General features: G+C 64.0%; 51 protein-coding genes and 4 tRNA genes (1 of these 55 running past the window's edge). 22 read left to right on the forward strand and 33 right to left on the reverse strand.

The features are described 5' to 3' along the window. Nucleotides 1-301: biotin/lipoyl-containing protein (locus D769_RS24095; protein ID WP_008650422.1), on the reverse strand; the 301-nt coding region annotated here is incomplete at its 3' end. A gap of 201 nt (nt 302-502) precedes the next feature. Beyond that, nucleotides 503-3,190, reverse strand: coding sequence for a pyruvate dehydrogenase (acetyl-transferring), homodimeric type (aceE, locus tag D769_RS24100; RefSeq protein ID WP_008650425.1), 2,688 nt, complete (start codon nt 3,188-3,190; stop codon nt 503-505). A 437-nt stretch (nt 3,191-3,627) separates the two neighbouring features. Between aceE and D769_RS24105 the strand changes: the two genes are divergently transcribed. Together D769_RS24105 and D769_RS24110 are read left to right on the forward strand one after the other, a co-directional pair. Continuing rightward, the gene (locus D769_RS24105) at nt 3,628-6,240 is read left to right on the forward strand and encodes a PAS domain S-box protein (RefSeq protein ID WP_008650426.1); all 2,613 of its coding nucleotides are present in this window, start codon (nt 3,628-3,630) and stop codon (nt 6,238-6,240) included. 137 nt (nt 6,241-6,377) lie between these two features. After that, entirely contained in the window at nt 6,378-7,010 is a 633-nt protein-coding gene (locus D769_RS24110) for a response regulator transcription factor (RefSeq protein ID WP_008650428.1), read from the forward strand. Nucleotides 7,011-7,108: 98 nt separating this feature from the next. Here D769_RS24110 and D769_RS24115 read toward each other — a convergent pair whose 3' ends face one another. Then, entirely contained in the window at nt 7,109-7,804 is a 696-nt protein-coding gene (locus D769_RS24115) for an energy-coupling factor ABC transporter permease (RefSeq protein WP_008650430.1), read from the reverse strand. A 169-nt stretch (nt 7,805-7,973) separates the two neighbouring features. Here D769_RS24115 and folD point away from each other — a divergent pair, with 169 nt between their 5' ends. From folD to D769_RS24140, 5 genes are all read left to right on the forward strand, one after another. Next, nucleotides 7,974-8,831 (forward strand): bifunctional methylenetetrahydrofolate dehydrogenase/methenyltetrahydrofolate cyclohydrolase FolD, encoded by an 858-nt coding sequence (folD, locus tag D769_RS24120; protein WP_008650432.1) that lies wholly within the window; start codon nt 7,974-7,976, stop codon nt 8,829-8,831. A gap of 133 nt (nt 8,832-8,964) precedes the next feature. Further along, nucleotides 8,965-11,067, forward strand: coding sequence for a M3 family metallopeptidase (locus D769_RS24125; protein WP_008650433.1), 2,103 nt, complete (start codon nt 8,965-8,967; stop codon nt 11,065-11,067). Nucleotides 11,068-11,105: 38 nt separating this feature from the next. Then, entirely contained in the window at nt 11,106-11,561 is a 456-nt protein-coding gene (locus tag D769_RS24130) for a hypothetical protein (RefSeq protein ID WP_008650435.1), read from the forward strand. Next, complete coding sequence (xth, locus tag D769_RS24135) at nt 11,558-12,355, forward strand: exodeoxyribonuclease III (RefSeq protein WP_008650438.1); 798 nt, start codon at nt 11,558-11,560, stop codon at nt 12,353-12,355. Before D769_RS24130 ends, xth begins: the two co-directional genes overlap by 4 nt. 3 nt (nt 12,356-12,358) lie before the next feature. Then, on the forward strand, nt 12,359-14,170 hold the full coding sequence (locus D769_RS24140; RefSeq protein WP_008650440.1) for a SulP family inorganic anion transporter: 1,812 nt from the start codon (nt 12,359-12,361) through the stop codon (nt 14,168-14,170). 119 nt (nt 14,171-14,289) lie between these two features. Here D769_RS24140 and D769_RS24145 read toward each other — a convergent pair whose 3' ends face one another. Further along, on the reverse strand, nt 14,290-14,553 hold the full coding sequence (locus tag D769_RS24145; protein ID WP_008650441.1) for a DUF1488 domain-containing protein: 264 nt from the start codon (nt 14,551-14,553) through the stop codon (nt 14,290-14,292). Between the two features lie 260 nt (nt 14,554-14,813). Between D769_RS24145 and D769_RS24150 the strand changes: the two genes are divergently transcribed. Further along, nucleotides 14,814-14,889, forward strand: a tRNA-Lys gene (locus D769_RS24150). A gap of 194 nt (nt 14,890-15,083) precedes the next feature. Here the strand turns inward: D769_RS24150 and D769_RS24155 are convergent. Both D769_RS24155 and D769_RS24160 read right to left on the reverse strand, forming a co-directional pair. Continuing rightward, nucleotides 15,084-16,475, reverse strand: coding sequence for an 8-oxoguanine deaminase (locus D769_RS24155; RefSeq protein WP_040011231.1), 1,392 nt, complete (start codon nt 16,473-16,475; stop codon nt 15,084-15,086). 120 nt (nt 16,476-16,595) lie between these two features. Next, nucleotides 16,596-17,495: a LysR family transcriptional regulator gene (locus D769_RS24160; RefSeq protein ID WP_008650445.1), complete on the reverse strand. Its 900-nt coding sequence runs from the start codon at nt 17,493-17,495 to the stop codon at nt 16,596-16,598. Between the two features lie 120 nt (nt 17,496-17,615). On the opposite strand from D769_RS24160, the gene D769_RS24165 reads away from it, so the two are divergent. The 5 genes from D769_RS24165 to D769_RS24185 all read left to right on the forward strand — a co-directional run bounded on the left by D769_RS24165 (nt 17,616) and on the right by D769_RS24185 (nt 25,346). Beyond that, nucleotides 17,616-17,691, forward strand: a tRNA-Lys gene (locus tag D769_RS24165). Nucleotides 17,692-17,946: 255 nt separating this feature from the next. After that, nucleotides 17,947-18,927 (forward strand): tripartite tricarboxylate transporter substrate binding protein BugE, encoded by a 981-nt coding sequence (locus D769_RS24170; RefSeq protein ID WP_008650447.1) that lies wholly within the window; start codon nt 17,947-17,949, stop codon nt 18,925-18,927. 175 nt (nt 18,928-19,102) lie between these two features. Then, entirely contained in the window at nt 19,103-19,441 is a 339-nt protein-coding gene (locus tag D769_RS24175) for a hypothetical protein (RefSeq protein WP_040011232.1), read from the forward strand. A gap of 391 nt (nt 19,442-19,832) precedes the next feature. Continuing rightward, nucleotides 19,833-20,354, forward strand: coding sequence for a hypothetical protein (locus tag D769_RS24180; protein WP_008650450.1), 522 nt, complete (start codon nt 19,833-19,835; stop codon nt 20,352-20,354). A gap of 120 nt (nt 20,355-20,474) precedes the next feature. Beyond that, on the forward strand, nt 20,475-25,346 hold the full coding sequence (locus tag D769_RS24185; RefSeq protein ID WP_008650452.1) for an NAD-glutamate dehydrogenase: 4,872 nt from the start codon (nt 20,475-20,477) through the stop codon (nt 25,344-25,346). Nucleotides 25,347-25,367: 21 nt separating this feature from the next. Here the strand turns inward: D769_RS24185 and D769_RS24190 are convergent, their stop codons facing one another. The 3 genes from D769_RS24190 to D769_RS24200 all read right to left on the reverse strand — a co-directional run bounded on the left by D769_RS24190 (nt 25,368) and on the right by D769_RS24200 (nt 26,633). Continuing rightward, nucleotides 25,368-25,763, reverse strand: a complete 396-nt coding sequence (locus tag D769_RS24190) for a hypothetical protein (protein WP_008650454.1) — start codon at nt 25,761-25,763, stop codon at nt 25,368-25,370. 69 nt (nt 25,764-25,832) lie between these two features. Further along, nucleotides 25,833-26,072, reverse strand: a complete 240-nt coding sequence (locus D769_RS24195; RefSeq protein ID WP_008650455.1) for a hypothetical protein — start codon at nt 26,070-26,072, stop codon at nt 25,833-25,835. Nucleotides 26,073-26,129: 57 nt separating this feature from the next. After that, a complete protein-coding gene (locus D769_RS24200; protein ID WP_008650457.1) occupies nt 26,130-26,633 on the reverse strand; it encodes a hypothetical protein in 504 nt (167 codons plus the stop codon). A gap of 125 nt (nt 26,634-26,758) precedes the next feature. Here D769_RS24200 and D769_RS24205 point away from each other — a divergent pair, with 125 nt between their 5' ends. Then, complete coding sequence (locus D769_RS24205; RefSeq protein ID WP_008650459.1) at nt 26,759-27,019, forward strand: hypothetical protein; 261 nt, start codon at nt 26,759-26,761, stop codon at nt 27,017-27,019. A gap of 20 nt (nt 27,020-27,039) precedes the next feature. Here D769_RS24205 and eno read toward each other — a convergent pair whose 3' ends face one another. Next, the gene (gene eno / locus D769_RS24210; protein ID WP_008650460.1) at nt 27,040-28,317 is read right to left on the reverse strand and encodes a phosphopyruvate hydratase; all 1,278 of its coding nucleotides are present in this window, start codon (nt 28,315-28,317) and stop codon (nt 27,040-27,042) included. A gap of 119 nt (nt 28,318-28,436) precedes the next feature. Between eno and D769_RS24215 the strand changes: the two genes are divergently transcribed. After that, nucleotides 28,437-29,336, forward strand: a complete 900-nt coding sequence (locus D769_RS24215) for a LysR substrate-binding domain-containing protein (RefSeq protein WP_035881878.1) — start codon at nt 28,437-28,439, stop codon at nt 29,334-29,336. Here D769_RS24215 and D769_RS24220 read toward each other — a convergent pair. Together D769_RS24220 and D769_RS24225 are read right to left on the reverse strand one after the other, a co-directional pair. After that, a complete protein-coding gene (locus D769_RS24220) occupies nt 29,257-30,771 on the reverse strand; it encodes a HAMP domain-containing sensor histidine kinase (RefSeq protein ID WP_008650463.1) in 1,515 nt (504 codons plus the stop codon). The two genes, D769_RS24215 and D769_RS24220, sit on opposite strands and share 80 nt — an antisense overlap. After that, nucleotides 30,768-31,511: a response regulator transcription factor gene (locus tag D769_RS24225; protein ID WP_008650465.1), complete on the reverse strand. Its 744-nt coding sequence runs from the start codon at nt 31,509-31,511 to the stop codon at nt 30,768-30,770. Before D769_RS24225 ends, D769_RS24220 begins: the two co-directional genes overlap by 4 nt. Nucleotides 31,512-31,662: 151 nt before the next feature. Between D769_RS24225 and msrB the strand changes: the two genes are divergently transcribed. The 3 genes from msrB to msrA are packed head-to-tail and all read left to right on the forward strand — an operon-like array spanning nt 31,663 to nt 34,764. Beyond that, nucleotides 31,663-32,178, forward strand: a complete 516-nt coding sequence (msrB, locus tag D769_RS24230; protein ID WP_008650467.1) for a peptide-methionine (R)-S-oxide reductase MsrB — start codon at nt 31,663-31,665, stop codon at nt 32,176-32,178. 36 nt (nt 32,179-32,214) lie between these two features. Next, nucleotides 32,215-34,005 (forward strand): cytochrome c biogenesis protein DipZ, encoded by a 1,791-nt coding sequence (locus D769_RS24235; protein ID WP_008650468.1) that lies wholly within the window; start codon nt 32,215-32,217, stop codon nt 34,003-34,005. 27 nt (nt 34,006-34,032) lie between these two features. Then, complete coding sequence (msrA, locus tag D769_RS24240; protein ID WP_008650471.1) at nt 34,033-34,764, forward strand: peptide-methionine (S)-S-oxide reductase MsrA; 732 nt, start codon at nt 34,033-34,035, stop codon at nt 34,762-34,764. 416 nt (nt 34,765-35,180) lie between these two features. Here the strand turns inward: msrA and D769_RS24245 are convergent. From D769_RS24245 to D769_RS24305, 13 genes are all read right to left on the reverse strand, one after another. Further along, nucleotides 35,181-35,257 (reverse strand) — tRNA-Pro (locus D769_RS24245). Nucleotides 35,258-35,313: 56 nt separating this feature from the next. Beyond that, a complete protein-coding gene (locus D769_RS24250) occupies nt 35,314-35,748 on the reverse strand; it encodes a MerR family transcriptional regulator (RefSeq protein ID WP_008650473.1) in 435 nt (144 codons plus the stop codon). A gap of 179 nt (nt 35,749-35,927) precedes the next feature. Further along, on the reverse strand, nt 35,928-36,338 hold the full coding sequence (locus tag D769_RS24255) for an integration host factor subunit alpha (RefSeq protein WP_008650476.1): 411 nt from the start codon (nt 36,336-36,338) through the stop codon (nt 35,928-35,930). An 84-nt stretch (nt 36,339-36,422) separates the two neighbouring features. Further along, nucleotides 36,423-38,870 carry a phenylalanine--tRNA ligase subunit beta gene (pheT, locus tag D769_RS24260; protein WP_008650477.1) on the reverse strand — a complete coding sequence of 816 codons (2,448 nt, stop codon included), beginning with the start codon at nt 38,868-38,870 and terminating at the stop codon, nt 36,423-36,425. A 77-nt stretch (nt 38,871-38,947) separates the two neighbouring features. Next, entirely contained in the window at nt 38,948-39,979 is a 1,032-nt protein-coding gene (gene pheS, locus D769_RS24265) for a phenylalanine--tRNA ligase subunit alpha (protein WP_008650479.1), read from the reverse strand. Between the two features lie 208 nt (nt 39,980-40,187). Then, entirely contained in the window at nt 40,188-40,544 is a 357-nt protein-coding gene (rplT, locus tag D769_RS24270) for a 50S ribosomal protein L20 (RefSeq protein ID WP_008650487.1), read from the reverse strand. A 28-nt stretch (nt 40,545-40,572) separates the two neighbouring features. Further along, nucleotides 40,573-40,770 carry a 50S ribosomal protein L35 gene (rpmI, locus tag D769_RS24275; protein WP_006575466.1) on the reverse strand — a complete coding sequence of 66 codons (198 nt, stop codon included), beginning with the start codon at nt 40,768-40,770 and terminating at the stop codon, nt 40,573-40,575. Between the two features lie 168 nt (nt 40,771-40,938). After that, on the reverse strand, nt 40,939-41,460 hold the full coding sequence (infC, locus tag D769_RS24280; protein WP_080672715.1) for a translation initiation factor IF-3: 522 nt from the start codon (nt 41,458-41,460) through the stop codon (nt 40,939-40,941). 47 nt (nt 41,461-41,507) lie between these two features. Beyond that, nucleotides 41,508-43,415: a threonine--tRNA ligase gene (gene thrS / locus D769_RS24285; RefSeq protein ID WP_008650497.1), complete on the reverse strand. Its 1,908-nt coding sequence runs from the start codon at nt 43,413-43,415 to the stop codon at nt 41,508-41,510. Nucleotides 43,416-43,812: 397 nt separating this feature from the next. Next, nucleotides 43,813-43,889: transfer RNA gene (locus tag D769_RS24290), tRNA-Val, on the reverse strand. Between the two features lie 21 nt (nt 43,890-43,910). After that, nucleotides 43,911-46,139, reverse strand: coding sequence for a bifunctional (p)ppGpp synthetase/guanosine-3',5'-bis(diphosphate) 3'-pyrophosphohydrolase (locus tag D769_RS24295; protein ID WP_008650499.1), 2,229 nt, complete (start codon nt 46,137-46,139; stop codon nt 43,911-43,913). Nucleotides 46,140-46,155: 16 nt separating this feature from the next. Beyond that, nucleotides 46,156-46,518 (reverse strand): RidA family protein, encoded by a 363-nt coding sequence (locus D769_RS24300; protein WP_008650501.1) that lies wholly within the window; start codon nt 46,516-46,518, stop codon nt 46,156-46,158. A 25-nt stretch (nt 46,519-46,543) separates the two neighbouring features. Beyond that, on the reverse strand, nt 46,544-47,425 hold the full coding sequence (locus D769_RS24305) for an alpha/beta hydrolase (protein WP_008650503.1): 882 nt from the start codon (nt 47,423-47,425) through the stop codon (nt 46,544-46,546). 187 nt (nt 47,426-47,612) lie between these two features. Between D769_RS24305 and D769_RS24310 the strand changes: the two genes are divergently transcribed. Both D769_RS24310 and D769_RS24315 read left to right on the forward strand, forming a co-directional pair. Next, a complete protein-coding gene (locus D769_RS24310; protein ID WP_008650505.1) occupies nt 47,613-48,389 on the forward strand; it encodes a 3-hydroxybutyrate dehydrogenase in 777 nt (258 codons plus the stop codon). Between the two features lie 20 nt (nt 48,390-48,409). After that, on the forward strand, nt 48,410-48,883 hold the full coding sequence (locus D769_RS24315) for a DUF411 domain-containing protein (protein ID WP_008650506.1): 474 nt from the start codon (nt 48,410-48,412) through the stop codon (nt 48,881-48,883). Between the two features lie 159 nt (nt 48,884-49,042). Here the strand turns inward: D769_RS24315 and D769_RS24320 are convergent, their stop codons facing one another. Together D769_RS24320 and D769_RS24325 are read right to left on the reverse strand one after the other, a co-directional pair. Beyond that, nucleotides 49,043-49,681, reverse strand: coding sequence for a CoA transferase subunit B (locus D769_RS24320; protein ID WP_008650507.1), 639 nt, complete (start codon nt 49,679-49,681; stop codon nt 49,043-49,045). Nucleotides 49,682-49,692: 11 nt separating this feature from the next. Then, entirely contained in the window at nt 49,693-50,391 is a 699-nt protein-coding gene (locus D769_RS24325) for a CoA transferase subunit A (protein WP_008650509.1), read from the reverse strand. 195 nt (nt 50,392-50,586) lie between these two features. Between D769_RS24325 and D769_RS24330 the strand changes: the two genes are divergently transcribed. Continuing rightward, nucleotides 50,587-51,132 (forward strand): PAS and helix-turn-helix domain-containing protein, encoded by a 546-nt coding sequence (locus D769_RS24330; RefSeq protein WP_008650510.1) that lies wholly within the window; start codon nt 50,587-50,589, stop codon nt 51,130-51,132. A gap of 59 nt (nt 51,133-51,191) precedes the next feature. Here D769_RS24330 and D769_RS24335 read toward each other — a convergent pair whose 3' ends face one another. The 5 genes from D769_RS24335 to D769_RS24355 all read right to left on the reverse strand — a co-directional run bounded on the left by D769_RS24335 (nt 51,192) and on the right by D769_RS24355 (nt 55,511). Continuing rightward, nucleotides 51,192-51,593, reverse strand: a complete 402-nt coding sequence (locus tag D769_RS24335) for an acyl-CoA thioesterase (protein WP_008650513.1) — start codon at nt 51,591-51,593, stop codon at nt 51,192-51,194. Then, entirely contained in the window at nt 51,590-52,621 is a 1,032-nt protein-coding gene (locus D769_RS24340; RefSeq protein WP_008650515.1) for a DctP family TRAP transporter solute-binding subunit, read from the reverse strand. The genes D769_RS24335 and D769_RS24340 overlap by 4 nt, the downstream gene beginning before the upstream one ends. Nucleotides 52,622-52,655: 34 nt before the next feature. Beyond that, entirely contained in the window at nt 52,656-53,960 is a 1,305-nt protein-coding gene (locus D769_RS24345) for a TRAP transporter large permease (protein ID WP_008650516.1), read from the reverse strand. Continuing rightward, on the reverse strand, nt 53,957-54,547 hold the full coding sequence (locus D769_RS24350) for a TRAP transporter small permease (RefSeq protein WP_008650517.1): 591 nt from the start codon (nt 54,545-54,547) through the stop codon (nt 53,957-53,959). Before D769_RS24350 ends, D769_RS24345 begins: the two co-directional genes overlap by 4 nt. A 178-nt stretch (nt 54,548-54,725) precedes the next feature. Beyond that, the gene (locus tag D769_RS24355; protein ID WP_008650518.1) at nt 54,726-55,511 is read right to left on the reverse strand and encodes an SDR family oxidoreductase; all 786 of its coding nucleotides are present in this window, start codon (nt 55,509-55,511) and stop codon (nt 54,726-54,728) included. Between the two features lie 331 nt (nt 55,512-55,842). Here D769_RS24355 and D769_RS24360 point away from each other — a divergent pair, with 331 nt between their 5' ends. Continuing rightward, a complete protein-coding gene (locus D769_RS24360; protein ID WP_008650519.1) occupies nt 55,843-57,528 on the forward strand; it encodes an electron transfer flavoprotein-ubiquinone oxidoreductase in 1,686 nt (561 codons plus the stop codon). A 108-nt stretch (nt 57,529-57,636) separates the two neighbouring features. Here the strand turns inward: D769_RS24360 and torA are convergent, their stop codons facing one another. Continuing rightward, nucleotides 57,637-57,671, reverse strand: the 3' end of a protein-coding gene (torA, locus tag D769_RS24365; RefSeq protein WP_008650520.1) for a trimethylamine-N-oxide reductase TorA. Its footprint extends 2,443 nt past the window's final position; only the last 35 of its 2,478 coding nucleotides appear in the window; its start codon lies beyond the right edge, outside the window — the gene reads right to left on this strand; the stop codon is at nt 57,637-57,639.

A 57,671-nucleotide genomic window follows, 5' to 3' on the forward strand; every position in this document is an offset into this window, starting at 1 on the left:
GAGCAGCCGGAGCAGCCGGAGCAGCAGCGGCTGCGGGAGCCGGAGCGGCGGCAGCGGCGCCTGCGGGCTCGAGCATCACCAGCACGGAGCCTTCGGAAACGCTGTCACCCACCTTGATCCGGACTTCCTTGACCGTGCCGGCCTGCGGCGACGGCACGTCCATGGTGGCCTTGTCGGATTCCAGCGTCACCAGCGCGTCTTCCGCGTTGATCGTGTCGCCCGGCTTCACGTGCACTTCGATGACGGGAACGGCGTCGTAGTCGCCGATATCCGGCACCTTGATTTCAATCGCTTGACTCATTCAGTGTCTCTCCTGGGCAGCCGGCACTCTGGTCAGATACGACAAACGCGACAAACGCAATCGGCGAGGTTACTCTCGCCACACGCATCTGTCACGCTGCCGCGCATCACCATTCGCCGCGGTGCGCCGCCGGGTCAACCGGTGGCACGCCGCGGCGCGGCGGGTGCCGCGCTGCGGGGGTTCAGTCGTGCAAGTCCGGGGTCAGACCGACATCGGGTTCGGCTTGTTCGGGTCGAGGTTGTACTTCTTGATGGCCTCGGCCACCTTCTCGCGACCGATCGCGCCTTCGTCGGCCAGCGCCTTCAGCGCAGCCACCGTGACCCAGTAGCGGTCCACTTCGAAGAAGTGGCGCAGCTTCTCGCGGGTGTCCGAGCGGCCGAAGCCGTCAGTGCCCAGCACCACGTAGCGACGCGGCACGAACGGACGGATCTGCTCGGCGAACGCACGGATGTAGTCGGTGGACGCGATAACCGGACCGCGCACGCCCTTGAGCTTCTGGGCGACGAACGATTCGCGCTGCGTGCCGGTCGGGTTCAGCAGGTTGTGACGCTCGACTTCCTGGCCTTCACGGGCCAGTTCGGTGAAGCTCGGGCAGCTCCACAGATCCGATTCCACGCCCCAGTCCTTCTTGAGCAGGTCGGCGGCGGCGATCACCTCGCGGAAGATCGTGCCCGAGCCCAGCAGTTGCACGCGCGGCGCGTTGCTGTTCTCCACGCCCTTGCGGAACTGGTACATGCCCTGGACGATGTCGCGTTCCACGCCAGCCGGCATTTCCGGATGCTCGTAGTTCTCGTTCATCACCGTCAGGTAGTAGTACACGTCTTCCTGTTCGGCATACATGCGGCGCAGGCCGTCCTGCATGATCACGGCGAGTTCGTACTGGAACGTCGGATCGTACGAGATGCAGTTCGGGATCACAGCGTGGAACACGTGCGAGTGACCGTCCTCGTGCTGCAAGCCTTCACCGTTCAGCGTGGTGCGGCCAGCGGTACCGCCCAGCAGGAAGCCGCGCGAGCGCATGTCGGCGGCGGCCCAGCACAAGTCGCCGATACGCTGGATGCCGAACATCGAGTAGTAGATGTAGAACGGGATCATCTGCACGCCGTGCGTCGAGTACGACGTGGCGGCGGCGATCCAGTCGCACATGGCGCCGGCTTCGTTGATGCCTTCCTGCAGCACCTGACCCGTCTGCGATTCCTTGTAGAACATCAGCTGGTCATGGTCTTCCGGCACGTACTTCTGGCCTTCCTGGTTCCAGATACCAACCTGGCGGAACAGGCCTTCCATGCCGAAGGTACGCGACTCGTCCGGCACGATGGGCACCACGTGCTTGCCAACCTGCTTGTCCTTGAGCAGCGTGTTCAGGATACGCACGAAGGCCATCGTGGTGGACACTTCGCGGCCTTCGCCAGTGGCCTTGAGCAGCGCTTCGAACGCCGACAGCTCGGGCACCTTCAGCGCCTCGGCCTTCATGCGGCGGGCCGGCAGGTAGCCACCCAGGTCCATGCGCGCCTTGCGCATGTATTCCAGTTCCTTCGAGCCTTCCGGGAAGGTCAGGTACGGGACTTCTTCCAGCTTGTCGTCCGCCACCGGGATGTTGAACTGGTCGCGGAACGCGCGGATCGCGTCCACCGGCATCTTCTTCTGCTGGTGGGCCACGTTCATGGCCTGGCCGGCATCGCCCATGCCATAGCCCTTGATGGTCTTGGCCAGGATCAGCGTCGGCTGGCCCTTGTGCTCGCTAGCCGCCTTGTAGGCCGCGTAGACCTTGTGCGGATCATGGCCGCCGCGGTTGAGGCGCCAGATGTCGTCGTCGGACCAGTCGGCCACCATGGCCTTCAGTTCCGGCGTATTGAAGAAGTGCTCGCGCACGTAGGCGCCGTCCTTGGCCTTGAAGGTCTGGTACTCGCCGTCCACGCATTCCATCATGCGCTTCATCAGCAGGCCCTTGGTGTCGCGCTGCAGCAGCGGATCCCAGCGGCTGCCCCAGATCAACTTGATCACGTTCCAGCCCGAGCCACGGAATTCCGATTCCAGCTCCTGGATGATCTTGCCGTTGCCGCGCACCGGGCCATCCAGGCGCTGCAGGTTGCAGTTGATCACGAAAACCAGGTTGTCCAGCTTCTCGCGGCCGGCCATGCCGATCGCACCCAGCGATTCCGGTTCATCGGTCTCGCCATCACCCAGGAACGCCCATACCTTGCGGTCGCCGGCGTTCACCAGGCCACGGCTGGCCAGGTACTTCATGAAGCGGGCCTGGTAGATCGCCATGATCGGGCCCAGACCCATCGACACGGTCGGGAACTGCCAGAAATCCGGCATCAGCCACGGGTGCGGGTACGACGAGATGCCCTTGCCGTCCACTTCCTGGCGGAAGCTGTCGAGCTGTTCGGGCGTCAGGCGGCCCAGCAGGAAGGCGCGCGAGTAGACGCCCGGTGCCGAATGGCCCTGCACGAAAACGAGGTCGCCACCGCTCTGCTCCGACGGAGCGCGCCAGAAGTGGTTGTAGCCCACGTCATAGAGCGTGGCCGCCGAGGCGAACGACGAGATGTGGCCGCCGACGTTGGTGTGCTTGTTGGCGCGCAGCACCATGGCCATCGCGTTCCAGCGCGTGTACGAGCGGATGCGGTGCTCGATGTCCTGGTCGCCGGGAATGCGGGCCTGCTGCTCTACCGGGATGGTGTTGATGTACGGCGTTTCGGCATGGAACGGCTGGGTAACGCCGTTCACGCGCGCGTATTCGATTTGCTTGTCGATCAGGAACGCGGCGCGCTCGGTGCCTTCCGCGTTGAGGACGCCCTGCAGGGCGTCCAGCCATTCGTGCGTTTCCTGGGGATCTGCGTCGTTGGCGCTGCTGGCGCCGAGGATCTGCTCTGGTACAGCGGACATGACTGTCTCCTGGTGAATTCCTGCCCGGTGCCCACACAGCAAAGCGCGGGACTCCAGCGGCCGGTCTTGACGGTTTGTGACGTCGCGGCGGAGCGCCAAGCCTTGCCCTGGCATCGGTAGGCCAAAGCCGGATCCTCCTTGGGGCTGATGACGCGTTCATCGCCCGGATCCTGTACTCAGCAAGCGCAGTGCGCCCGCCCGCATTGATCGGTCGAAGCGATTCTATGGAAGCACAGCAAGTGATGACAAGCTAAATTTTCAGATTACGAAGTCATTTCTTATAATGTGAAATATTGCGGCAGTGCATCAGAAATCGCATCGCGTCCGTCTTGCAAGGCCTCGCGACCGGCGTGCAAATACCGTGCCGTGTAGGCGCTTTCCCCAAGCGACGCACCGCAATAAAGTGGATAAACTGCTCGGTCAGCCGTCAATCCCCTATGCAGTTTCTCAAACGAATTCTCTCCGGCCTGCGCACGGCCATTCTGCCTCCGAACCCTGCCGGCGCCGTCAGCGATGCCCCTCACGGGGTAGTCCATGCCGACCGTAGCAACGGTGGCAACGCCCATGGCGCCCCCCAGGCCGAGGCACAAGACAGCACCGATGGCACGGACGGCGGCACGCCGCTGGCCGCCGCCCCCCGCCGCCTCTGGATCACGCGCTGGCGCAATCTTGTCGCCACGAGCTGGTTCATGTTCATCCCGCTCGTGGCCATCGTGCTGTTCACCGTGGCGATGGGCGTCATCCTCTGGTCGCTCCACGAAACCGAGCACCAGCAGCAGCGCGACGCGCTGTACCGCGATGCCGCCTGGGCGCAGCAGCGCGTGCGACTGTCCCTGCTGAGCAACCAGGACCAGTTGGCCTCGCTGGCGCGGGATATCGCGGCCGCGCAGCTCGACCAGGGCGCCTACCGGACGGCCGCGCAGGAAATCCTGCGCGAGAACCCGGAGATCGTCTTCATCAACTGGCTCGACGCCACGCGGCGCGGCCGCTGGTCGCTGCCATCGACGTCGGAATTCGCTGCCCGCCTGCGTGAAACCGCCGATCAGCCGCTCGAACCCGAGGTCCTGGACACGTTCGACGCCGCGCGCGAGACCCAGCGTGTGGTCTATTCCCGGCCGCTGATGAACGATCGCGGCGACAGCTTCATGCTGATGGAAGTGCCGATCGTGCGCGATAACGAGTTCCTGGGCACGCTGGGCGCGCTCTACTCGATCAACGGCATCCTGACGCACCTGCTGCCACCGGAGCTGACCGAGCGCTACCGCTTCTCGCTGATCGACAAGAACAACCAGACCCGGGCCAGCACCTCGGTACGGCCGGTACCGGGCAACGCGCTGTCCTACGAAGTCTTGCTCGACCCGCCGGGCCATTCGCTGTCCCTGCGCGCCGACGCCTACCCACCGCCGTCGAACCTGCCCAACAATATGTTGCTGTGGCTGGTGGTGGGCCTGTCATGCTTCCTGCTGTGGAGCCTGTGGAGCATGTGGCGCCATACCAGCCGCCGCTCCGAGGCCCAGCGCGCCCTGCTGGCCGAAACCTCGTTCCGTCGCGCGATGGAAAACTCGATGCTGATCGGGCTGCGGGCGCTGGACCTGAACGGGCGAATTACCTACGTGAATCCCGCGTTCTGCCGCATGACGGGCTGGACCGAGAGCGATCTGGTCGGCCGCGTGCCGCCCTTCCCCTACTGGCCGCCCAATGACCAGCAGGAGATGCAAAAGCAAATCGACCTGACGTTGCAAGGCAAGTCGCCGGCCACTGGCTATGAAATGCGCGTCATGCGCCGTGACGGCAGCAGCTTCTTCGCCCGCATGTACGTATCGCCGCTGGTCGACAGCCGTGGCCGCCATACGGGCTGGATGAGCTCGATGACGGACATCACCGAGCCGAAGCGCGCCCGCGAGGAACTCGCCGCCGCGCATGACCGCTTCACGACGGTACTGGAAAGCCTGGATGCGGCTGTATCGGTGCTGGCCACGGACAAGGCCGAGCTGCTGTTCGCCAACCGGTACTATCGGCAACTCTTCGGCTGGGAAGCCGAGGGCCACCTGAAACTGGCCGGGGACGACTTCGACAAGGACCAGATGTCGAGCGACAACACCGACTTCGTCGATGCCTATGCCGGCCTGCCTGCTTCGGAACTGATGCCGTACGCGTCCGACGCCCGCGAGGTGTTCGTGCCGGACATGCAGAAATGGTTCGAAGTGCGCCGCCGCTATATCCAGTGGGTGGACGGCCACCTCGCGCAGATGCAGATCGCCACCGACATCACGGTGCGCAAGGCAGCCGAGGAAATGGCGCGCCAGCACGAGGAACGCCTGCAGTTCACGAGCCGCCTGACCACGATGGGCGAGATGGCGTCGTCGCTGGCGCACGAACTGAACCAGCCGCTGGCGGCCATCAACAACTACTGCATGGGCGCCGTGGCTCGCCTGCATTCGGGCCGGAGCACGCCGGAAGACCTGATCCCGGTGCTGGAAAAGACCTCGGCGCAGGCAGTGCGGGCGGGCACGATCATCAGCCGCATTCGCGGTTTCGTGAAACGTAGCCAGCCGCAGCGGCGCGAGGCCTCGCTGCACGACATCGTGGCCGATGCCGTGGGCCTGGCCGACCTGGAGGCCACGCGACGCCGCGTCACGATCCTGACGCGCCTGCCGACCCCGCCGCTGATGCTCTACGTGGACCCGGTGCTGATCGAGCAGGTGCTGGTCAACCTGCTCAAGAATGCCGTGGAAGCGATGGCGGGCATGCCGGCCCTGCGCGCCGCGGGCGTGGTACGGTTGCACGCCCGGGTAGAAAACGTCGAATTCGGCCAGAGCGTCTGTATCGACGTGATCGACCAGGGCCCCGGCGTGGACGAAGCCACCAAGGAGCGCCTGTTCGAGCCGTTCTTCAGCACCAAATCGGACGGCATGGGCATGGGCCTGAATATCTGCCGTTCGATCATCGAATCCCATCAGGGCCGTCTGTGGGTAGAAAACAATGTGGACGGCATCGGCTGTACGTTTAAAATCACCCTGCCACTGCAGCCAGCGCTACCCGAACAGTAACGGGGATGCCCTCGGGCGAAGCGGACGACCCTCTGCCGCGGGGCATCGGGAGGTCGTCCGGATCGTTCACCCGGGGTGTTGCGCACTGCCGCTGGCGGTTACACTTCGTTGCAAACGACTTTGCCCCAGGAGATTTCATGACCGCAACGCCCAGCCCCACGCCTCATCGTGGCGAGACCGTATTCATCGTCGACGACGATGAAGCCATGCGTGACTCGCTGACCTGGCTGCTCGAGGGCAACGGCTACCAGGTGCGCAGCTTCAACAGCGCCGAGCAGTTCCTGTCCGCCTACGACGCCAGCCAGGTTTCGTGCCTGATCCTGGACGTCCGTATGCCCGGCATGAGCGGCCCGGAGTTGCAGGAGCGCATGATCGCCGAGAACATCGACATCCCGATCGTCTTTATCACCGGCCACGGCGACGTGCCGATGGCGGTCTCGACGATGAAGCGCGGTGCGATCGACTTCATCGAGAAGCCGTTCGACGAATCGGAACTGCGCTCGCTGGTGGAACGGATGCTGCAGAAAGCCCGCACCGATCACTCGGCCGCGCGCGAGCAGCGTGCCGCCAAGGACCTGCTGAGCAAGCTGACCACGCGCGAGCAGCAGGTGCTCGAGCGCATCGTGGCAGGCCGCCTGAACAAGCAGATTGCCGACGACCTGGGCATTTCCATCAAGACCGTGGAGGCGCACCGCGCCAACATCATGGAAAAGCTCAACGTCAACACGGTGGCGGATCTGTTGCGCCTGGCGCTCTCGCGCAATAGCTGAGTCCCGCCTTGCCGCTCCTTCTCCCCGTTGCGGCGGGAAGGAGCGGGCCCCTTGCCGACTGCCGACCGAACGGCGCCTGCCCGTCCCTTGGCCGCTCGTTACTTCCCCGTCAGATAATCCTCGTCCGTGAACGTCAGCACCCATTGCGGGCGATAGACGACGAAGATCGCCACCAGCATCCCCGTCAGGAATGCCTCACCGAACCCGATCACCACGGCGCCGGTCAGGCTGTCCCCGATCGTCAGCCCGGCGTGGGGCGGTCCCAAATGGAACTGCCAGAGCGTGCGAAGGCTGCCGGCGACGATGGCGGCCACCAGCGGGGCGAAATAGCCGTGGCCGAGAATGAAGATGAACGGGTGGCGCGGTAGCCGGCGTCGCATCACGGCCTGCAGCCCGGCAGTCAGCACCCCCGGAACCACCGCCATCCAGATAAAGCGCGGCGCCATGGATACCCAGGCGATATCCGCCCAGCCCTGCCCCGCCAGGTAAGCCAGCCCCAGCAGCGACACCAGATCGACGACGGCCAGCGTCAGCATCGCCAGCGGCAGCCCGAACATCGTCACCGCCAGCGGGGCCCCCATCAGCTGAACCACGACCCCGGTCCCGACCGTCGCCCGCGCCGACCACAGCAAGGTCAGGAATACGAGCCCGCCGAGCCAGGCGTGCTGGAGCGGTTCCTGCCGCAGCAGCCGCCATGGCCGCTGCGACGCCACCCAGGCGAGCATCGCCACGGAGAGGGTCGGAAGCGGCCAGGTCGCCAGCAGGGCCTGAAGTGAGGAATCGTCGATCTGCATCGGGCGGATGCTAGCAGCCCCGGCCAGAAACCGGGTTGTATCCGATCAAGCCAGGCAGCCCGTTCTGATTCTGGTCAACCCCTTTATAATTCGGGTTTCACGAGCGACGCCGGCCACCCCGCCGGCGCCGGCTCCCCGTTTCCCCAAGCCTCTCCAGTCACGTATCCCCATGTCCGCTCACCTGATCGACGGTAACGCCCTTGCCAAACAAATCCGCGCCGAGGCCGCCCAGCGCGCTGCCCGCCTGACCGCGGCCGGCCACCAGCCCGGCCTGGCCGTGGTACTCGTAGGCGAGGACCCCGCCAGCCAGGTCTATGTGCGCAACAAGGTGAAGGCGTGCGAGGACAACGGATTTTATTCGTCGCTGAACCGCTACCCGGCCGACCTGTCCGAAGCCGACCTGCTGGCCCGCATCGACGAACTGAACAACGACCCGAAGATCCACGGGATCCTGGTCCAACTGCCGCTGCCCAAGCATATCGACAGCCACAAGGTGCTCGAAGCCATCGCCCCAGAAAAGGACGTCGACGGCTTCCACGTGGCCAACGCCGGCGCGCTGATGACCGGCGCCCCGCTGTTCCGCCCCTGCACGCCGTACGGCTGCATGAAGATGCTCGAATCGATCCAGTACCCGCTGCGCGGCGCGCGCGCCGTGGTGGTGGGTGCCTCGAACATCGTCGGCAAGCCGATGGCCATGATGCTGCTGCAGGCTGGCGCAACGGTTACGATCTGCAATAGCAAGACGCGCGACCTCGCTGCCCACACCCGTGATGCCGACGTGATCGTCGCCGCCGTGGGTCGCCGCAACATCATTACTGCCGACATGGTCAAGCCGGGTGCCGTGGTGATCGACGTGGGCATGAACCGTGACGACGCCGGCAAGCTGTGCGGCGACGTGGACTTCGCCGGTGTGCGCGAAGTGGCCGGCCATATCACCCCGGTTCCGGGTGGCGTGGGCCCGATGACGATCACGATGTTGCTGATCAATACGCTGGAAGCCGCGGAACGCAAAGCCGGCATCGCCTGAGTGATGCTCTAGGTGAGGGCCTGAGTGATGGGCCAATCGCGCCAATAGCTAAGTCGTACTGGATATTTCGGCGCATAGGCCTCATCTTGCACGTGTGATGCCGCATCCCGGCAGCCAATCGGAATTTGCCACCATGACTGATACTACCGACCGCGCCAGCAACCCGTTGCTTGATTTCTCCGACCTGCCGCGCTTCGCGGAGATCCGGCCCGAGCACATTAGCCCGGCGCTGGACGTGCTGCTCGCCCAGGCGCAGGCAGCCGTCGCCCGCGCCGAGGATTCGGCCACCCCCGCCACCTGGGCCAGCGCCGTCGAGGCACTGGAAGTCGCCACCGAGCCGCTCGGCCGCGCCTGGGGCGTGGTCGGCCATCTCAGCGCGGTAGCCGACACCCCCGAGTTGCGCAAGGCACACGCCGATAACCTCCCCCGCATGACCGAATTCTGGTCATCGCTGGGCCAGAGTCTGGCCCTGTACGAAAAGTACAAGGCCGTCGCCGCCGGCCCCGAGTTCGCGAGCCTTTCGCCGGCGCGCAAGCAACTGCTCGAGAACGAGCTGCGCGGGTTCCGCCTGGGCGGCGCCGAACTGGCCGAGGACAAGAAGCCGCGCTTTGCCGAGATCCAGGAACAGCAGGCGCAACTGTCAAAGGCGTTCTCCGACCACGTGCTCGATGCCACCAATGGCTACGCCCTCTATATCGAGGACGAGGCACGCCTGTCCGGTATTCCGGCCGACGCAAAGGAAGCCGCGGCGCTGGCCGCCCAGAAGGATGGCAAGGCAGGCTGGAAGTTCACGCTGCACTTTCCGTCGTACTTCCCGGTGCTGCAATACGCGGACGACCGCTCGCTGCGCCAGACCATGTACGAGGCCAGCGTCACGCGCGCCTCGGAACTGGGCCCGCAGCACGGCAATGGTCAGGCCGACTGGGACAACACGGCCAATATGCGCGAGCAACTGACACTACGCCGTGAAGAGGCGCATATGCTGGGCTACGCCAACTATGGCGAAGTCTCGCTGGTGCCGAAAATGGCCGAGTCGCCGGCCGAAGTGCTCAAGTTCCTCGACGAGCTGGCCGTCAAGGCCCGCCCGTTCGCCGAACACGACTGGACCGAACTGCGCGAATTCGCCGCCGCCGAACTCGGCCTGAACGACGTCGCGCCGTGGGATGTCGCCTACGCGTCTGAAAAGCTGCGCCAGAAGCGCTATTCGTTCTCCGACGACGAGGTCAAGCAGTACTTCCAGGAACCGAAGGTGCTCGAAGGGCTGTTCGGCGTGGCCGAGAAGCTGTTCTCGGTCCGCATCCAGCCGGACACGACCCAAACCTGGCACAAGGACGTGCGCTTCTTCCGCGTGGTGTCGCCTCAGGGCGCGCTGCTCGCCCAGTTCTACATTGACCTGTACGCGCGCGAAGGCAAGCGCGGCGGCGCCTGGATGGATGATGCGCGTGGCCGCAAGGAACGCGGCAACGGCACCGTGCAAACGCCGGTGGCCTACCTGACCTGCAATTTCACCGCGCCGGTCGGCGACAAGCCCGCGCTGTTCACGCATGATGAAGTGATCACGATGTTCCACGAGTTCGGCCACGGGCTGCACCACATGCTGACGCAGGTGGGCGACCTCGGCGTGTCCGGCATCAACGGCGTGGAATGGGATGCCGTGGAGCTGCCTTCACAGTTCATGGAGAACTTCTGCTGGGAATACGAGGTGCTGTCGACGATGACGGCCCACGTGGAAACCGGCGCGCCGCTGCCGCGCGCGCTGTTCGATCGCATGCTGGCCGCGAAGAACTTCCAGAACGGCATGATGACGCTGCGCCAGATCGTGTTCTCGTCGTTCGACATGCACCTGCATACCGACTACGACCCGCAGGGTGCGGTATCGGTGCTCGAACTGTCGCGCAAGATCAACGACGCGAAGCACGTGGCGCCCCAGTCGCCGCTGTCGCGCTGGCCGAATACGTTCAGCCACATCTTCGCGGGTGGCTATGCCGCCGGTTACTACAGCTACAAGTGGGCCGAAGTGTTGTCCGCCGATGTTTACGCAGCATTCGAGGAAGCCGCACAGCTCTCCGGCAGCGTGCTCGACAGCGCAACCGGCGAGCGTTATCGCCGCGAGATCCTGTCGGTGGGTGGTAGCCGCCCGGCGATGGAATCGTTCGTGGCGTTCCGCGGCCGCGCGCCGCAGATCGACGCGCTGCTGCGGCACGGTGGCATGACGGAAGCAGCAGTCGCTGCCTGACCGCCACCTACCCCGCCCTGCCCCCAGGCGCCCGGACCATGAACATTCCTTTCCCGATTCGCAAGGAATGTCCACCGGGCGCCTGTGTCTGCAATCGCGACGCGCTGCTGGCGGATCCCCACGCCGATCTGCGCATCCTGCAACTGACGCAGCAGGAAGAGAAGAAGCTGGTGGACCGGCTGGAGAGCATTGCCACACTCGATGAACTCGAGCGGATGAAGACGAGGATGCGCGAGTTGCTCGGCATCGAGGTCCGCATCACGCCGAGCGACAACGTGGTACGCACGACGCGCGGCTTCCGCATTGAACTTGCGGACCAGCCAGGCCTGTGCCGCAAGACCCGGCAGGCGATCCCAGCCGCGATCCGCCGCAGCATGGATACCCATCCGGAAATCGCCTACGCGATCCTGGACCAGCGCGGACTGCTTGGCGGCATGGACGCCATCGGCGACGCGCACGGCGAAAACGACAATCCAAACAAAAACGAGATATGAGAATCGCAAGCTGGAACGTCAACTCCCTCAAGGTACGTCTGCCGCAGGTACTGCAATGGCTAGGCGCTCAGGATGCCGCGGGCGCGCCGATCGACGCGCTGTGCCTGCAGGAACTGAAGCTGCCCGATGACAAGTACCCGCTGGCCGAACTCGAAGCGGCCGGCTTCCATAGCATTTTCACGGGCCAGAAAACCTACAACGGTGTGGCGATCCTGGCACGCAACGCGGCCATGCCCGTGCCGACTGACGTGGTGCGCAACATCCCCGGCTATGAGGACGCGCAGCAACGCGTGATCGCCGGCACGTACGGCGACGTACGTCTGATCAGCGCGTACTTCCCGAATGGCCAGGCGCTGGACTCGGACAAGTTTGTCTACAAGCTCGACTGGCTCAAGGCCATGATCGAGTGGCTGCGCGCCGAAATGGCCCGGTATCCGAAACTCGCGCTGCTGGGCGACTTCAACATCGCCCCGGAAGACCGCGACGTCCACGACCCGGCCAAGTGGGAAGGCCAGAACCTGGTCTCGCCGCAGGAGCGCGACGCGTTCCGGACATTGATCGGCCTGGGTCTGGTCGACTCATTCCGCATGTTCGAACAGCCCGAGAAAATGTTCTCGTGGTGGGATTACCGAATGATGGGTTTCCGCCGCAATGCCGGGTTGCGTATCGACCATATCCTGCTTTCGGCCGACCTGGCGCGGCAGTGCGCGACATGCGTCATCGACAAGGAGCCCCGCCGCTGGGAGCAGCCGTCCGACCACACCCCGGTCGTGGCCACGCTCACGCTCGGCTAGCCGATGCGTGCGAATCTGGCCCTGACGCGCTGGTTTCCCTGGCTCCCGCGCGTTACGCCGCTGACGCTGCGCGCTGATCTGGTTGCCGGCCTGCTCGGCGCGGTGCTGGTGCTACCGCAGGGCGTGGCCTTTGCCACGCTGGCTGGTCTACCCCCGCAGTACGGCATCTATACGGCGGTGATCCCCTGCATCGTCGCCGCCCTGTTCGGCTCGAGCTGGCATGTGATGTCGGGACCGACCAATGCCAATTCCCTCGCGCTGTTCGCCATGCTGAGCCCGGTGGCATTTGCGGGCAGCCCCGCCTATATCTCGCTGGCGCTGGCGGTCACGATGCTGGTCGGCATCCTGCAACTGGCGGTAGGCGCGCTCCGGCTCGGATCGCTCGCCAATTTCATTTCGCCATCGGTACTACTCGGTTTCACCTGTGGCGCCGCGACCTTGATCGGACTTCACGCGCTGAAGGATCTACTCGGGCTTGCCGTGCCAACTGGCACGAGCGCATTCGGCGTGGTGCGCTTCCTGCTCGACAATCTCGACACGGTCAGCGGTAGCGCGTTGATCGTCGGCGCCGTGACGCTGGCGGTCACGCTGCTCGTCAAACGGATCTCGCGCCGCGCGCCTTTCATGCTGATCGGCCTGCTCGCCGGCTATGGCGTGGCGCTGCTGCTCAACACGACGAGCTGGGGCGACGCCAGCCATGTGAACGTGGTGGGGCCGATTCCATCGGCGATCCCGCCGTTCCATATCCCCGACATCAACTGGCGCACGGTGCCTGACCTGCTTGGCATTGCCTCGGCACTGACCATCGTCGCGCTCGGCCAGTCGATTTCGATTGCCAAGGCCGTGGCCTTGCGCTCGGGCCAGCACATCGACGCCAATCGCGAGTTCATCGGCCAGGGGCTGTCGAATATCGCGGGCGGATTCTTCTCTGGCTACATTTCGTGCGGGTCGCTGAACCGCTCGGTCCCGAATTTCGAGGCCGGCGCGCGGACGCCACTGGCCAGCGTGTTCTCTGCGCTGCTGCTGGTCGTGCTCGTCATGGTCAGCGCCCCGTTGCTGGCGCAGATTCCGCTGGCGGCGATCTCGGCCATGCTGCTGCTCGTGGCCTGGGGCCTGTTCGATTTCCAGCGCCTGCGCCGTATCGCGCGACTATCGCGCACCGAGTTCGCGATCGCGGTAGGCACCTTCGTCGCCACGCTGGCGATCCGGCTCGAGATGGCCGTATTGCTCGGCACGATCCTGTCGCTCGTCGCGTACCTGTATCGCACCTCGCGCCCCGCCGTACGCAGCCTCGTGCCCGATGCCGATGACCCGGGCCGCCGCTTCACACCGCTGGACGAACTGCGCCGCCCCCAACCGGAATGTCCGCAGTTGAAGCTCCTGCGCATGGAAGGCGCGATCTACTTCGGCGCCGTGCAATACGTCACCGATCGCCTGCACTGGCTGCGTACGGTCAACGCCAGCCAGAAGCATCTGCTGGCGATGACCAAGAGCATGAATTTCATCGACCTGGCGGGCGCGGAGATGTGGGAAGCCGAGTTGGCGGAGCGGCGTGCAGCCGGCGGCGACCTCTACTTCCATCGTCCGCGCACGCAGGTCCTCGAAACTTGGGAACAGACCGGTTTCACCGCAAAGCTCGGCGACGACCACATCTTCCCCACCAAGCGACAGGCGCTGCACACGATTATTGGCAGTCTTTCGCCCGACATCTGCGCGCAATGCCAGGCGCGCATCTTCGAGGAATGCGCTCAGCGCCCGGGAGCCGTGCCGCGCTCGCCACAAGCCAGCGCGTCAGACGCAGCAGCCTCTGCCTGAGCGGCAATCGGAACAACCAGACGTTGATATAAGACGAAAGACGGTAGGTATGTGAGCGCGCCGGCCGGTCTACGCGTGAAACGTAGCCGAAGCCGGCGGCGGAGGGGTGCCCCGCCGGGTCAGACCGGCGCCACGTGCGCGCGCTTGACCACGATAGGTTGCGGCACGCCCTGCTCTATCAGCACCAAGGCCGCGCGCTCGATCGTTTCACGACCAGCACGGAAAGCCTCTTCGAGCGACAGCACCTGGTCGGCACTAAAGCCTTCCCACAGCGCCTCGCGTGTTACGACACATGTCACTTGCTCACCATCGACAATCGCGTGGAACAGCAAACCCTCGTTGTTGATGTCGTAGCGGTCTTGCTCCTGGAATTTGATTTCCATCATCACAGCCCTCCAATATGCAAGTGGAAAAGCATCCTAACATGGCTTGGCGGAAATCGTCTTCGATCCCATGCGCGGAAATATGAGAATGCGATGTGTCTCAATGCTCGTCACGACGTCGGGCGAATTCCCATCGCGGCGCACGCGCTGCGCACGAGCATGTCAGTCGTATATGTCAGGGCGATGTGCAGGCTGGCAGAAGAATCTCTCATCAAAGATTTGACAAAGCCAAAAATGCTGCTAGAATCTCGGTCTTCGTCGGGGCGTTAGCTCAGTTGGTAGAGCAGCGGACTCTTAATCCGTAGGTCGAGTGTTCGAGTCACTCACGCCCCACCAGACATCAAAAAGGCCGGAAGCAGCAATGCTTCCGGCCTTTTGCTTTTGGTGGCTTGGCGCCGCTCAATGTCGAGCCCCGAGCCACCGATGTCGCGCCGGTGCCGTCCAGCGCATGCGCCGTCGCAGCACACCAGCCCCAGCATCGACCGGCGTTGATGTCATCCGCTCATCAAATGCCGGACGCTTTCAGCGAATCACGCACCCGCCGCCTGCGCGCGCTCGAACAGTGTGCGCGCCAGGCGCCGATGATCCGACAGCACGTTCGGCAGATCGGCAGTCAGCAGATGTCCGTCGCGAATCACCACGCGGCCATTGATGACGCTCATCGACACATTGCCCGGCGTGCAGAACACCAGGGCCGCCACCGGATCGTGCCCAGCCCCGGCGTAGCCGACGCCCGACATGTCGAAGGCGACGATATCCGCCGACATACCCGGCGCGAGCGCGCCAATATCATCCCGATTCAGCACCTTGGCCCCGCCAAGCGTGGCAATCTCTAGCGCCTCGCGGGCGCTCATTGCGGCCGGGCCATACCCGACCCGCTGCAGCAGCATCGCCTGACGCGCTTCGCCAAGCATGTGCGCGCCGTCGTTCGATGCGCTGCCGTCGACGCCGAGGCCCACAGGCACGCCGGCATCACGCATCCGGCGAATCGGCGCGATGCCAGAAGCCAGCCGCATGTTGGAGCAAGGGCAATGCGCCACACCCGTGCCGGTACGGGCGAACAACGCCACCCCCTCCTCATCGAGCTTCACGCAGTGCGCGTGCCAGACATCGTGCCCAACCCAGCCCAGATCCTCCGCGTACTGCGCGGGCGTCATGCCGAACTTCTCGCGCGAGTAGGCAATGTCGTTGTCGTTCTCCGCAAGGTGCGTATGCAGCGACACGCCGTAGTGGCGCGCCATCTTCGCGGACTCTCTCATCAGGTCGCGCGACACGGAAAACGGCGAGCACGGGGCCAGCACCACACGCAGCATCGCGTGCCGCGACGCATCGTGATACTGCTCGACCAGCCGCTGGCTGTCGCGCAGGATCGCTGCCTCGGTTTCCACGACGACATCGGGCGGCAGCCCACCCTGGCTACGGCCGACACTCATCGAACCGCGTGCCGCGTGAAAACGCATGCCAATCTGGCGCGCCGCGTCGATCGAATCGTCCAGGCGCGATCCATTCGGATAGAGGTACAGGTGATCGCTGGTAGTCGTGCATCCGGACAGCATCAGTTCGGCCATCGCGGTCTGGGTCGACACACGGATCATCTCCGGCGTCAGGTGCGACCAGAGCATGTAGAGATTGGTCAGCCACCCGAACAGCTCGGCATCCTGCGCGGCAGGCACGGCGCGCGTGAGGCTCTGGTACATATGGTGATGGGTGTTGACCAGCCCGGGCATGACCACATGCCCGCGCATATCGACGACCTCGGCGCGCCCCTCGTCGGCAAGCCGACGGTATTGCTCGGGCAGTTCGGCCGTGGGCCCCACCCACTCCACCGCCGGCCCGTTCGCGACCAGCGCGCCATCGGCAATCTCGCGCCGCTGCGCGTCCATGGTGACGAGTACGTCGGCGTGCTGAAGGATCAAAGTCATGGTGATGTGCATGGGTTGTGAACGTTGCGCAGTCTACGCAACGCCAGTACACACCAAAAGCGCAGAATTTCGCGCTTGGTGTCCACAAAATGAGGACACCTAGACCGTGGACGAGCGGAATTAACGGAACAGGCCGTCCAGCGCCGTGCCGATACGCTCTGCCATCAATTCGGCTGCGGGACTCAGCGGCGCCCGCACCCGCGCAACCATCCTCAACGCTTGCTGCCGTAGATCGCTGTCGCGCAGCGGCACGAACACCACGGCGCCACGTGCGCGCTCATCCATCACATCGAGCGGATTGAGCAGTGCCACGCCGACCCCGGCTGCCGCGAGTCGCTGGATCAACACGACCGAGGTCGATTCCACAGCGGGTGTCACCTCGACCGACTGCCGCGCGAAGGCGTCGTCGACGAGCGCGCGGATCGACAGCGAAGGCGCCGGGAGGATCAACGGATAGCCGGCGCACTCCGCCAGCCGCGTCGACGGCTGCATGGCAAGGGGATGCCCCGGCGCCACCACCGCGCCAATCGACCAGTCACGGCTGGCCATCACGCGGAACGCCGCCACCTCCGGCAAGTCGTACCCGAGCCCCAGGTCCGCATCGCCCTGCTCCACCGCCGCCACAATGCCGGCCACGGGCAGGTCCGCCACACGCACCACGATGCCAGGATGATGCTGACGGAAGTCGTGCACGAGAGACGGCAACAGGGAGCCCGCCAGACCCGACGTGGTCGCAACCGTGACCATGCCGCGCCGCGCGCCCTTGATCTCGGCAACGCGCGCCTGCAGCGCCTCATGCTCGCGCAGCGTCTGCCGCACGTGAGCGAGCACCATCTCGCCCAACGGCGTCAGGTGCAGGCGGCGGTTGATCCGATCGAACAGCGGCGCCCCCAGCTCCGCCTCTAGCTCAAGGATCTGCCGGTTGATCGCGGTTGGCGCCACGTGCAGATGCTCGGCGGCGCGGCGGATCGAACCACGGCGCACGACTTCATCGAGATAGCGCAGGACACGGGCGTGCATGACGGATAGGAGCCATTGAGACAGTGGGCGCATTGTAAGCGGCACCTGACACGCCGATGAAAAAAATGCGAACAAGGGCTTGCGCAGTATTCGGTACCTTGCTAGAATCTCTTTCTCGTTGGGGCGTTAGCTCAGTTGGTAGAGCAGCGGACTCTTAATCCGTAGGTCGAGTGTTCGAGTCACTCACGCCCCACCAGCGAATTCAGGAAAGGCCGAAAGCAGCATTGCTTTCGGCCTTTTGCTTTGGCGCTCCCGCAGAGCTTCCTGCTTCATACGCGCGTCATTGCTCACCCGCTACGCTCTCCCCCACGCGCATCCACGGGTTCTCCCCGATTCCCCGCCCCCGCCATTTCAGGGTTGAATGCCCGTCGACGTACATCACGGAACGAAGTTCCGTATTGCGGAACCAGCACAACTAGCAACACGTACTAGCAACACCTGGAGGCATCTTTTGAAAGCAGTTCTGAATACGGGCGCCATCGCCGCCCTCGCCGTCCTCGGCCTGACCCAGACCGGCATCGCCCACGCGCAAGCGTATCCGACCAAGCCGATCCGCCTGATCGTGCCGTTCGCCGCCGGCGGTACCACCGATATCGTCGGCCGTGCCGTGTCCGATGCGATCGGCCGTGAACTGGGTCAGCCGGTGGTGGTGGAAAACCGCGGCGGTGGCGGCGGCGCGATCGGCGCCGATGCGCTGGCCAAGTCCTCGCCAGATGGCTACACGCTGGGTATCGCCACGGTCAGCACGATGGCCACCAACCCGGCCACCAACCCCAAGAACCCGTACGACCCGATCAAGGACTTCGCGCCGATCACCAACCTGGTGAACGTGCCGAACGTGCTGACCGTGAACCCGAAGGTGCCGGCAAAGAACCTGAAGGAGTTCATTGCCCTGGTGAAATCGAACCCCGGCAAGTACAGCTATGCGTCGGCCGGCAAGGGCAGCATCTCGCACCTGGATGGCGAACTGTTCAAGTACATCACCAAGACTGACATGGTCCACATTCCGTACCGTGGATCGGGCCCGGCGCTGAATGACACGCTGGCCGGACAGGTCAACGCGCAGTTCGACAACCTGCCGTCCTCGATGCCGTTCATCCAGAGCGACAAGCTGCGCGCCCTGGCCGTCGCCGCGCCGAAGCGCGTGGAAGGCCTGCCCAACGTGCCGACGTTCGCGGAAGAAGGCATGAAGGACATGAACAACATGGCCTGGTATGGCCTGGTGGCCCCGGCGGGCACCCCTGCTGCCATTGTCACCAGGGTGCACGATGCGGCAGTCAAGGCCCTGCAGGACCCCAATGTGAAGAAGCGTCTGCACGACGCCGGCGCCTACCCCGACGGCAATACGCCGCAACAGTACACGGCACAGATCAAGCGTGAACTGGAACTGCGCAAGAAGATCGCCGTCGATCAGAACATTACCTTGGAGTAAATGGCGCAATAAGTACCGTATGACGGCCTTGTGACGTGGCTGTCTCGCCGCCTGAACATTGTTACTACAACTTTCGCTAGGCGAGTCTCCACTATCACCGGTACAGTACAGATGAAGTCATTTTTTTCCTATTTGGCCGGGCCCGTAAGCCCGGCGGTTACCTGTGAGGATGATGATGCTGAAGAAGACCGTACCGACGCTGGTTGTTGCCGCCCTGGCTGCCTTGGGCACCGTGCAACTGGCCCATGCGCAAAAGAACTACACGGACGGCGGCGATCTCTACAGCGGGGCCCACTCGAAGGACAAGGCCAACCCGAACCAGAGCGCGGCCAAGTCCGGCAAGTTCGATCCGTACACCGACGGCGCCAAGAAGTCGACCAAGTCGGAACTGGCTCCGGGCAAGAAGGCTGACCCGTACACTGACGGGGCGAAGTCTGGCAAGTTCGATCCGTACACCGACGGCGCGAAATCCGGCAAGTTCGACCCGTACACCGACGGCGCCAAGAAGCAGTAAGCGTCGTCCTTCATGGCCCCCGTTCTCAGGCGGGGGCCATGTTTCTCTTCCCTCCCGCCCCCCCTCCCCCGCATCTCCGAGTGGATTAACCGTCGCTTTCACGCGATTGTGATCCGTCACTGCATTGCCGCTGTCACGCAGGTCTCCCGCCCCCTTTCCAGCACGCCAAGCGGCGTCCGGTTCGCCTCATCCCAAAGACTGACTAGGACATACCCGACCTGTCACACCAATGTCTCTACATTGCTGCTAGTGTTCGGCCTACCAATGATTTCGAGCAGTACCAGGCGTGACCTGCCCGCGTTGAGAGGCAGGCACCCAAGCCGCCCGGGCCGGCCAATGCACCGGCCCAGATTGCATCAGGCGGCAACCCTAATATGGGAGACCTGAGCTAATGCAGCCCAAAGCACTCGATACCCACGAACCCGTAGTGCTCGCGCTGGTCGAGGCCGTCACGGCCTGGCAAGGCGCGCTTGAACAGACCCTGGGCGTATCGGGGCTGACCTATCCCAAATGGCTGCTGTTGCGGGCAATCCGCCACGAGGAATTCGTACGCGGCAAGCCGTGCGAAACCGCCATCTTTCTCGATGTCGCGCAGAGCGAGCATATGCTGCGCGAACTGGGCGACGATGGCTGGCTCGATTTCGATGCTGACGGCACGCCGCGCATCACACCGGCGTCGGTCGCGCGGATGAAACGCGCAGCGCAGGCCATCAAGGCCCTGCACTCGGTATCCGCCGGTCAGTTCAGCACCTCGGAGCGCGCGGCGCTAAGCAGCTTGCTGCATCGCATGACCACTACGCTGGAAGACCACGTTGCTCGCCATATTCGCCATGCGGCGTGGGAACGCGACGAGATGTCGATGGTCGTGCCGGACGAACTCCGCCGCGTTGCGCAACAGGCTATCGCCGCCTGACCGCCCCGCCCCGCAGCCATGACGCCCCGCCCCGCGCGGGGCGTTTCTGTTTTGTCACCCGGGCAAGGCAATTCTTTCCTACAGTGTGATCATGCACCGGCACGCCGCCGAGGAGACACCATGCCCCCGGAAAACGAAGAAAAGGTTGCGCAGTTGCTGGATGAATTGGTCGCGTTCGCGCAAGAACGGCTGCCGGCTGCGACGTTCGGGATTGTCGAACCCCTGCTGCGGCACTACTACGACCTGGCCGATGGCGAGGACCTGCTCGCACGCAACGTGGCCGATCTCTACGGCGCCGTCATGGCGCACTGGCAGACGGCGCAGAAGTTCGTGCCGGGCACCGCCCGATTGCGCGTCTACAACCCGAACCTCGAGGAACACGGCTGGCACTCGGACCACTCCATTGTCGAGATCGTCAACGACGACATGCCGTTCCTGGTCGATTCGGTCACCACGGAGATCAACCGGCATGGACTGACGCTGCACTCGGCCATTCACCCGGTCTTTCGCGTCTGCCGCGACGCGCGCGGCGGCATCGAGAGCATCGGCCTTGGTGGCGGCGAAATGGGTGCCACCAACTGCCGGCTTGAATCGTTCATCCATTTCGAAGTCGACCGCACAGGCGAGGCCACGCAACTCGAAGCCTTGCGCAATGCCATCGCGCGCATCCTCGGCGATGTGCGCGCCGCCGTGGAAGACTGGCCGCGCATGCAACAGATTGCGCGCGACACGATCGGCAGCATGGCCCAGGCCCCCGATGCCGCCACGCCGGAGTCGGTGGAAGCACGCTCGTTCCTGGAATGGATGCTGGACGACCACTTCACGTTCCTCGGGCATCGCGATTACGAACTGATCTCGCGCGATGGCCAGTTCTGGCTGCGCGGCGTGCCCGGCACCGGCGCGGGCATTCTGCGCGAGGCTCTGCGCGACCCCGCGGCCGAGGACCTCACGTCCCTGCCCGCGGCCGCCCGCAGTGTCATCGAGGGCGCCACGCCGATCTTCCTGACCAAGGCCAATTCACGCGCCACGGTGCATCGACCCGGCTACCTCGACTACGTCGGGGTCAAGCTGCTCGACGCTAACGGCAAGCTGTTCGGCGAACGCCGTTTCGTAGGCCTGTACACGTCCACGGCCTACATGGTCAGCACCAGCGAGATCCCGCTGGTACGCCGCAAGTGCGCCAACATCCTGTCGCGCGCCGGCTTCCTGACCAAGGGCCATCTGTACAAGTCCCTGATCACCATCCTGGAACAGTACCCACGCGACGACATGTTCCAGGCCGACGAAAACGAGCTGTTCGACATCACGCTCGGCATCCTGCGACTGCAGGAACACCAGCGCACGCGCCTGTTCGTTCGGCGCGACCGCTTTGACCGTTTCATCTCCTGCCTGGTATTCGTCCCGCGCGACAAGTACAACACCGACCTGCGCCAGCGCATCCAGAAGTTGCTGATGCAGGCGTTCAACGGCACGGGCTGCGAATTCACGCCGTTGCTGTCCGAGTCCCCGCTGGCACGTATCCAGATCACGGTGCGCGGGCAGCCAGGCACGATGCCGGAGGCCGATACGCGCGAGCTCGAAGAGCGGATCGTGCAGGCCACGCGCCGCTGGCAGGACGACCTGTCCGCCGCGCTGCACGAGACCCGTGGAGAGGAGCACGGCAACAGGTTGCTGCGCCGCTATGGCGACTCGTTCCCGGCTGGCTATCGCGAGGACTATCCCGCTCGTACCGCCGTGCGCGATATCGAACTGATGGAGCACGCGCGCCAGCATCCGAACGGCCTGGCCATGAACCTCTATCGCCCGATCGAAGCCGCCCCCGGCGCGTTTCGCTTCAAGGTATTCCGCGCCGGCCTGCCGATTGCGCTGTCGGCAAGCCTGCCCATGCTCGAACACCTGGGCGTGCGCGTCGACGAGGAACGTCCCTATCTGATCGAACCCGACGCCGGCGACCCGATATGGATTCACGACTTCGGCCTGGAGATCGCCGCCGACCATGAGGGCCAGCCGGTCGATATCGAGATCGAGCGCGCCAAGCCGCTGTTCGAAGACGCTTTCGGACGCGCCTGGAATGGCGAGATCGAGAACGACGACTTCAACCGGTTGGTGCTGCGGGCAGGCCTCGCCGCGCGCGACGTGACGATCCTGCGCGCCTACGCCAAGTACCTGCGCCAGGTGGGCTCCACGTTCAGCAACGCCTACATCGAACAGGCGCTGGCGGCAAACCCGCGTATCGCGGCGATGCTGGTCTCGCTGTTCGTTGCCCGCTTTGACCCGGCCGTTGCCGCCGCCGGCACACCCGACGATGCCCGCTGCCGCAAGCTGCTGGCCGATATCGAATCCGCGCTCGACCAGGTGCCGAATCTCGACGAGGATCGCATCCTGCGGCTGTTCCTCAACGTGATCAGCGCAACCGTGCGCACCAATTACTTCCATCACGGCGCGGACGGCCATCCACGCCCTTACATTTCGTTCAAGCTCAATCCGGCGCTGGTACAGGGGCTGCCCGAGCCGCGACCGATGTTCGAGATCTGGGTCTACTCGCCACGGGTGGAAGGCGTGCACCTGCGCGGCGGACGCGTGGCGCGTGGCGGTCTGCGATGGTCGGACCGGCGCGAGGATTTCCGCACCGAGGTGCTGGGCCTGATGAAAGCGCAGATGGTCAAGAACACGGTCATCGTGCCGGTCGGCTCGAAGGGCGGCTTCGTCGTCAAGCGGCCGCCGCCGCCCACCGATCGCGATGCCTTCCTCGCCGAAGGCGTGGCCTGCTACCAGACGTTCCTGCGCGGCCTGCTCGACCTGACCGACAACCTTGTCTCCGGCAACCTCGTGCCACCACCCGAGGTGGTGCGTCATGACGATTCGGACCCATACCTCGTGGTGGCGGCCGACAAGGGCACAGCCACGTTCTCGGACTATGCGAATGCCATCTCGGCCGAATACGGTTTCTGGCTCGACGACGCCTTCGCCTCCGGTGGATCGGTTGGCTACGACCACAAGAAGATGGGCATCACCGCGCGCGGCGCGTGGGAAAGCGTCAAGCGGCACTTTCGCGAGATGGGCACCGATATCCAGGCCACACCATTCACGGTGGTCGGCGTTGGCGACATGTCTGGCGACGTGTTCGGCAATGGCATGCTGCTGTCTCCCCACATCAAGCTCGTGGCCGCGTTCGACCATCGACATATCTTCCTCGACCCGGATCCGGACTGTGCGAAGAGCCTGGCCGAGCGCGCGCGCATGTTCGATCTGCCGCGTTCGAGCTGGGCCGATTACGACGCCACGCTGATTTCCGCGGGTGGCGGCATCTATCCACGCACGGCCAAGACGATCGCGCTCTCGCCGCAGGTACAGGCGGTGCTCGGCATCACGGCGGCATCGCTGCCTCCGGCCGAACTGATCCACGCGATCCTGATGGCACCGGTGGATCTGCTCTACAACGGCGGCATCGGTACCTACGTCAAGGCGAGTACCGAAACCCACCAGCAAGCCGGCGATCGCGCCAACGATCCGGTACGTGTCAACGGCAACGAACTGCGCTGCAAGGTGGTGGGTGAAGGCGGAAACCTCGGTTTCACCCAGCTCGGGCGTATCGAATTTGCCCGCCACGGCGGCCGTATCAATACGGATGCCATCGACAATTCCGCCGGCGTCGACTGCTCCGACCACGAGGTCAATATCAAGATCCTGCTTGGCATCGTGGTGGCCGATGGCGAGATGACCGAGAAGCAACGCAACAAGCTGCTGGCCGAGATGACCGACGAAGTCGGCCTGCTGGTGCTGCAGGACAACTACTTCCAGACCCAGGCGCTCTCGGTCGCGGGCCGCGTGGCGCCGGTGCTGGTCGATGCCGAAGCGCGACTGATCCGCTGGCTGGAACGTGCGGGCCGTCTCAACCGGCCACTCGAGTTTCTGCCCACGGACGAGGACATCACCGAACGCAAGGCGCTGGGCGCCGGGCTGACATCGCCCGAACGCGCGGTGCTGCTGGCCTACAGCAAGATGTGGCTCTACGACGAACTGCTTGCGTCCGATATCCCCGAGGATGTGCTCGTGGCTGGGCTGCTGGCCGACTACTTCCCGCAGCCGCTACGCCAGCGCTACGCGGAAGCCATGCAGCGCCATCCGCTGCGGCGCGAGATCCTGGCCACGCACCTGACCAACATGCTGGTGAACCGCGTCGGCGCCACGTTCGTCCATCACCAGATGGAGGAAACCGACGCGCGGCCCGCGGACATCGTGCGCGCCTGTCTGCTGGCCCGCGATGTGTTCGGGCTTACCGGGCTCTGGGAACGGATCGACGCGCTCGACAATCGCGTCGAGGACGCTGTGCAGGCGCGCATGTTCGGCGATCTGGCGCGGCTGCTCGAACGCGCCACGCTCTGGTTCATCCGCTATCTGCGCGCGGGCGGTACGGTGGAGCCAGGCGCGACCAGGTTCGTCGATGCGGCGCATTGGCTCACGCCGCAATTGCCGACGCTGCTGCCGCCCGAGCCATCGCAGGCCATGGCCGAACGCGCCATGGCCCTGACCGAGGCCGGCGTCGACGAAGATCTGGCGCTACGTGTGGCGGCCAGCGATATCGCGGCGGCAGCGCTCGACATCGCGGAAGTCTCTGGAACATGTGGCCGCAGCCTTGGCGCCGTGGCGGGGGTCTACTTCGCCCTGGACACCGAACTCAATTTCGGATGGCTGCGCGAGCGCGCGTTGTCTCTGCCCGCGGAGACGCACTGGGATCTGCTGGCACGCACGACCACGCTCGACGACCTGGGCCGGCTCAAGCGTGCGTTGACGACGAGCGTGCTAGGCCAGTCGCGCGACACGGATGACTCGCAGGCGCTTATCGAGGGCTGGCGCGGCACCCGTCAGGCGGCGCTGGACCGCTATGCCCAGATGCTGGCCGACCAACGTGCCTCGGGCGTTTCAGGCGTGGCGGCCCTGTCGATGCTGTCGGTCGCGGTCAGGGAGATTGGCTTGCTCGAACGCGCCTGAGTCCGGCTGCCACCAGTGGGTTCAGGCGTGACGGTCCTCGTCATCGATGACGTCGTCATCGTCCATGTCGCGCAGCGGCGCCAGGTCGTCGTCATCGGAAAGGTCATCCGGTTCGCCGCCCCGCGCGCGAAACTCCAGGCCGAGTCGCAGGAACAGGTCGAACGCGTCCGCCAGCAGATGCTTCTGCCGTGGCAGCAGGCTGGCGTAGGGCATGTCGTAGATCGACTGGTGCGTGCCGCGCGCACCCTTGAGCCCGCGATCGCGCGCAATGTCGGACAGCAGAGCTGCAAAGCCCGACAGGTCCTGCGCCGCGAGCGCGGTATTGAGCACACGCGCGATGACTTGCGGCGATGCGGCCGCCCAGCCGATGACCTCGGCGTTAGAAGCGGAATCGTGGGATAGGTCGCTGATTTCCATGGCTGTCTTAACGGCCCCGTGCACGCTGGCTTGAGCCGCAACCGCCACGCTCCCCCTTAGGAGGGGAAGTCAGCTTCGGCGGCGCGGCTGCGTGGCGCGCTTCGCCTCGGCGCTGGGAGGCGTCTTCGCGACATGCTCGCGCGGAATCTGCTTGTAGGTGACGGCGCCATCGCGCCCTTGATTGGCCTTCAGGTGGTTACGCGCGCCGCAGAGCGGGCAGCGAAAAAGCGGGCCCTGCCCCTCGTTGTGGATCTCCACCTCGTCGGGCGCCCAGCGCGCACCGCAAGACTGGTTGTGGCAAAAAAACATTGTCGACTCCGGAAATTGCGGCGAATCGTAACATGCGGCCCCGCCAGCGGCGGCGGCCTAGCCGTTGTTCTGGACCCAGTGCCTCGCCCATGCGCCTGCCGCCATGCGAGCTTCGGCGGCCGTGGGGTACGTGGCAGGCGGCCCTCCCGCCTCCTGTACCACCGCGCCGGCTTCCCAGATATCGCACCACGCCTTGTATCGCTCCCTGCCCAGCGCCTGCCAGAACAGGTGCACGACAAACCCGCGGTATTCGAACATGTCTGAGCCGCTATCCGGCGAGATGGACGCCCGCGCCATCGCGCGGGGGTCCTGCGCCGTGGCTGCGTCATCGTCATCGGCAACCTGCCGCGCGCGGCGCATCCCTAGCGCGGCGCACAGGCTGGCAGCCAGCGCGCCAGCCAGAAGTCCCGCCGCGAACCAGCAGATCCTGCTCGTGAACTGCGCATCGCGCTGCAACATCGGCACCTCCGTCTGCGGACGGATGTCCGGAGCTTCGTTGCGTTTCAGGTTACACCAATGCAACGTCGAAGCCAGCCCCGCGTCGCGCACGCGGTCCGCCATGAAAATCAGAATCCGGCACGTGCAATGGGCGGACAAGGTGGATATACTGTACATTCATACAGTATCGGAAATCTCCGAAACGTCTCCGAAACATCCCCGAACCATCACCTCTCCGCCGCCCTGCCATGCCCGCCTATCAGCCTGCCTCGATCCTGCTGGAAGCCCACTACTTCGGCGACGATGCCGAGATGCTGCGCCTGCCTTGCGCGAGCGTCACGGTGCAGAGCGGCGCAATTCTCGTCGATGGCGTTGAGATCCGGCATCTGCACGCGCTGCGCTGGACGCCGGACTACCTGTCGTTCAGCGATGGCGGCGACCACCATCGCTACCCGGTCAGCCGTCCCGCCGTGATCGGGCCACAGGCCGCACGCTTCGCGCTGCTCTAGTGCTCTAGTGCTCTAGTGCTCTAGCGGCGCCGCAGCAACGCGCCCGCGTACTCGGCACGCGACCCAAGCTCGCGCTCGATCCGCAGCAGGCGGTTGTACTTGGCGGTGCGATCCGCGCGCGACATCGACCCCGTCTTGATCTGCCCGCATTGCAGCGCCACGGCAAGGTCGGCGATCGTCACATCCTCGGTTTCACCCGAGCGATGCGACATCACGGCCGAATACCCGTAACCATGGGCCACGCGAACCGTCTCGCGCATCTCGCTCAGCGTACCAATCTGGTTGGCCTTGACCAGAATGGCGTTGGCCACGCCCTGCTCCACCCCCTGCCTCAGCAAGGTCGGATGCGTGCAGAACACGTCGTCGCCAACAAGCTGGCACCGCTTGCCGAGCTTCCGCGTCAGCAATTGCCAGCCCATCGCATCGTCTTCCGCCATCCCATCCTCGATCGAAACAATCGGATAGCGGTCCGCAAGGCGTACCAGATAGGCCACCTGCTCCTCGCGCGAGCGCTCGACGCCCTCGCCCTGATAGACATAGCTGCCGTTGACATATAGCTCGCTGGCGGCGGGGTCGATGGCCAGCGCGATGTCGTCGCCGGGGCGATAGCCTGCCTTGGCGATGGCTGCGACCAGAATGTCCAACGCCTCCTCGGCAGCGTGAAATTCGGGCGCGAAGCCACCCTCATCGCCCACGTTGGTGGTGTAGCCGGCAGCCTTCAGCATGCCGCGTAGCGTATGGAAAACTTCCGAGCCGGCACGTACCGCCTCAGTAAAGGTTGGTGCCCCGGCAGGCACGATCATGAATTCCTGAAAATCGAGCGCATTGTCGGCATGGGCTCCGCCATTGATCACGTTGATCAGCGGCACGGGCAGCAACGAAGCACGCTCTCCGCCAAGATAGGCGAACAGCGGCAGACCGTTCGACACCGCAGCCGCGTGAGCCACGGCCAGGGACACGCCGAGCAACGCGTTGGCGCCGAGCCGACGCTTATCCGGGGTGCCGTCGAGGTCGATCATGATCGTGTCGATCTCGGGTTGGTCACCGGCATCGCGCCCGAGTAGTGCCTCACGCAACTCGGTGTTGACGGCCTGAACCGCCCGCGACACGCCACGCCCCAGATAGCGTCGCCGATCGGCATCGCGCAACTCCACAGCCTCGCGCGCGCCGGTCGATGCCCCCGACGGCACAATGGCTCGGCCGACCGCGCCGTCGTCGAGCACGACCTCCACCTCCACCGTCGGATTACCCCGACTATCGAGCACTTCCAGTCCCCGGATCTCAGCCACCTGGCTCATTCGCGCACTCCTTTTGTGAGAAAAATGAAGATGCGTCGATCCTAAAAGGCTTTCACCAAGCTGAATATCGCGTTATTTTCCTCAATTCGTCAGTTTTTCTCACACAGCAGGAGCATACGGTGCGAACCCTGCCCCCAATGTCAACCTTGCGCGCGTTCGAGGCCACGGCCCGTACGGGCTCCGTGACCCGCGCCGCCGAAGAGCTATTTCGCACGCACGGCGCAGTCAGTCGGCAGTTGCGCCAATTGCAGGAGCACGCGGGCGTGGAGCTATTCGAGCGCGAGGGGACCGGTCTGCGCCTGAACGAGCACGGCCAGGCGCTCTATGAGGTGGTACGCACGGCGCTGGACCAGCTCGAACAAGGTTACGGTCGTCTGCTCGATCAGGCGCGCGGGCCTACGCTGCACGTGGCATGTAGCGCAACCTTCGCGATGCGCTGGCTGGTACCCGAACTGGTCGACTTCTATCGGCTGCGACCCGATATCCGTATTCGGCTCTCGATGACATCGGCGCGCGAGATCCGCACCGAAGGCGCAGATGTGGTGATTGCCTGGGACCTGTCGTCATACCCCGCCGCCGAACGACAACGCGCGATCCAGCTGGCGCCGGTCGCCTTCGGCCCGGTCTGCGCACCCGCCTATGCGCCGGAAGTGGCCACCGGCGCGCGCATCACGCACGATTTCACATCGAGCGCGTGGGACCAGTGGGAAGCGCTGACTGGTCACCACATCGCACCCGGCGCCGGGCTGACGTTTCCGCACACGCATCTGTGCATCCAGGCCGCCCTGTCGGGGCTGGGCGTGGCGCTGATCGAGCAACGGCTGATCCAGGCGGAACTGGCGGCAGGCACCCTCGTGGCGCCCTATGGATTCACCGCATTTGGCGGCGGCCTGATGGCGGTCCCGGCCACCCGCGACGTGCCGGCCGATGCCGATGTGTTTATCGCGTGGCTGCAGCGTCGGCTATTGCCGCCGGTCGACTCTCGCGCCCCGCGACAGGCAGGACAAACCGAAGCGTAGTGCCCACCTGCCCTTCCACCAGCCGCGCCTGACTGCCGTTCAACTGAAGCATTCGCTGCACGATCAGCAGGCCGAGCCCGCCGCCCCGGTGCGCGCCGCCCGACGGAAACGGCCGCTGGAACAACGACTCACGCAAGGCCGGCGGAATCCCCGGCCCCGTATCGCTGACCGTCACCGCCACGCTGCCATTCTGGCTGGTCAGGTCGACTTCGACAGTGCCGCCCGCCGGTGTATGGCGAATCGCGTTGTCGAGCAGGTTCGTCAGCACGCGCTCGATCATGCCGAGGTCGGCGGTGACGGCAGGCAGCACGGGCGGCACGCCGGCGCGCAATTGCAGATGCTTGGCCTCGGCCGGCAGGGCGAATTTCTCGAGCACGTCCTGTGTCAGGTCGACGATCGAGAATGTCTCGGGCATCGCCTGAACCATGCCGTGTTCGAGCCGCGCCAGTTCGAACAGCGACTGCGCCAGCCCGCCCACCTTGGCGCTCTGCGCCAGCGCGATGGCAAGGTAGCGCTGGCGTTCCTCGGCACTGAGCTTGTCCGCCTTCAGCGAGAGCGTTTCCAGATACCCGTGCAGCGACGTCAGCGGTGTGCGCAGGTCGTGCGAGATATTGGCCACCATCTCGCGCCGCTCCTGATCCTGCTGCTTGAGCGCGCGCCATTGCGTCTCGATCCGGTCGGCCATCTGACGGAACGCCGTGCGTAGCGCGGCGATCTCGTCGCGCTGCATCGGTTCTTGTATCCGGTCGGCAGCTCCGGCACCCGGGATGCCTGAACCCCGCGAATCGCCGGCATCGCCCGAATCAAATTGCCGGATCTCGATCGTCAGGCGTCGCAGCGGGCGCGTGATCAGGCCGAAAGCCACCAGACCCGCCACCAGCCCGAGCGCGGCCACCAACGCCATCGACCAGAGCGTGGTCCGCATGACCGCGTCGCGCGATGCCAGCGCGGCCAGCTTGTCATGCGCCTCGCCCTGCAGCACCACGTAGATATAGCCGCCCTGCCGCAACGGCGCCGCGCTGAACACCTTCCGCCCGCTGTCGCTGCGCGGGTCGTCGCCAAAGATCGGCAGCGCCCCACCGTCGATCAGCTTCTTCACCGGCGCCAGGTTCACGTGATCGCGCACCAGGTGCCCGGCCGGCGCATCGTGCCCGCGAATGCGTCCCTGATCGTCGAGTAGATAAACCTCAACGCTCGGATTCACGACCATCAACTGCCCGAAGAGTTGGCGCAATGCCTGCGGCGCGATGGCGCTCTGATCCTCTAGCAGCGCATTGCGCGCGATGTATGCGGCGAGGCCGCGCGATATGTCCTGGACCACCTCTTTCTCATGCATCGCGTTGGCCCGCACCTGCAGCCAGGCGGAGGCCCCGCAGCAGGCCAGCAACAACGCGGCGAAGACGGCGGACAGCCGTTGTGTCAGGGACAGGTTCACGATGCTTCCCCTTTGTCCTGCGTGGCGTCGGCTTGCGGATCGGCCACGAACCGATAGCCGCGCCGCCACACCGTCAGGATGCGCTTCGGCTGCGCCGGATCGACCTCGATCTTGGTGCGCAGCCGGTTGATATGCGTGTTCACCGTGTGCTCGTAGCCCTCGTGCTGGTAGCCCCACACCGCGTTGAGCAAATCCATGCGTGAGAACACCTTGTCCGGATGGCGCGCGAAGTAGTACAGCAGGTCGAACTCGCGCGGGGTCAGGTCGAGACGCTTGCCGTCGACAGCGGCCTCTCGCGCGAGAGGATCAATGGCCAGTCCGGCCAGCTCCAGACTGCCGGCATCGGCCCGCACGTCACGCGCCATTGCCTCCACCCGGCGCAGCAGCGCCTTGACGCGCGCCACCAGTTCCAGCACCGAAAACGGCTTGGCCAGATAGTCGTCGGCACCGAGTTCGAGCCCCAGGATGCGATGCACCTCGCTGGAGCGCGCGCTGGTGATGATGATCGGCGTGTAGCGCGTCATCGCCCGGGCCCGGCGGCAGATCTCGAGACCATCCACGCCCGGCAGCATCAGGTCCAGCACCAGCGCATCCCAACCGCCCTGCTCCAGCAGGCGCAGCCCCTCAGCGCCATCAGCGCTATGCACGACTTCGTAGCGCTCGTCGCGCAGGTGCATGGCCAGCACGTTGGCGATACCGACATCGTCTTCAACCAGCAGAATGCGTTTGGCGTGTTCCATGGTGCGGCGGCTTGGCCCTCGGTTCTGAACTGGCTCTATTGTGCAGAAATCCGCCATTCCAGTTATCACGAATTGTTTAAGGTTTGGCGAGGACTCCGCCATGGATGGTTGCCTACCATGCGTTCAACCCATCCCGAACACGGAGACCACCATGCGCATCACCAGACGCTTTCTGCTTTCGGGCGGCTCGCTGACCGCTACGCTTGCCGTCGTCGGCGGCTGGCGGCTGCTGGCCACCGGCAATGCCAACGCCGCCGGAGCCGGCGCCCAATCCTTCGAAGTCACATTGAGCGACGAGGCGTGGCGCCAGAAGCTGACGCCGGCCCAGTACACGGTACTGCGCCACGAAGGCACCGAGCGCCCGTTCAGCAGCCCGCTCAATGATGAGCATCGCAAGGGCGTTTTCTCGTGCGCGGGCTGCCAGCTCGACCTGTTCTCGTCGTCGACCAAGTTCGACAGCGGCACTGGCTGGCCGAGCTTCTGGGCGCCGCTGGCCAACGCGGTGGGCACCACCGAGGACCGCACGTTCGGCATGGCGCGCACGGCAGTGCATTGCCGCCGTTGCGGCGGCCACCTTGGCCACGTGTTCGACGACGGCCCCAAGCCTACGGGACTGCGCTACTGCATGAATGGCGTAGCCATGACGTTCCGCCCCGTATCCGCCTGACCAGGCCCATCGCGGACCCATCACGGACCAATTGCCATGCTGCTACTGATCCTCTCCTACCTGGGCGGCGCGCTCACGATCCTGAGCCCCTGCATCCTGCCCGTATTGCCGTTCGTGTTCGCGCGCGCCGATCAACCATTCGTGCGCAGCGGCCTGCCTCTGCTGGCCGGCATGGGCCTCACCTTCGCCGGCGTGGCCACGCTCGCCGCGGTCGGTGGCGGCTGGGTCGCTCAAGCCAACCAGTATGGCCGCTGGCTCGCCATCGCCCTACTGGCCGTGTTCGGACTGACGCTGCTGCTGCCCCGGCTTGCCGAACGCCTGATGCGGCCGCTGGTGAATGCGGGCAGCCGGCTGTCGAACTTCGCGCAGGCCGACGGCAAACCCGCCAGCCCCGCATCGTCGTTCCTGCTCGGCATTGCCACCGGTCTGCTGTGGGCGCCATGCGCGGGCCCGATCCTCGGTCTCGTGCTGACCGGCGCCGCCCTTCAGGGGGCAAGCCTGGGCACCACGCTGCTGCTGTTGGCCTACGCCGCAGGCGCGGCCACATCGCTGGCGGTGGCCCTGTTGATCGGCGGACGCGTATTCGCAGCGATGAAGCGTTCGCTCGACGCTGGCGAATGGGTTCGTCGCGGGATCGGCGTGGCGATGCTGGCCGGCGTCGCGGCAATCGCGCTTGGACTCGACACAGGCATCCTGACACGCGTCTCGACCGTGGCCACCGGCGGCCTGGAGCAGCGCCTGGTCGACGCACTGGGACACAAGGACCGTAGCGGCGGCGCGATGATGGCCGCCACCAGCGTGCCAGCAGAAGGCGGAGCCATGATGATGCGAGCCGTCGACCGTCCCGCCACACTGCCAGTGGAAGGCCAGTTCCCCGGCCTCAATGGCGCGGTGGAATGGCTCAACTCGCCGCCGCTGACTGCGGAAGCGCTACGCGGCAAGGTCGTGCTGGTCGATTTCTGGACGTACTCGTGCATCAACTGCCTGCGCACGCTGCCCTACGTAAAGGCCTGGGCGGAGAAATACCGGGATCAGGGCCTGGTCGTCATCGGCGTCCATGCCCCCGAGTTCGCGTTCGAACGCAATATCGACAACGTCCGCAAGGCCACGAAGGATCTCGGCGTGACCTACCCGGTGGCCATCGACAACAACTACGCGATCTGGCGCGCGTTCAACAACAACTACTGGCCGGCGCATTACTTCATCGACGCCCAGGGGCGCGTGCGCTTCCATCATTTCGGCGAAGGCGAATACGAGAAATCGGAAGCCGTGATCCGGCAACTGCTGGCTGAAGCGGGCCACGCGGACGTGACGAAGGTGGCAATGACCGCGGACAACGCCATGCACGGCGTGGAGATGCCCGCCGATGCCAGCGCGCTGCGTTCGCAGGAGACCTATGTGGGCTACGCCCGTGCCGAGAACTTCGCGTCTCCGGGTGGCGCCCGGCCGGATCAATCCAAGGAATACGCCGCGCCGGCCCGCCCCACGCTCAATGAGTGGGGCCTGGCGGGCAACTGGAAGGTTGGCGAGGAACAGGCAACGCTGGAACAGGCCAGCGGGAAGATCGTTTATCGCTTCCACGCCCGCGACCTGCACCTGGTGCTCGGCCCAGCCCCGGACGGCAAGCCAGTGCGCTTCCGCGTGACGATCGACGGCAAGGCGCCAGGCGCATCGCACGGCACCGATGTCGCCGCGGATGGCAGCGGGACCGTCACCGGACAGCGCCTGTATCAACTCGTACGCCAGCAAGGCGACGTCGCCGATCGCACGTTCGCCATCGAGTTCCTCGACCCCGGCGTGCAGGCCTATGCGTTCACGTTCGGCTGATCTACGCTACTTTCAAGGAGTCTGACCATGGATGCCATGACGACACTGCAACGCTGGACCCGCCCCACCACGCTGAAGCTCGCAAGCTTGGCCATGCTGATGGTGGCGGCCGCAATGTGGGAGCTACCCGCGATCTCGGCCGAGGCCGCCGTGAAGATCCCCGCGCCGGCCGTCGACGAAAGAGCCGGCACGAGCCATACCGAGACCGCCGTGTTCGCCGGTGGATGTTTCTGGGGCGTGCAAGGCGTGTTCCAACATGTCCGCGGCGTTACACGGGTAACGTCCGGTTACTCCGGCGGCTCGGCCAGCAACGCGCAATACGAGATGGTGGGCAGCGGCACGACCGGACACGCGGAGTCGGTCGAAATCCGCTACGACCCCACCCAGATCAGCTATGGCAAGCTGCTGCAGATTTTCTTCTCGGTCGCGCACAATCCCACGCAACTGAACTATCAGGGGCCCGATCACGGCACGCAGTACCGCTCGGCGATCTTCCCGCGCTCGCCTGTGCAACGCTCGATTGCCGAGGCGTATATCGCCCAGCTCGACACGTCGAAAGCGTACCGCGCGCCGATCGTCACGCGCGTCGAGGATTACAAGGGGTTCTTTCCGGCCGAGAACTATCACCAGGATTTTCTCGTCAAGAATCCGAGCTATCCGTATATCGTCATCAATGACCTGCCGAAGATCGGTAATCTGAAAACGATGTTCCCGGACGTGTATCGGAATGATGCGGTGCTGGTATCGAAGGGAGGTTGAAGCGATCGGTGAGAGATGGCGCCAGGGTCAACCCAGCACCTTGACCGCCATCGTCAGAAACCAGCCCGCAGCCAGGCAGGCCCCCACCCATCCAAAACCAATCAGAAATATGTCTCGCCAGTTCATCCGTTCCTACTCCGGCAGCGCAAGCTGCCGTGTCGATGCAATGGGGAAAGGCTAGTCGATGACCGGGTCAGAACCTATGTCCGAAATGTAAGGAAGGATTGCAACGTGCTGTGCTTTATTTCGGACAGCGCTACAAAAGGAAAGAGGAGTTCCTACCCGCATTCTTGCCGCTCGAACTCACAACGCGAGTGCCGGCTACGGAGCCTCAGATTCCAAACCTGCCATTTGTGCGACCGGCGGGACCAAAAGACAAAAGGCCTGACAGGAAACCTGTCAGGCCTTTTATTTTCTGGTCGGGGCGAGAGGATTTGAACCTCCGACCACCTGCACCCCATGCAGGTACGCTACCAGGCTGCGCTACGCCCCGAAGAAGCGAGAGTATATCACCGTCAATTCGACGATGGCTAGTAGTTCAAAGCCAATTTATTGGTGCCGTGCGATCTCTTTCAATTGCGCCAGCAGGTGCTGCACTTCGACCAGGTCGTTGCGCAGCGAATTCAGGTCGACAGAAAGCACTGGTGCCTCCTCGACGGCAACCTGAACCTCACTGGGCTCGGCGCCCACCGCGACGCCAGCGCCGTGATGGCGCCCTTCGTCGAGCCGGTTGCGCGCGCCGTTGATCGTGAAACCTTGCTCGTACAGCAGATCGCGAATCCGGCGAATCAGCAGGACTTCGTGATGCTGGTAGTAACGGCGATTGCCGCGTCGCTTCACGGGCTTGAGCTGGGTGAATTCTTGTTCCCAGTAGCGCAGCACATGCGGCTTGACGGCGCAGAGCTCGCTGACCTCACCGATGGTGAAGTAGCGTTTTGCGGGAATCGGCGGCAGCGCGACGCGCTCGCTGGATTTTTCCGTCATGCGTTGGGTAGTCTGATGTCAGGCCGTGGACCAGAGCCGGTTGGCTCGGTTGGACGCGAACTGCGCGCGGCATTGCAGGATACAGACTGCAATCGCCGCGGGCAATCACCCGGTTGCGCGTCGTTACAGATGTGTGGCTGCCGCGACGATACTGCCCGTGCGGCATGTGCCCTCGCGCGTCAGGCCTCCAGACCTGCGCGCTCCTCCACCTGTGCCTTGAGCTTTTGGCTGGCGTGGAACGTCACCACACGGCGCGCCGTGATCGGGATGATCTCTCCCGTCTTGGGGTTGCGGCCGGGACGTTGCGCCTTGTCGCGCAACTGGAAGTTGCCGAAGCCTGACAGCTTGACGCTGTCACCGCGCTCCAACGCTTCTCGAATCACGTCGAAGAACGCTTCGACCATGTCTTTCGATTCGCGCTTGTTCAGGCCAACCTGATCGAACAGCATCTCTGCAAGTTCGGCTTTGGTCAGGGTTGGCACCTCGGCGGCACGGGCTTCCGGCGATGCATCGTCGAGGGAGGCAGCGTGCCGGTCGCTTGCATCGCCCAGGTCTGCAGCATTCATGGAAATCGTGTCTCGATCGTTCATCCTAGATCGCTCTGTAAAATCTGCCGCGATCCGCCCGGGGGCTGTGCCCGGGCGCTCCAATTGAAGGTGGACTGCCTGATTCGCTTAAGCGCGCAGGCGGGCTTCGAAGCCTGCCGTCAGCGCGTCGATCATGCAGCGCACCGCACTGTCGACTGTCTCGTCCTGGAGGGTCGACCCAGTATCTTGCAACGTTACGCGGAACGCAAGGCTTTTCTCGTCAGCGCCAATGGCCGTCGACGCGGCCTTCGGCCGGAACTCGTCGAACAGTACAAGGCTCTGGACGAAATGGCCGAAGCCGCCCTTGTCCAGCGCCGCACGCATGGCGTCCAGCATGTCTTGCGCACGCAGCGACTGCTTCACGACCACAGCCAGATCGCGCACTGCGGCCGGGAACTTCGAGATCTCCGTGTACACCGGCAGACCTACATTGCGCAGCGCGTCGAGTTCGAGTTCGAACAGCACCGGCGCCTGCGTCAGCTCGTACTTCTGCAGCCAGCGAGGATGGAGTTCACCTACCACGCCGACAGCCTTGCCGTCGACGATCACGCGCGCGGCGCGACCCGGGTGCAGCGCGGGATGCGCCACCGGCTCGAAGCGCGGCACGCGCGGGTGGAACAGCGCTTCCACATCGCCCTTGATGTCGAAGAAATCGATCGGACGCGTGGCCACGCCCCACTGCTCCTCGAATGCCGGGCCGTAGGCGATACCGGCGGCCATCATCGGCTGATGGTAGCCGGCAACGGTCAGGCCGCCGTCGGCTACCTTCGGATCGCGGTGGAACACGCGGCCCACCTCGAACAGCCGCACGCGCGAGGCCTTGCGGTTAAGGTTGTAGCGAACCTTGTCGAGCAAACCACCGATCATCGTGGAGCGCATCACGGCCAGTTGGCTCGCAATCGGATTCAGCAGCCGGATCGGGTTGTTGTTGTCCGCGAAGTCCTGCTCCCACTGCTCTTCCACGAAGGCGAAATTGATCACCTCGTTGAAGTCGCGCGCGGCCAGCGCGTGGCGCACCACGTGTTGCGAGCGGCGGCCTTCGTTGGTCGGACGCATTTCGCTTTCGGCCACAGGCGGGCGGGCCGGGATACGCTCGAAACCATAGATACGCGCGACTTCCTCGATCAGGTCTTCCTCGATCTCGATGTCGAAGCGATAGCTCGGCGGCGTGACTTCGAACACTTCGCCTTCGTCGCCTTGCGAGCGCGTGAACGACAGGTTCAGGCGCTGGAAGACGTCAGCAATCTCCGCCGACGACAGTTCGATACCCAGCACGCGTTCGGCACGCGCCACGCGCAGCTTCACGGGCTGGCGCTGCGGCACATTGACGGTCTGGTCGTCCACCGGGCCGGCCTGACCACCGCAGATGTCGAGAATCAGCGCGGTGATGCGTTCGATATGCTCGACCGTGGTGGCGTAGTCCACGCCACGCTCGAAACGATGCGCGGCATCGGTCGAGAAGTTGTAGCGGCGCGCGCGGCCCTGGATGGCATTGGGCCACCAGAACGCGGCTTCCAGGTAGATATTGGTCGTGTCGAGCGAAACGGCAGTGCTGTCGCCGCCCATGATGCCGGCCAGGCTCTCGATCTCCTTGTCGTCGGCAATCACGCCCACCTGCTCGTCCACCTCGACGGTATTGCCGTTGAGCAGCTTGAGCTGTTCGCCCTTGCGGCCCCAGCGCACATCCAGGCCGCCGTGGATCTTGTCCAGATCGAACACATGCGACGGACGGCCTAGCTCGAGCATCACGTAGTTCGAGATGTCGACCAGCGCCGAGATACTGCGCTGCCCCGAGCGCTCCAGACGCTGCACCATCCATGCTGGCGTGGCCGCGCGTGCGTTTACGCCACGGATGACCCGGCCCGAGAAACGGCCGCACAGGTCCGGCGAGGAGATCTTGACCTGCAGCTTGTCCTGGATCGTCACGGCTACTGGCGACATGTCCGGCAGCGTCAGCGCGGCGCCGGTCAGCGCCGACACTTCGCGCGCAACACCATGGATCGACAGGCAGTCGGCCTTGTTCGGCGTCAGCTTGATCGTGAAGACCTGATCATCGAGATCAAGGTACTGGCGAATGTCCTGACCCACCGGCGCGTCGTCCGGCAGGACCAGCAGACCACCGTGATCTTCGGACAGCTTCAGTTCGCGTGCGGAGCACAACATGCCGAAGCTATCCACGCCGCGCAGCTTGCCGACCTTGATCTCGAACGGCTTGCCGCCCTCTTCACCCGGCGGCAGCACGGCGCCGACCAGCGCGCACGGCACGACGATGCCGGGCTTGACGTTAGGCGCGCCGCAAACGATCTGCAGCGTTTCGCCGGTGCCGGCATCCACCTGGCACACGTTCAGGCGGTCGGCGTTGGGATGGCGTTCAGTGGCCAGCACGCGGGCCACCACGATCTTCGTGAACGGCGGCGCAACGGGGCCCACTTCTTCCACTTCGAGCCCGGCCATGGTCAGGCTGTGCGACAGCGCGTCGGTGGAGATCTTTTCAGGGTTGGCGAACGTGCGAAGCCAGGATTCCGAGAATTGCATGGCGCTTCTGATCCGGTAGGTATTCTGAGTTGTCTGGGACGTTGGAGCTGCGTTATTGCTTCGGGCGGTACGCCATATCAGGCGAACTGGCGCAGGAAGCGCACATCGCCTTCGAAGAACAGTCGCAGGTCATTGATGCCATAGCGCAGCATCGTCAGGCGCTCGAGGCCGGAGCCGAACGCAAAGCCGATGTAGCGCTCGGGATCGAGGCCCATATTGCGCAGCACGTTGGGGTGCACCTGGCCCGAGCCGGAGATTTCCAGCCACTTGCCGTTGCCGAACGCCATGTCGATTTCAGCCGACGGCTCGGTGAACGGGAAGTACGACGGACGGAAGCGCACCTGGATATCGTCGCGCTCGAAGAACTTGCGCAGGAAATCGGTGTAGACGCCCTTCAGGTCGGCGAAGCTCACGTTGTCGCCAATCCACAGGCCTTCCACCTGATTGAACATCGGCGAGTGCGTGGCATCACTATCCACGCGGTACGTGCGACCCGGGCAGATCACCTTGATCGGCGGCATGGCGCGACCGGCGTACTTCTCGACGTGCATGCGCGCGTAACGCACCTGCATCGGGCTGGTGTGGGTACGCAGCAGCAGGAGCTTGTCGTCGCTGTCGCGGCCGTCCACATAGAACGTGTCCTGCATCGAGCGCGCCGGATGGTTGTCCGGGTTGTTCAGCGCGGTGAAGTTCATCCAGTCGGTTTCGATTTCAGGGCCGTCGGCCACGTCGAAACCGATCGAGCCGAAGATCTGCTCGACACGCTCCCAGGTACGCATCACCGGATGCACGCTGCCACGCGCAACAGAGCGGCCGGGCAGCGTCACATCGATAGCTTCCGCGGCCAGACGCGCGTTCATCAGCGCATCGGCCAGCGCCTGGCGGCGGGCCTGCAGCGCGGCTTCCACCTGCTGCTTGACCTGGTTGATGCGCGCACCTTCGGTCTTGCGCGTTTCCGGGTCCAGCTTGCCGAGGCCCTTGAGCAGCTCGGTCAGCGCACCGGTCTTACCCAGAAAGCGGGCCTTTTCGTTTTCCAGCGTGGCGTTGTCGTTGGCGGCGGCGAAAGCAGCCTGGGCGTCGGCGACGACTTGATCCAGATCCAGGGACATGGCAGCAATACGTAGACAAATACGTGGAAAGGTTGACACTGCACGCGGCAATGCGCGTGCGGCGCATCTATTTCGAATGCCGTCTCGGATCGCTCCGATCGACACGACATTCGAAATAAAAACGGGGCTCGGTGAGGAGCCCCGTTTCAGCAGACCTTGCGGTCGGTGCTTGCCCGGAAGCGCGGTCTAGGCGCTTCCGCAGCCGGCATCAGGCAACGGTGGCTTTCACCTGGTTGACGATGGCGGCAAAGGCAGGCTTGTCGTGGATAGCCATGTCCGACAGCACCTTGCGGTCCAGTTCAATCGAAGCCTTCTTCAGGCCGTTCATGAACACGCTGTAGGTCATGCCATGCTCACGCGTAGCAGCGTTGATACGTGCAATCCAGAGAGCGCGGAACACGCGCTTCTTGTTGCGACGATCGCGGTAGGCGTACTGGCCAGCACGCATGACCGCCTGCTTGGCGATACGATAGACATTATTACGACGGCCGCGGTAACCCTTGGCAGCGTCGATGACTTTCTTGTGACGGGCCCGTGCAGTAACCCCACGCTTGACTCGAGGCATATAAAACTCCTTTCGTTATCGTTTGAGGTTATGCGTAAGGCATCATTGCGCGAACGGACTTCAGGTTCGTCTCATGGACGTCCTGGGTGCCGCGCAGTTGACGCTTGTTCTTGGTGGTCTTCTTGGTCAGGATGTGACGCTTGAAGGCCTGGCCGCGCTTGAACGAACCGTTCGGACGCGCAGTAAAGCGCTTGGAGGCGCTTTTCTTGGTCTTCATCTTAGGCATGAAAAACTCCAGCTCTATGACATGCATACAGGTGGACGGCTGACGCCATCACTTGCAAAACCCGTATCCACTTGTTTTTGTACGCAGCGCACGAAGCGCCGCGCACGGTTTCCGCACAGGACGACGCCGGGATGCACATGGCACCCCGGTCGCCACCCCGCACAAGAATCACTTCTTCTTCTTGGGGGCCAGCACCATCACCATCTGGCGACCTTCCATCTTCGGCATCTGCTCGACCTGACCCAGTTCCTCCAGGTCAGCCTTCAGACGCTCGAGCACGCGCGCGCCGATTTCCTGGTGGGCCATTTCACGGCCACGGAAGCGCAACGTGATCTTGGTCTTGTCGCCCTCTTCCAGGAAGCGTCGCAAATTGCGCAGCTTGACGTTGTAATCGCCATCATCCGTGCCAGGACGGAATTTCACTTCCTTGACCTGGATGATTTTCTGCTTGAGCTTGGCCTCGTGGGCGCGCTTGGCTTCCTCGTACTTGAACTTGCCGTAGTCCATGATGCGGGCCACGGGCGGAGTCGCGTTGGGCGCGATCTCCACGAGATCCAAGTCCTTGTCCTCGGCCAGGCGCAGTGCGTCCATGAATTTGACGATGCCGAGCTGCTCGTTATCAACCCCTACCAGGCGCAACTCAGGCGCGCTGATTTCCCGGTTGATACGGTGACCTTTGTCTGTAGCGATGTTCCGTTACCTCAAGAAGACAAAAAAACAAGCCGTGCTCGACACCCTCAGGCTTTGCTGGAAACGTCCTGTTGCAGACGCTCCACAAACGCGGAAACAGGCATAACACCCAGATCCACGTTGCCACGGGCACGCACGGCCACTTGATTGGCATCCCGCTCCTTGTCGCCAATTACCAGCAGGTAAGGGATCTTCTGGAGGGAATGCTCGCGAATTTTATACGTAATTTTCTCGTTACGCAAATCCGCCTTGGCCCTAAACCCTTGTTTTTGCAAGAGTTGCACAACGCTTTCAGCATATTCCGACTGGGATTCGGCGATATTCATCACCACTACCTGCTCCGGAGCCAGCCAGGCGGGCAGCGCACCCGCGTGGTTTTCCAGCAAGATACCCAGGAAGCGCTCGAACGAACCAAGGATCGCGCGGTGCAGCATGACCGGGCGCTTCCGGGAATTGTCCTCGGAAACGTACTCGGCGCCCAGACGCTCCGGCAGCACCAGATCGAGCTGCAGCGTGCCGCACTGCCACGAACGGCCGATTGCATCCTTGATGTGGTACTCGACCTTTGGGCCGTAGAAAGCACCCTCGCCGGGCAGTTCTTCCCACTCCACGCCGCAGGCGCGCAGCGCCAGGCGCAGGCCATCCTCGGCGTGATCCCAGACCGCATCCGAGCCCGCGCGCTTTTCCGGGCGCAGCGACAGCTTCACCGCGACATCCTTGAAGCCAAAGTCGTCATAGATCGAGAACGCGAGTTCGTTGAAGGCCTTGGCCTCCTCGACGATCTGCTCTTCCGTGCAGAAGATATGCGCATCATCCTGCACAAAACCTCGCACACGCATCAGTCCGTGCAACGCTCCCGAAGGCTCGTTGCGATGGCACGCACCGAACTCGGCAAGGCGCAGCGGCAGGTCGCGGTACGAGCGCAGGCCGTGGTTGAAGATCTGCACATGGCCCGGGCAGTTCATCGGCTTGATCGCGTAATCGCGCTTCTCCGACTCCGTGACGAACATGTTCTCTTTATAGTTGTCCCAGTGGCCGGAACGCTCCCAGAGCGAACGATCCATCACCTGCGGCGTGCGCACTTCCTCGTAGCCGGCCTGACCCAGACGGCCGCGCATATATTGCTCGACGGCCTGCCACACCTGCCAGCCCTTCGGGTGCCAGAACACCATGCCAGGCGCCTCTTCCTGCAGATGGAACAGGTCGAGCGTCTTGCCCAGGCGACGGTGATCGCGCTTCTCAGCCTCCTCCAGCATGTGCAGGTAGGCGTCCTGGTCTTCCTTCTTCGCCCAGGCCGTACCGTAGATACGCTGGAGCATCTCGTTGTTGGAGTCGCCGCGCCAGTAGGCACCGGCCACCTTCATCAACTTGAAGACCTTGAGCTTGCCCGTGGACGGTACGTGCGGGCCACGGCACAGGTCGACGAAGCTACCTTCGCGATAGAGGCCGATCTCCTGATCCGCGGGAATCGAAGCAATGATCTCGGCCTTGTACTTCTCGCCCATCGACTCGAACAGGGCCACCGCCTCATCGCGACTCCACACCTCGCGCGACACCTTCTCGTCCTTGCGGGCAAGTTCCGTCATCTTCTTTTCGATGGCGGCGAGGTCTTCCGGCGTGAAAGGGCGCTTGTACGAGAAGTCGTAGTAGAAGCCGTTGTCAATGACCGGTCCGATCGTGACCTGCGCGTCGGGATACAGCTCCTTGACAGCGTAGGCCAGCAAGTGAGCCGTCGAGTGACGAATCACGTCGACGCCATCAGCATCCTTGTCCGTGACAATGGACAGCGATGTATCCTGGTCGATCCTGAAGCTCGTATCGACCATGCGGCCATCGACCTTGCCGGCGAGCGCCGCCTTGGCCAGACCAGAGCCAATGCTCTGCGCCACTTCGGCCACCGTGACGGGGCCGGGATACTCACGACGGGAACCGTCTGGCAGCGTGATTACGATCATCTTGCACCTCTCGAGGATTCCGCTGCACCGGCCTTCAGGCGATGTGGCGAGCGGAGCATAGCTTCTTTTGTGGCGCCGGCCCATCCAATCACCTGAACGGCTATCGGACACGACCAGCAACGAATCTTTCTGGCTGCCTCACGGCGAGCGACGAGGCAGCTTACAGGATGCTGGAAAACGGCAGACGAAAAAAAACGCGGCCAAGGCCGCGTTTTTCTGTGTTTCCCCGTATCACACACTACGGGTCGAAGGCGCACCTCGACTACTGTCGCTAACCAGCGGTAGTAGTTCGAGTTGTCTTGCTCATGATGCGTTTCCGTTCCTTGGAAGGTTGTTCGGATCTGCCAGCGCCAGCCTTCGATTGCCGACGGGTGCTACGTTTTTACTGCATGTTCGTTGGTAGGCTCGATTGGACTCGAACCAACGACCCCCACCATGTCAAGGTGGTGCTCTAACCAGCTGAGCTACGAGCCTAGCGAAGCTGCAAGTATAACCTTATTTTCGTTTCGCGTGCAACACCCCCTGCACTTCTTCGATCAGGGAAATCGCACGCTGGAGTTGCGTGGCCTCGGCAACCTCCGCAGTGAACTGCATTCGAGCAACACCCTTGCTCGACAGCGTCTTCACACCCGTGACGTTGATCTTCTCGCGCGACAGCACTTCGGAAATATCGCGCAGCAAGCCCTGCCGGTCGATCGCCTCCACCTGGATGTCCACGGGATACACGGCATCGCTGCGCTTGCCCCATTCCGTCTGAATCACTCGCTCAGGGTCGCGCGTCGCCAGTTGCTGGAACGTGTGGCAGTTGCGTCGATGGATTGACACACCCCGACCACGAGTCACGAAGCCAACGATATCGTCCGGCGGCGCCGGCTTGCAGCAGCGAGACATTTGCGTCATCAGCGAATCGACGCCCACCACGAGCACGCCACTCTTGGCGCCGCGCGCCACGCTGGTGGCGCGACTCTTCTTGGTAACGGCCTCTTCCTCGCTGAACTGCGGCTGCACCTCCCCGTCCGGATGCCGTAGCGCCTGCTCCACGTGGCGCAGGCTGAACTCTTCCTTCGCCACCGCCGCGAACAGATCATCCGGTGTCTTGAAGTTGAGTCGGGTGGCGAGATCGTCGAGATTGACCGCCGTCTTGCCCTCGCGCTGCAACGTCTTTTCGATCAGGGCACGCCCTTGGGCAATCGTCTCCTGAGAGTCGAGCGCATTGAACCATGCCCGCACCTTGGCACGTGCGCGGCTGCTGGCCAGGTAGCCCAGCTCGGGGTTCAGCCAGTCGCGCGAAGGCCCACCCTGCTTGACCGCCACGATCTCCACGGTCTGCCCGTTCTTGAGCGGCGTGTTGAGCGGCACCATCGCGCCATCGACACGCGCACCGCGGCAACGATGGCCGAGGTCACTATGCAGGTAGTAGGCAAAATCCACCGGCGTGGCGCCCTGAGGCAACGCCACCACGCGCGCCTGCGGCGTCAGCACATAGATGTGGTCGTCGATTGCCGCGTGCTTGAGCTGCTCCCACGGCGAATCCTCGTGCGTGACCGTGTGATCGGCGTCATCCTTCCACGCCAGCAGTTGCCGCAGCCACGCGATTTTCTCGTCGTAGCTGTTGTCCGCGGTGAACTGACCGCTATAACCCCTGCCACCCGCTTCCTTGTAGCGCCAGTGCGCCGCCACGCCGTACTCGGCGAAGTGGTGCATCTCGTGCGTACGGATCTGCACCTCGAACGCTCGGCCATCGTCGCCGATCACCACCGTGTGCAGGGATTTGTAGCCATTCGCCTTCGGCCGCGAAATGTAGTCGTCGAACTCGCGCGGAATCGGTTGCCAGATGTGGTGCACGATACCGAGCACCGTATAGCAGTCCTTGATGTCGTCGACAATCACGCGGAAGGCGCGCACGTCGTAGAGATCGGCAAAATCGAGCGCCTTGCCCCGCATCTTCTTCCAGATGCTGTAGATGTGCTTGGGTCGCCCGGTCACTTCGGCGCGAATGCCCGCCGCCGCCAGTTCGGACTGCAGCCGCGCGATCGCCTGCGAGATATAGCCCTCCCGCTCGATGCGCTTTTCGTCGAGCAGCTTGGCGATGCGCTTGTAGGTCTCGGGCTGCTCGAAGCGGAAGGCCAGATCCTCGAGCTCCCACTTCATTTGCCAGATACCCAGCCGGTTCGCCAGCGGCGCATAGATATCGAGCGTTTCGCGCGCCACGCCCGGCAGCGGCTGGCTCTTGGTCTGCGCCAGCCAGCGCAACGTCTGCAGACGCGAAGCCAGCCGCACCAGCACCACGCGGATGTCCTGCGCGAAGGCCAGCAGCATCTTGCGCAGCGCCTCAACTTGCTCCTGCCGCGCCGCCGCCTGCGACTTCGACGTTTCGGCGGTCTCGGCCTGCGTGGCGATCGCGCCAATCCGCAACAGTTGCCGCACGCCCTTCACCAGCCGCGCCACGTCCTCGCCGAAGCGTTCCTCGATGTGCGCCTCGACGCCGGGCACGAACGCCACCATCGGGAACAGGCACGCCGCCGCACGCGCGGCATCGTCTACGCGCAGGCCATCCAGGATACGCAGCATCCCCTCGGCATGAGACAGCACGGTCTCGCCGGTGGGCAGTGTCGTGGGTTTCTCGCCGTCGGCCTTCTCGCGCACATACGCGAGCGCGCGCTCGACGAGCCCGGCGTCGGGCACGCCCGCGGTCTGACCCGTCAGCTCCGTCGATGTCACCATGTCTTACCGCCCCGCATCAGTTGAGCGCGGCCGTCACCACCACTTCGATCAGGTAGTCGGGATTGGCCAGCGCCGCCTGGACGGTGGCCCGCGGCGGCGTATTGCCTTGCGCCACCCACTCGTCCCACACCTCGTTCATCTCGCCAATGCGCGTGATGTCCGTCAGGAAGATTTGGCACATCAGGATGCGCGTCTTGTCGCTGCCGGCTTCGGCCAGCAGGCGGTCGATATGGCCCAGCACCTCGCGCGTCTGGCCGCGCAGGTCGGCCTTGGGGTCGACCTCGGGCACCTGGCCGGCCAGATAGACGACGCCGTTGTAGACCGCGTATTCGGACAGGCGCTTGCCCACGTGGGCGCGCTTCAGGGTGTTGGTGCTCATGACAGTTTTCGTTCAGTATCGGGGCTCAAGACCCCAGGAAAAATTGACGGGCGATGGCGATCTGCGCCGGATCGACAAACGTCGGAGCATGACCCACATCGGGAATCTCCACGCTCGACACCTGCTTGCCGCGTGCCACCATCTCGGCCAGGATCTCGCGCATCAGCAGATCGGACTGCGCGCCGCGCACCACCAGTGTCGGCCCTTGAATGGCCTCGAACATCGCCCACAGCGCGGCCTCGCCAGCCTGCATCGCCTCCGGCGTCGCGTCCTTGAACGGCACGGCCAGCGCCGGGTCGTAATGCAATCCCCATTCGAGCCCCTCCGCGCCCTGCATCGGTTTCAGGATCGCGCCATTCAGCTCGCGCCACTGCTCGGGAGTATGACGGCCGAATGAGGCGCTGATCGTCTGCAGATAAGCCAGCCCTTCCTCGAACGTCTTGAAGCGCACCGGCAAACCCAGATACGCACCAATCCGTTCCATCGATTGCGCGGTGATGCGCGGACCCACATCGTTGAGCAACAGCTTGCGCACCGGCGACTTGACCAGCCCGGCCAGCCCGATGCCGATCAGCCCGCCCATCGACGTGCCGAACCAGTCCACCTGTTCGACGTTCAGTCGCGCGATCAGCGTAACCATATCGGACACGTATTGCGGCAACACGTAGCCCCGCGGGTCGGCCAGCCAGTCGGAGCGGCCACGGCCCACCACGTCCGGGCACACCACACGGTACTCGTCGCTCAGCGAACGTGCCAGCGCGTCGAAATCACGTCCGGTACGGGTCAGGCCGTGCACGCACACCAGCACTCGCTGATTCGCGGGATCTCCCCACTCGTGATAGGCCATGCGATGCAGGCCGGATGCGCTGATGCACTGTACGAAGCCGAGGCGCGGACTGGAAGACATCTGGACTCCCTGCAATCTCGCGCCAAAGGCATGATGACGCGAAAGGTTAAGCGATATGACTACTTCGGAAAGTACGACGGTCGAACCGGGTGGTTGAACCAAATTGCGGGCTTTTGGCCAAAGCAGGATTGTACGCTCAGCGAGTACAATGCCACAGCACATCCTGACTCGCCCAACGGAGGCATCCATGCTCAAAGGCAAGACGGCACTGGTCACTGGATCGACCAGCGGTATCGGACTCGGCATCGCCCAGGCGCTGGCCGCGCAAGGTGCCAACATCATCGTCAACGGATTCGGTGACGTGGACGGCGCAAAGGCGGATATCGCCAAATCCGGCAGCGGCATTCAGGTGGGCTACCATGGCGCCGACATGAGCAAGGCCGCCGAGATCGAGGACATGATGCGCTATGCCGAGAAGGACTTCGGCGGTGTGGACATCCTGGTCAACAACGCAGGCATCCAGTTCGTGGCAAAGATCGAGGAATTTCCGGTCGATCGCTGGGACGCGATCATCGCCATCAATCTCACCTCCGCATTCCACACTACCCGCCTGGCGCTGCCCTCGATGAAGGCGAAGAACTGGGGTCGGGTCATCAATATCGCCTCGACCCACGGTCTCGTGGCATCGGCGGAAAAGTCGGCCTACGTGGCCGCGAAACACGGCATCGTCGGCTTCACCAAGGTCACCGCGCTCGAAACGGCGCAGACCGGCGTCACGGCCAACGCCATCTGCCCGGGCTGGGTGCTGACGCCACTGGTACAGAAACAGGTGGAAGCCCGCGCCCAGAAGGAAGGGATTCCGGTCGAGCAAGCCAAGCGTGAACTGGTGATCGAGAAGCAGCCTTCCGGCCAGTTCGTCACGCCCGAGGAACTCGGCGCGCTGGCGGTGTTCCTGTCGAGCGAAGCCGCGCGTCAGGTGCGCGGCGCGATCTGGAACATGGACGGTGGCTGGGTGGCCCAATAAGAGAACGAGGAGTGCAGTAAATGGCAGACCGACGTAACTTCCTGCGCATCCTTGGCGCCAGTTCGCTGACGCTGGCGCCGGTGTTGGCCATGGCGCAGTCGCCGAAGCTGTTGGCCATCGACGTCTACAAGAGCCCGACTTGCGGCTGCTGCGAGGACTGGGTCAAGCATCTGCGCGCCAACGGCTTTACGGTGACCACGCACGATGTCGAGGACACTGGCGTCTATCGCACCAAGTACGGGATTCCGGACCGCTTCGGCTCGTGCCACACCGGCGTCATCGCCGGCTACGGTATCGAGGGCCATGTGCCGGCAGCCGACATCAAGAAGCTGCTGGCCAGCAAGCCGCAGGCCGCAGGATTGGCCGTGCCGGGAATGCCGGCAGGATCTCCGGGCATGGAATATGGTTCACGCAAGGACCCGTTCGACGTGCTGCTGGTGAAAGCCAATGGCGCGGCGTCGGTCTTCTCGAGCTACAACAAGGCGAAGTCCTGAGGCTCGGCGAGCCAGGATCGGCGAACGGAAACCCTCACCAGGCAAAAAAAGCCCCCGCCGGCATAAACCGGCGGGGGCTTTTTCCTACTGGCTACTGTGCTTTGGCCACCGTACCAGGCGGCCAAACCAACAACTCAAACAAGCGGCTCAGATAGCGGCTCAGATCAGCTTCGCGCCCGTCTTCGCCTGCACTTCCTCCCGGCTCACGCCTGGAGCGGTTTCCACCAGCTTCAGGCCTTCCGGCGTCACGTCCATCACGGCCAGGTCGGTGATGATGCGATTCACCACACCCACGCCGGTCAGCGGCAGATTGCACGCCTCAAGGATCTTGATGTCCTCGGTGCCATCCTTCTTCTTGGCGGTATGTTCCATCAGCACCACCACGCGACCCACGCCGGCCACGAGGTCCATCGCGCCGCCCATGCCCTTGACCATCTTGCCCGGGATCATCCAGTTGGCCAGGTCGCCGCGCTGGCTGACCTGCATGGCGCCCAGGATGGCCAGGTTGATCTTGCCGCCGCGAATCATCGCAAACGAATCGGCCGACGAGAAGATCGACGAACCGGGCAGCGTCGTCACCGTCTGCTTGCCGGCGTTGATCATGTCGGCGTCCACTTCTTCCTCGGTCGGGAACGGACCGATGCCCAGCAGGCCGTTTTCCGACTGCAGCCACACTTCCATGCCTTCCGGCACGTGGTTGGCCACCAGCGTCGGCAGGCCGATACCGAGATTCACATAGAAACCGTCCTGCAGTTCCCGGGCCGCACGCGCGGCCATTTCATCACGTGTCCATGCCATGATCTGTCTCCTTACTTGGCACGCACGGTGCGCTGTTCGATGCGTTTTTCGGGGTTCGTGTTCAGCACGATGCGGTGCACGAAGATGCCCGGCAGGTGGACGTCGTCCGGATCGATCTCACCGGTTTCAACGATCTCTTCCACCTCGACCACCGTGATCTTTCCGGCCATTGCGCAAACCGGGTTGAAGTTGCGGGCGGTGCGGCGGAAGACCAGATTACCTGCCTTGTCAGCCTTCTTGGCCTTGACCAGCGCCACGTCCGCCGTCAGCGAACGCTCCATCACGTATTGCTGGCCGTCGAACTCGCGGATTTCCTTGCCATCTGCGACGATCGTGCCCACGCCGGTCTTGGTGAAAAACGCCGGGATGCCCGATCCGCCGGCGCGCAGCTTCTCGGCCAGCGTGCCCTGCGGCGTGAATTCGAGTTCGAGTTCGCCAGCCAGGTACTGGCGCTCGAACTCCTTGTTCTCGCCCACGTAGGACGAGATCATCTTGCGGATCTGCCGCGTGGCAAGCAGCAGGCCGAGGCCAAAACCATCGACGCCGGCATTGTTGGAGATGCAGGTAAGCTGCTTGGCGCCGCTATCGCGCAGTGCCGCGATCAGCGCTTCGGGGATGCCGCACAGACCAAAACCGCCCACGGCGATCGTCTGGCCGTCGCGCACGACGCCCGCGAGCGCCTCAGCAGCGCTGGCGTAGACCTTGTTCATTGTTTGCTCCTTCCTCGGTAGTCCCGCGCGGATGGTTCGAAGCCTTCCGACGACGCTCTTGGTCCGCCACATGGCCAACCGGCCACATGCGGAATCTGTAACGGTACAATCAGCGGTCAGGCCCCGCCGTTGCCGCCCCAAAGCATACGTCAACGCATACCGCCAACGCCATTACGTAAAAGTACATAAGGGATAATGCCGTCCATCGACTACCAGACCGCTTTTCAGCTTGCGCCCGTCGGGCTGGTGCTGTCGCGCGCCCGCATGATCGAGGATTGCAATGACGAGGTTTGCCGGATCTTCGGCACCACGCGCGATGCCCTGGTCGGCGAGTCCTTCCAGGTGCTCTACCCCACTGCCGACGAGTTCGAGCGCACCGGCGCGCGGATCGTGCCGATCATGAATGCAAAGGGGATGTACTCGGACGAGCGAATCATGAAGCGCGCCAACGGCGAGCTGTTCTGGTGCCATGTCACCGGCCGCGCGCTGGACCGGCAGGATCCACTCGGCAGCGGCATCTGGACGTTCGAGGATCTATCCCAGAAGCGGCCCGTAACAGCCGAGCTGACCGCGCGGGAGCGCGATATTGCCGCGCAGCTGGTCGAGGGCAAGACCAGCAAGCAGATCGGCAAGCTGCTGGCGATCAGCCCGCGCACGGTGGACATCTACCGGGCACGTCTGATGAAGAAATATGGAGCGCATACGGCGGTGGATCTGGTCCAACGCCTTGTCAATCACTGAGGATGCGCCCTCTCTCCCGCAAGACGGGAGAGAGGACCTGCCGATTGCGGACTTGAAGCCTACGCCTCGATCAGGCGACGGATTTCGTCCGGAACCGGGACCGACTTCTCCGCCGTGTAGTCGCACCACACCACCTTCGCGCCACCTTCCGCCCAGATCACGTCAGGCAGATCGGTCCGGATAATCTCCGTCCACGTTTCGAAACTCGTGCGACCGAGCTTGCCTGCGTACACGCGGCATTCGATGTCGCCGGGGTGACGAAGCTGCTTCAGGAACGTCATGCTGGCGTTGATGATGACCGGCCCATGGCCGCTGGCGTCCTTACCGCTACGCCCCAGCGAGGCGAACCACTCGAGCCGCGCCTGTTCCATGTAGCGGAAGTAGACGGTGTTGTTGACATGACCCATGGCGTCCATGTCACCCCACCGTATCGGCATCACGAAGGTGAAGACGTGTTTCATCGGCGATTGGCGATGGACGCTTCGGCCTTGGTCACCAGATCGGCGCCAATCTGCTTCTTCCACTTGTCGTAGACCTTGGCGGTGGCCTTGCGGAAGGCATCGTGCTCGGCCGGCGTCAGGCTGGTCACCTTCACGCCGTGCTGCTCCATGTCTTTCCATGCCGGCGCGCCCGCCTCGTTCAGCCCCTTGCGGGCCAGCGCGATTTCCTGCTTGCCTGCGTCGATGGCGGCCTGCTTGACGATCTCGCGGTCAGCCGGCGTCCAGCTTTCCCAGATCTGCTTGTTGACCACGAAGATCAGCGGGTCGGCCACGTAGCCCCAGGTCGTCACGAACTTCTGGCCCACCGTGTAGAGCTTGGCAGCGGCGAACACGCTCTGCGGGTTCTCCTGGCCATCCACGGCGCCGGAGGCCATGGCCGGCTGCGCATCGGCCCAGCTCATCTGCGTGGGGTTTGCGCCCAGCGCGTTGAACGTCTCGATGTACAACGGCGAGCCCACCACACGCAGCTTCAGACCCTTGAGGTCCTCCGGCTTGCGGATCTCGTGCTTCGAGTTCGAGACTTCACGAAAACCGTTCTCGCCCCAGGCCAGCGGCACCACGCCCGCCTTCTCCAGCGTGGCGAAGATCGACTTGCCCACATCGCCCTGGGTCAACGAATCCAGCGCCTTGTAGTCGGGCATCAGGAACGGCAGCGAGAACAGGTTCAGTTCCTTGACCTGCGGGGACCAGTTGATGGTGGAGCCCACGGCCATGTCGATCACACCCTGGCGAATCGCCGAGAACTCGCGCGTCTGGTCACCAGCCACCAGCGAGGTGCCCGGATACAGCTTGATGTTGATGCGGCCATTGGTGCGCTGACGCACCATGTCTGCCCAGATCTCGCCGCCCTTGCCCCACGGGAATGCGGGGCCGAGCACCAGCGACATCTTGTATTCGGACTTGTAGGTCTGCGCCATCGCACCGGCCGGCGCAAGCGCGGCGGCGGCGATCGAAGCGGCAACGGACAGCATCAGGGCACGGCGTTTCATCCGGGAATCTCCTCTTTTCGTTTTCTCGTTCATATCAATAGCCCAGGTAGTCGGGCAGCCAGGTGGCCAGCGGCGGATAGGCCAGCACCATCAGCATGGCGACGAACATCGCCAGCAGCATCCAGATCACCCATGGCACGGTCTCTTCCATGCGCACGCGCGCGATGCGGCACGACACCATCAGGTTGACGGCCAGCGGCGGGGTGAACTGACCCAGCGCCACCTTGAGCGTAAGCACCACGCCAAACCATACCGGATTCCAGTGGAACGCGGTGGCGATGGGCAGCAGCAGCGGCACGAAGATCAGGAAGATCGAGATGCCGTCCAGGAACATGCCGACGGTCATCAGCAGCAGCACGATCAGCGCCAGCACGCCGTACTCGCCCAGTCCCGAATGCGCAATGGCATTGGCCAGCGGGTCGATCACGCCGAGCGTGGACAGCGCATAGGCGAAGATGCCGGCTAGCGCCACGACCAGCAGGATCACCGCCGATGTCTCGGCCGCCTCCTGGAAAATCGTGAACAGGTCGCGCACGCCGATGCTGCGATAGATCACCATGCCGACGAACAGCCCGTAGACCACGGCCACGACGGCGGCCTCGGTCGGCGTGAACCAGCCCGCGCGCATGCCACCCAGGATCAGGAACGGCGCCACCAGGCCCCATGCGGCCTCGCGCAGGCTCTTCCAGAACGGCGGGCGCGGCAAGCCGGCCTCGATATGCCCCATGTTGTGCTTGCGCGCCAGCCAGACGGCCGGAACGATCAACGCCACACCGGCCAGGATGCCCGGGATCATGCCGGCGGCAAACAGCGCGGGCACCGATGCGCCCGGCACCAGCACGCTGTAGATAATGAACGCCACTGACGGCGGAATCAGGATGTCCGTAGCCGCCGCCGCGCCAACCACCGCGGCGCTGTAGGAGCCCGGATAGCCCGCACGCGACATCGCCGCGATCATCACGCCCCCTACCGCTGCCGCGTTCGCGGGACCAGAGCCCGAGATGCCACCCAGGAACATCGCCACCAGAATAGCCACCAGCGGCAACATGCCCGGACCACGGCCCACGATCGCGATGGCGAACGTGACCAGTCGCTGCGCCACGCCGGAACGGTCGAAGATCGAACCGACCAGCACGAACATTGGAATGGCCAGCAGCGGGTACTTGGCAAGACCGGCATAGAAGTTCTGCGGCACGGCCAGCAGGCCGAACATCTGCGTATCGAGGTTCGACAGGCCGATGGCGATCAGACCGCCCAGCCCCAGCGACACGCCAATTGGCACGCCCAGCAGCATCAGGCCAATGAAAACCGCGAACAGAATGATGGCGATCAGCGTCATTGCGCACGCTCCCCATCGTTCATCAGGGCACGCAGCGCCCGGACATTGCGCAGGGCCAGAGCCAGCGCCCGCAGCGTTATCGCCATCGACAGAACAGGCAGCCAGACCGAGTACCACCAGCTCGGCACGCCGATGCCCGGCGATGTCTCACCGAACGTGTACTCGTCCCACGTGATCCGCACACCCAGCACGGCGAGGGCCAGGAACATGACCGCGACGGCCAGCGCCGAAACGATAGCCAGCCGCTTCTGCCGCGCGGCACTGCCACGCTCGAAGAAGAATTCGATACGGATATTGCGATCGCGCGCCACGGCGGCGCTGCCGGCCACCAGCGCCAGCACGATCATCAGGAAGACCGAGAACTCCTCGGTCCAGGCAAACGATTCGTCGGTGAAGTAGCGGACCACCACGTTAGCGAACGTGATGATTACCAACAGCCCCATCACGATCACGCCGATCCAGTCCTCGATACGCGGTGAAACCCGGAATTCGCTGTCCCGCGCTTCGTCGGCGGCTTCGGGAATGATCACCGAATCGACGACATGCTGCGGCACGGCGTCGCGCCGTGCCTGATTGTCTTGCTCCATCCTCCCCGGCCTCCGGTCCGGTCCCGAGGCGCTAACAAAACGATTCTGGCACCGTGGTACGGGCGCCATGGTCTCGCCGCGCCACCTTCCCTGCCCAGAACCGCTTCGCTTCGTTCTGTTAACGCCCCGGGGTGATTCTTATTTGGTTATTTATTCTTCTCGGTCCAATCCGGGAGGATCAGACCATGCCATCGTCGGCCGTGACCACCGCACCATTGATAAAGCGCGAGGCATCGGACGCCAGCAGCAGCAACAGGCCATCGAGGTCTTCGGGTTGGCCCAGGCGCTTGCGCGGCAGCATCTGGATCAGCTTCTGCCCCGCGTCGGTGTCCCAGTGGTGGTGGTTGATCTCGGTGTCGATATAGCCTGGGCAGATCGCGTTGGTATTGATACCGTGCCGCGCCCATTCCAGCGCCATCGCCTTGGTCATATGGACCACGGCTGCCTTGCTCATGCAGTAGACACCGATCTGCGACAGTACCTTGAGACCGGCCACCGACGCAATATTGACGATTCGCGCCTGAGGCAGCGGATTGCCCAGTTTTTCGGCGCCCTTGGCCCGCGCGATCATGCGCTTGGCCACTTCCTGGGCGACAAAGAACGCGCCCCGCGTATTGGTATCGAAGACGAAATCGAAGTCGTCAGCGGTGACGTCGGTCAACTTCTGCGTGGTGGAAACGCCCGAATTGTTGACCAGGATGTCGATCGCGCCAGCCTCGGTTTCGGCGTGCGCCACGGCCGCCCGGATACTGTCCGGATCGGTCACGTCGAGCTGCACCACGTGCGCGCTGCCGCCGTCTGCCTCAATCGAGGCACGTAGCTCCTTGAGCCGTTCCACTCGGCGCGAAGCCAGTACCACCTTGGCCCCGGCGGCCGCCAGAACATTGGAAAAACGCGTGCCCAGGCCGCTTGACGCGCCGGTCACCAGCGCGACCTTGCCTTCCAGATTAATCGACAGACCCATAGTTACCTCGGTGTTTGGGGGGCGCCCGGCCCAGCCGGACGTGCGGCGCCGACGTTACATAGGCTGGCGGCCGCAGCTTACCAAAAAAAAGAACGGTCGTTCAAAAAAAAATCTTGCCTGAGGGTGTCGAGTCCCGGACAATGCCGGAGATTCTAAGAACTTGGTCCCCAAAGCGAAAGGGGGAAATGCGGGAGACTTCGCAAAGCCCCGCAAATCCCTGCCAGTTTCTTGGAGCCCGATCACCGCATTCCCACAAACCGCAGCACCCGCACGACGGACTGCGACCCATGCGGCAGTATTGCCGCCCAGAAGAAACAGAGGGTAAGAGACAATGGATCAGCAACAGCTCGTCGAGCAGTTCGGCCCGCGAGAAGCCATGGAGTACGACGTCGTCATCGTTGGCGGCGGACCTGCAGGCCTCGCCACGGCTATTCGCCTGAAGCAACTGGCGCAAGAAAAAGGCGGCGACGTCAATGTCTGTGTGCTGGAGAAAGGCTCGGAGCCCGGCGCTCACATCCTGTCCGGCGCGATCATGGATCCGCGCGCGCTTACTGAACTGATCCCGAACTGGAAGGAACTCGGCGCGCCGCTGAACCAGCCGGTAACGGAAGACAAGTTCCTGTTCCTGAACGAATCCGGCTCCAAGGGCACCCCGCCGGCGCTGCTGCCGGAGTGCTTCCACAACCACGGCAACTACATCGTCAGCCTGTCGAACTTCGTTCGCTGGATGGGCCAGCAAGCCGAGGCGCTGGGCGTAGAAATTTTCCCGGGCTTCCCGGCCGCCGAAGTCCTGTACAACGAGGACGGCTCGGTCAAGGGCGTGGCCACGGGCAACATGGGTATCAGCAAGGAAGGCGAGCCCACCGAGAACTTCCAGCTCGGCATGGAGCTCCACGCCAAGTACACGATCTTCGCCGAGGGCGCGCGTGGCCACCTGGGCAAGCAGATCATCGCCAAGTACAAGCTCGACGCCGGCAAGGACCCGCAAAGCTACGGCATCGGCCTGAAAGAACTGTGGGAAATCGATCCGGCCAAGCATAAGCCCGGTCTGGTGGTGCACACGGCCGGCTGGCCGCTCGACCCCGCAACTTACGGCGGCTCGTTCCTCTATCACATGGAGGACAACAAGGTCGCAGTGGGCTTCGTGGTTGGCCTGGACTACACGAACCCGTGGCTGTCGCCGTTCGAGGAATTCCAGCGCTTCAAGACGCACCCGGAAATCCGCGCTTACTTTGAAGGCGGCAAGCGTATCGGCTATGGCGCCCGCGCGATCACCGCCGGCGGCCTGCTGTCGCTGCCGAAGACCGTGTTCCCGGGTGGCGCACTGGTGGGTTGCGACGCCGGCTACCTGAACGCCTCGCGTATCAAGGGCAGCCACGCTGCGATCAAGACTGGCATGCTGGCCGCCGAGGCCGCCTACGACGCGCTGCAGGGCGGCCGTCAGCACGACGAACTGACCGCCTACCCCGCCGCGTTCGAATCGAGCTGGCTCCACAAGGAACTGCTGCAAGCGAAGAACTTCAAGCAGTGGTTCAAGAAGGGCCGCACCACCGCCACGCTGATGACCGGTATCGAGCAATGGCTGCTGCCGAAGCTTGGCATCCGCAACCCGCCCTGGACCCTCCACCGCGAAAAGCCGGACCACGTGTACCTGAAGCCGGCCGCCGAGTGCGAGAAGATCGTCTATCCGAAGCCGGACGGCAAGCTCACGTTCGATCGTCTGTCGTCGGTGTTCATCAGCAACACGAACCACGAAGAAAACCAGCCCGCGCACCTGACGCTCAAGGACGCGAGCGTGCCGGTGAACATCAACTGGGAAAAGTACGCCGGCCCCGAGTCGCGCTACTGCCCGGCTGGCGTGTACGAGTTCGTGCAGAACGATGACGGCAAGGAGCGCCTGCAGATCAACGCGCAGAACTGCGTGCACTGCAAGACTTGCGACATCAAGGACCCGACGCAGAACATCGTGTGGGTCACGCCGGAAGGTGGCGGCGGCCCGAACTACGTGGGCATGTAAGACGCCTGCCGCCCGAGACAAGATCAGGCGGCATTGCACGACAAGGAAAACGCCGGCCGGTGGCCGGCGTTTTCTATTGGGCGAACCTTCTATTGGGCGAACCACGACTCAGGCGTCGCCCCCGCCCGGCGCTTTGAACACTT

The organism is Cupriavidus sp. HMR-1 (assembly GCF_000319775.1).
GTDB lineage: Bacteria > Pseudomonadota > Gammaproteobacteria > Burkholderiales > Burkholderiaceae > Cupriavidus > Cupriavidus metallidurans.

Coding starts and splice junctions, on each gene's coding strand:
- aceE (WP_008650425.1), bottom strand. CDS start 3,190: ATGTCCGCTGTACCAGAGCAGATCCTCGGCGCCAGCAGCGCCAACGAC.
- D769_RS24105 (WP_008650426.1), top strand. CDS start 3,628: ATGCAGTTTCTCAAACGAATTCTCTCCGGCCTGCGCACGGCCATTCTG.
- D769_RS24110 (WP_008650428.1), top strand. CDS start 6,378: ATGACCGCAACGCCCAGCCCCACGCCTCATCGTGGCGAGACCGTATTC.
- D769_RS24115 (WP_008650430.1), bottom strand. CDS start 7,804: ATGCAGATCGACGATTCCTCACTTCAGGCCCTGCTGGCGACCTGGCCG.
- folD (WP_008650432.1), top strand. CDS start 7,974: ATGTCCGCTCACCTGATCGACGGTAACGCCCTTGCCAAACAAATCCGC.
- D769_RS24125 (WP_008650433.1), top strand. CDS start 8,965: ATGACTGATACTACCGACCGCGCCAGCAACCCGTTGCTTGATTTCTCC.
- D769_RS24130 (WP_008650435.1), top strand. CDS start 11,106: ATGAACATTCCTTTCCCGATTCGCAAGGAATGTCCACCGGGCGCCTGT.
- xth (WP_008650438.1), top strand. CDS start 11,558: ATGAGAATCGCAAGCTGGAACGTCAACTCCCTCAAGGTACGTCTGCCG.
- D769_RS24140 (WP_008650440.1), top strand. CDS start 12,359: ATGCGTGCGAATCTGGCCCTGACGCGCTGGTTTCCCTGGCTCCCGCGC.
- D769_RS24145 (WP_008650441.1), bottom strand. CDS start 14,553: ATGGAAATCAAATTCCAGGAGCAAGACCGCTACGACATCAACAACGAG.
- D769_RS24155 (WP_040011231.1), bottom strand. CDS start 16,475: ATGACTTTGATCCTTCAGCACGCCGACGTACTCGTCACCATGGACGCG.
- D769_RS24160 (WP_008650445.1), bottom strand. CDS start 17,495: ATGCACGCCCGTGTCCTGCGCTATCTCGATGAAGTCGTGCGCCGTGGT.
- D769_RS24175 (WP_040011232.1), top strand. CDS start 19,103: ATGCTGAAGAAGACCGTACCGACGCTGGTTGTTGCCGCCCTGGCTGCC.
- D769_RS24180 (WP_008650450.1), top strand. CDS start 19,833: ATGCAGCCCAAAGCACTCGATACCCACGAACCCGTAGTGCTCGCGCTG.
- D769_RS24185 (WP_008650452.1), top strand. CDS start 20,475: ATGCCCCCGGAAAACGAAGAAAAGGTTGCGCAGTTGCTGGATGAATTG.
- D769_RS24190 (WP_008650454.1), bottom strand. CDS start 25,763: ATGGAAATCAGCGACCTATCCCACGATTCCGCTTCTAACGCCGAGGTC.
- D769_RS24195 (WP_008650455.1), bottom strand. CDS start 26,072: ATGTTTTTTTGCCACAACCAGTCTTGCGGTGCGCGCTGGGCGCCCGAC.
- D769_RS24200 (WP_008650457.1), bottom strand. CDS start 26,633: ATGGCGGACCGCGTGCGCGACGCGGGGCTGGCTTCGACGTTGCATTGG.
- D769_RS24205 (WP_008650459.1), top strand. CDS start 26,759: ATGCCCGCCTATCAGCCTGCCTCGATCCTGCTGGAAGCCCACTACTTC.
- eno (WP_008650460.1), bottom strand. CDS start 28,317: ATGAGCCAGGTGGCTGAGATCCGGGGACTGGAAGTGCTCGATAGTCGG.
- D769_RS24225 (WP_008650465.1), bottom strand. CDS start 31,511: ATGGAACACGCCAAACGCATTCTGCTGGTTGAAGACGATGTCGGTATC.
- msrB (WP_008650467.1), top strand. CDS start 31,663: ATGCGCATCACCAGACGCTTTCTGCTTTCGGGCGGCTCGCTGACCGCT.
- D769_RS24235 (WP_008650468.1), top strand. CDS start 32,215: ATGCTGCTACTGATCCTCTCCTACCTGGGCGGCGCGCTCACGATCCTG.
- msrA (WP_008650471.1), top strand. CDS start 34,033: ATGGATGCCATGACGACACTGCAACGCTGGACCCGCCCCACCACGCTG.
- D769_RS24250 (WP_008650473.1), bottom strand. CDS start 35,748: ATGACGGAAAAATCCAGCGAGCGCGTCGCGCTGCCGCCGATTCCCGCA.
- D769_RS24255 (WP_008650476.1), bottom strand. CDS start 36,338: ATGAACGATCGAGACACGATTTCCATGAATGCTGCAGACCTGGGCGAT.
- pheT (WP_008650477.1), bottom strand. CDS start 38,870: ATGCAATTCTCGGAATCCTGGCTTCGCACGTTCGCCAACCCTGAAAAG.
- pheS (WP_008650479.1), bottom strand. CDS start 39,979: ATGTCCCTGGATCTGGATCAAGTCGTCGCCGACGCCCAGGCTGCTTTC.
- rplT (WP_008650487.1), bottom strand. CDS start 40,544: ATGCCTCGAGTCAAGCGTGGGGTTACTGCACGGGCCCGTCACAAGAAA.
- rpmI (WP_006575466.1), bottom strand. CDS start 40,770: ATGCCTAAGATGAAGACCAAGAAAAGCGCCTCCAAGCGCTTTACTGCG.
- thrS (WP_008650497.1), bottom strand. CDS start 43,415: ATGATCGTAATCACGCTGCCAGACGGTTCCCGTCGTGAGTATCCCGGC.
- D769_RS24295 (WP_008650499.1), bottom strand. CDS start 46,139: ATGGTGACATCGACGGAGCTGACGGGTCAGACCGCGGGCGTGCCCGAC.
- D769_RS24300 (WP_008650501.1), bottom strand. CDS start 46,518: ATGAGCACCAACACCCTGAAGCGCGCCCACGTGGGCAAGCGCCTGTCC.
- D769_RS24305 (WP_008650503.1), bottom strand. CDS start 47,425: ATGTCTTCCAGTCCGCGCCTCGGCTTCGTACAGTGCATCAGCGCATCC.
- D769_RS24310 (WP_008650505.1), top strand. CDS start 47,613: ATGCTCAAAGGCAAGACGGCACTGGTCACTGGATCGACCAGCGGTATC.
- D769_RS24315 (WP_008650506.1), top strand. CDS start 48,410: ATGGCAGACCGACGTAACTTCCTGCGCATCCTTGGCGCCAGTTCGCTG.
- D769_RS24320 (WP_008650507.1), bottom strand. CDS start 49,681: ATGGCATGGACACGTGATGAAATGGCCGCGCGTGCGGCCCGGGAACTG.
- D769_RS24325 (WP_008650509.1), bottom strand. CDS start 50,391: ATGAACAAGGTCTACGCCAGCGCTGCTGAGGCGCTCGCGGGCGTCGTG.
- D769_RS24330 (WP_008650510.1), top strand. CDS start 50,587: ATGCCGTCCATCGACTACCAGACCGCTTTTCAGCTTGCGCCCGTCGGG.
- D769_RS24335 (WP_008650513.1), bottom strand. CDS start 51,593: ATGAAACACGTCTTCACCTTCGTGATGCCGATACGGTGGGGTGACATG.
- D769_RS24340 (WP_008650515.1), bottom strand. CDS start 52,621: ATGAAACGCCGTGCCCTGATGCTGTCCGTTGCCGCTTCGATCGCCGCC.
- D769_RS24345 (WP_008650516.1), bottom strand. CDS start 53,960: ATGACGCTGATCGCCATCATTCTGTTCGCGGTTTTCATTGGCCTGATG.
- D769_RS24350 (WP_008650517.1), bottom strand. CDS start 54,547: ATGGAGCAAGACAATCAGGCACGGCGCGACGCCGTGCCGCAGCATGTC.
- D769_RS24355 (WP_008650518.1), bottom strand. CDS start 55,511: ATGGGTCTGTCGATTAATCTGGAAGGCAAGGTCGCGCTGGTGACCGGC.
- D769_RS24360 (WP_008650519.1), top strand. CDS start 55,843: ATGGATCAGCAACAGCTCGTCGAGCAGTTCGGCCCGCGAGAAGCCATG.